We start from the raw sequence: 57,671 nt of genomic DNA, 5'->3' as shown, positions 1-57,671 counted from the left end.
CGATAGAGCAAAAATATCTGCACCATGGGCCTCAAGATTGTGGAGCAGCTCACCGTCTGTAGTATTCCAAATTTGAACGGTGCCTCCAGACCCTGATGAAACTAATTGCTGGCCATCTCGACTAAAGGCGACCCGATAGACGCGCCTCTGCTGGCCCTTCAAATGATGGATCAGTTGGCCATCAACGGTCCATATTCGGATGGAGCCATCTTCTGCACCAGCGGCAATGCGCTGACTATCAGGGCTAAAGGCAACATCCCACGACTGGAATTGGTGGCCTTCTAGATCTCGTAGAAACTGCCCATTCTGGGTCCATAGTTTTACAGTGCCAGTGGTGCCGACAGCGGCGATCATCTGTCCGTCTGGGCTAAAATCAAACCCAAACAGGGTCCCTTGCTCTGCTTCCAGGTCAGTCACAATGTTGCGTTCTGCATCCCAGACCAAAGGCCTAGAACTATCACCAGAGACAATTTTTTCACCACTGGGACTGATCGCAATATCCCACAAATCATCCCCCAGAAAGATAGTTTTGAGCAGAGGCGTTTCCCACTGTCTGAGTTCAGCCGTAGTGCCTGTCCCAGAGATGACAACAGAACGACTATCCGTGGGAGAAAAGTTTAAGTTGCGAATATCACCTGGGGTTTGGACAATGCGCCAGACAATTCCCTTTTTACCCCAAATACGCAGGGTTTGATCCAACCCTCCAGAGGCTAGAGTTCTGCCATCGGCGCTAAAAGCCAAATGCTCAATCCGTTTTGTATGCCCTTTCAAGGTTCTAGTGGCGTTTCCATTGGGCTGCCACAATTGAATGACGGCCTCGTCGCCTCCGGTTGCGACAGTGGCCTCTGTAGGGTTAAAGGCCACACTCCAAAGACTATTGCCTTTAGTCTCACCCCGCAGAGTACTCAGGAGTTGACCCGCAGACGACCAAAGTTTGGCCGTGTTATCCAGGCTCGCCGAAGCAATCGTCTGCTCGACTGGACTCACAGCCACCTGCCAAACCATTCCTTCATGTCCGCCCAGGGTGTAACGTAGGGTCCCATCTAGGTCCCAAACTTTCACCTGCTCATCAGCTCCACCAGAAACCAGAAAATCTCCCTTGGAGCTAAAGGCCAAATCCCAGGCTGCGCCTCCATGGGCCTCTATCGTTTGTAAGAGAGTGTTTGCATCTAAGTCCCACAGCTTTAGATGGCCGTCCAGATTGGTTGTCGCTAGCACAGGACGCTGGGGATGAAAGGCAACACCAAACGTGACGCTGCTATCTTCAAAGGTGTGCAGCAGTTGACCATCCTTGGCCCAAAGCTTGACCGTCGTATCTCCACTGGTAGTGGCAATCGATTCTCCATTAGGGCTGTAGGCAACACCTAAAACCGGTCCCTGATGTCCTGACAATCGATTACGCTCACTCATCCAGTAAACAATTTGGTTTAGAGCGCGATCAGCCTCTGCCGTTAGTTCAGGATGGTCCCCCTGGAGCGTTTCAAGCTTACGCTTGGCTTTAATGGCATCGATCAAGGCCTCTAATTCATGGTGAGAGGCAAACTGTCCATCTGCTGATGAAATCAATGCTCGAATTTCATTGAGTCGGGCATCCTGTTCGCTTAAAAGGGCCGCTTGTTCACTGCCGACGGCTCGACGATATTGCCAAAAGGTGGCCAAACCCAAAAGTGACACGATGACCAATGCCCCAGAGGTTAGGCCCAAGAGAATTCGTTGCAGACGAGCCGTTTGCTTGGCGGCCTGTGCTTTTTCTAGCTGCCGGGCTCGCTGATTTTCTGCCTGCTCCTGGTCCTGGCTTGAAGATAAAAAACGATAATCTAAATCGCTGAGACTTTTACCCCGTGCCCAGACTTGAGCATCATGGAGTGCCTGCCCCCGTAGCAGTCGCGATTCGTCAGTTTGCTGCGAGGTTACCCAGGCATTAAACATTTCTGAATAGGGGCGCAGAGCAGTTAGCTGGCGCTGCACCCATTCCAGGGTAAAAACATTTTCATAAATTCGATTTTTGGCTTGGAGATGGCCATCGTGTCGCACCATCAGGCCGCTCAACAGTAAGTCAATTTGATCCCGGCTATCGTCAGTGGGAATGGCTTGCCCTTCTAGCCACTGTTGATACAGGCCGAGCAGACGGCCTGCAAGGTTGTCATCGTAGAGCAGTCGATCGCGAATCGTGCGCAGATGCTCTGGCTCATCTTGGGATTCCCAATGGGTCAGAATGCGATCTCGAACCACACTGTCTACCCAAAAGTGTTCCATCCCAGGGGGAATACTCAAGGGCTCCTTCAAAGCAGTTTCGCTAGACGCTACCAAAAGTTGACACACCTTCTGAGTCAAAAAGGGCTGTCCGCCAGTCCAATGCAGCACTGACTGCAAAATCGCTTGAGTATTGGGCGTTTGTATATTTAATCCCTGAGCAAGGGGCATGGCTTCTGCCAAACTAAAGCCCTTTAATACAATTGCTCGACCAATGTTGAACGGTGTACGCTGTTTATCCGCAATCAAATCCGTGGGAGTTGCCACCCCAAAAATGGCAAAGGTCAGTCGTTTATAATCTGGCTCAATGGTCCGTCGGTTATAGCAAAAGCGAATCAGCGCAAAAAAGTCATCAACGGAGAAGGGCAGATTTAGCAGACTGTCTACTTCATCGATAAAGAGAAACAATCGCTGCTCCGGGCACTGAACCAGCAGCATTTCTATAAACTGACTCAGAATTTGTGTGAAGGACAGATGACTGCGATCCTCCCACCAGATGCGGATGTCACGGGTACGCAGGTTAAACTGCATTGCCAGGGTCCCCATCATGCCTCGGTACCACTGCGCCGGCGTAATGTGGTCGCTGCCAATGTTGGTCACATCTACTACCGCACAGCGATGTCCCTCTGCCTGCAAACGATGCCAATTGCGCACCATTAGAGACGACTTGCCCATTTGGCGAGAGTTAAACACGTAACAGAATTCGCCTGCTAACAATGCAGTGTAGAGATCTTTATCCGCCTGCCGTTCGATATAGGTGGGGGCATCAGAATCAAGACTGCCACCGATTTGATAGTAGTTAGCCATGGTTCTATTAAGACGGATTAACTGTTGTTATATCTTTGCAGAGGGTGCGATCGCTCTCCACCACGTCGATATTGGTCTGTAAATAATCCGCTATCCAGTTGCAGGCATATTCCAGCTCGTTCAATGCCAATATCTTCTCCAAGTTCCACAGGGTCAGTGTGCCGTCTTCCGTGGCAGTGACGAGCTCTCCTGTGGCGCTAAATTTCACACTTTTGAAGCCAGAATCTTTGCCGTATAGGGTCTTGATAGGTTTACCGTCTAGAGTCCACAGGGTAATCGTGTTATCAGCGCTGGCAGTAGCTACCATGTGTCCGTCAGGACTAAAATCCACCCCGAAAAGACCGGTCGCATGTCCTTCAAAGGTGCTGACCAATGTGCCATCCCATCGCCACAACCTAGCGGTACGATCGGCACTGGCAGAGGCAATAAACTGACCATCCGGACTTACTGCTAACCCAAAAATATCTGTATCGTGGGCTTCAATTGTATGGAGGCGATTCCCATCGGCGTTCCAAACCTGTAGTGTACCATCTGAACCTGCTGAGACGAAATTTTGATTGTCAGGGCTAAATGCTACACGATAAATGCGTTGTCCATCATGACCGTCTAGAGTCTGGATGAGGTCTCCTTCAACAGTCCATACTCGAATACTACCGTCTTCTGCACCAGCGACCACCCGTTGACTGTCAGCGCTAAAGGCAGCATCCCAAATCTGTAGTTGATGCCCCTCTAAATCTCTTAGGAAACGCCCCTCCTGGGTCCAAAGTTTAAGGGTGCCATTGTGTCCAGATGTTGCAATCATTTGGCCGTCTGGACTAAAGTCAAATCCAAACAGAATTGTATCCGTTTGTAGGGTGGCAGCGATGTTTCGCTCGGTGTCCCAGACATTAACTGTTGAGCTATCGCCAGAGATGATTCGATCACCTTGAGGACTGATGGCAAGATCCCAAATCTCGTCATTTAGAAAAATGGTTTTGAGCAGCGGTGTTTCCCACTGTCTGAGTTGAGCGGTGTTCTGAGTTCCGGTTGTCACGATGGATTGCACATCGGTTGGAGAAAAGCTGAGTTCGCGGATATCTCCTGGAATTTGAAGAATACGCCAGGGACTGCCATCTGTGCCCCAAATCCAAAGGGTTCTATCCAGGCTTGCGGATGCGATCGTAGCACCATCAGCAGCGAAGGCCACGTCTTCAACGCGCTTTGTGTGCCCCTCCAAGGTTTTGCTAAGGTTGCCATCAAGGTTCCAGAGCTGTATCACTTCACCGTCACCACCGGTAGCTAGTAAGTTACCCATCGCATTAAAAGCCAAACTCCAAAGACTGCCACCGTCGAGGGGACCAGGTAATACACTTAAGAGTTCACCATCGGCAGTCCACACTTTGGCGGTATTATCCAAGCTGGCCGAGGCAATTGTTTGCTCAATTGCACCTACCGCAACTTGCCAAACCATGCTTTGATGCCCCGACAGCGTTTTGAGCAAATTTCCGTCTAGAGTCCATACCCTAGCGTGATGATCGGCTCCACCTGAGACTAAAAATTCTCCTGTGGGGCTAAAGGCCACACTCCAGGCAGCGCCTTCATGGGCTTGAATCGTTTGCAACAATGTTTTGGATTCGAGATGCCAAATTTGTAAGCTACCGTCCAAATTAGTTGCCGCTAGTAGGGGGAGATGGGGATGAAACGCGATACCAAAGGTAGTGGCATTACCTGCAAAGGTGTGTAGTAGTTGACCGTTCTTGGCCCAGAGCTTGACGGTTTGATCGCCACTCGCCGTTGCGATCAATTCTCCATCTGGACTATAGGTAACGCCCAAAACATGTCCTTCATGGCCTGACAGGCGATTGCGCTCACTCATCCAGTAGATAATCTGGTTAAGAGCCCGATCTGCTGCGACGGTCAACTCTGTAGGAGCTTGCTCAAGTTCCTGAAGTCGGCGTTTTGCCCTGATAGCATCGATCAGCGCTTCCAGTTCGTGGTGGGAGGCAAATTGCCCTTCTGCCGATGAAATTAGCGCCTGAACTTCGTTGAGGCGGGCGGTTTGTTCACTGGCGATCGCCCGCTGATATTGCAAAAATGCTGCCGCACCCAGCAGTGAAACGATTGCTAATGCCCCTGACGTGATGCCTAAAAGAATGCGTTGTAGACGGGTGGTCCGTTTGGCGGCTTCAGCCTTTTCGAGGTCTAGAGATCGCTGAATCTCAATCTGCTCCTGTTCTTGTCCCAGGGCCAAAAAGCGATAGTCTAAATCGCTGAGACTTTTTCCCCTGGCCCAGGTTTGGGCATCGTGCAGTGCCTGTCCCCGCAGCAATCGGGATTCATCAATCTGCTTTGAAGCCACCCAAGCGTTAAAGGCTTCCGAGTAAGGGCGGAGGGCGGTCAACTGCCGCTGTATCCACTCCAGATTAAAAACGGTTTCATAAATTCGATTTTTGGCACAGAGATTTCCCTGTTGCTGCACCATCAACCCGCTTAGCAATAGATCAATCTGATCGCGACTATCATCGGTGGGTATTGTTTGACCTTCTAACCAGCGCTGATAAATCCCGAGCAAGCGTCCTGTACGACGGTCATCATAGAGTAATCGGTCGCGAATGGTGCGCAAATGCTCAGGCTCATCCTGCGATTCCCAGTGGGTGAGAATTTGATCTCGTACTACACTGTCCACCCAAAACTTTTCCATCCCCAGCGGTATATTTAATGGGTCATTGACCGCTGTTTGACTAGAGGTAACTAATAACTGACAAACCTTCTGAGTCAAGAAGGGCTGTCCATTTGTCCAATTCAATACCTCTTGTAAAATGGCTTGGGTATTTTCGGTTTGAATCTTTAAGCCTTGGCCTAAGGATGCGGCTTCTTCGAGGCTAAATCCTGTGAGCATAATTGCTCGACCAATATTGAACGGTGTGCGTTGTTTGTCGGCAATCAAATCAGCCGGAGCCGCCACACCAAAAATGGCAAAGGTAAGCCTTTGGTAAGCTGGCTCCACCGTACGACGGTTATAACAAAAGCGGATGAGCGCAAAAAAGTCATCGACTGAAAACGGTAGATTCAGCAGACTATCCACTTCATCGATAAAGATAAATAACCGTTGGTCTGGACACTGAGCCAGTAACATATCAATAAACTGACTCAAAATTTGAGTCAACGATAAGTGGCTGTGTGCTTCCCACCAGCTCCGAATGTCTATTGTTTTTCGGAGACCAAACTGTAGTGCCAGGGTGCCCATCAGCCCCCTGTACCATTGTTCGGGGGTAATGTGATCACTGCCAATATTAGTAACATCGATAACGGCACAGCGATAGCCTTCTTCCTGTAGACGGTGCCAACTGCGCACCATAAGAGAAGATTTTCCCATCTGGCGAGAGTTGAATATGTAGCAAAAATCACCCGCTAACAGAGCGGAGTATAGCTCTTTATCCGCTTGTCGCTCAATGTAGGTGGGGGCTTGATAGTCAAGACTGCCTCCAATTTGATAGTAGTTGGCCATGATTAAGCTGGGCTAGAGGGGGAACACTGTCGCAGAGATTGCGATCGCTAGCTAAGACATTACGTTAGTACTCAAGTGATCCTTGAGCCAATCGCAGGCTTAGCTGAGTTCATTAAGTGTCAAGATTGTATCCAGACTTTCCATGGTTAACGTTCCATTTTCGGCAACGGTTGCTAGTAAATGTGGGTATTGCTGATCTTTGGGATAACGTTAGTTGTGAGACACCGTCAAATAGCAACGGTGCTAGGCTGGTGCATTCCCTAAATAAACAATCGCTAAATTTGCAACGAGACTAAGTGTTACATAGTTGAAACTGGAACTGTTGCTTTAGAGACTTTTTGTTCTCTCTCTCTCTCTAGTTTTATGATCTTGATTTAACAAGAATTTCCCATGGCTCTTATGGTCTTTAGTCTGCAATAGTCTTCTCCCTCAGTAGAGCTAGCAACAACATCCTTGCTGTCGCCATCTAGTGACACTAAACAACAATTGCTCGATTTGTTGTGTATGAAGATCTTGTGTGTTGTTTCTCTCAATTGTCACTATCGATCTTTATCGATCTTTTATGCCTGAACCACTGGTTCCATTCACTTCCAGGCAGACTGAATCGATGGAGTATAATCGAGCGAGCGATATGAAATAGTGTTTGTTGTGTGGCTGCACTCAGATTCGCTGGTGCAGCCACCCCAAAAATGGCCAAGGTAAAACGTCGATAGTCAGGCTCCACTGCCTGCTAAGGGACTGCACAAAAATAAAACCCCGGTTGGGGCTGTCGATGGGTGGATGAGTGATGGGTAATGGGGTAATTATTTAAGCGCAAGCGTCTAACACACTGTTACTGCTGAGTAGTGGTTATCAATACACCTAATCTACCTGTCTGGCTTTTTGCAGTAGACTCTCGCTATTTGAGCGATAAGCACTCACCCTATCCTGAGCAATTTGATAGCGCTCATCAGCCACTGGCACTTCCGCCATTAGATCAGAGGCTTGCTGCCAGCGGGCGGCTAATGCTAGCCAATCAGATGACGTCTCTGCCGTTGAACCATCCTTAGCAGCTTGCTCAGCAATGCGAACGGCTCGGGCAAACGAATCATAGGATTCAGGTAGAGGCAGATGAGCCGAGGCTGTTTGCTCTGAAGAGTCAGCAACTGAAGGAGCCGTTGCCAACCGTTTATAAGCCCAAGCAGTGATACCAATTAGTAAGAGAGCAACGGATAGACCGCCAATAATGTTGCCAAGAAACGACTTACGCTGCCGCAGATCAGACTTAGAAGCTCCCTCTGGCATGTCCGTTCGTAATTTAGGACGCCTTAGATCACGCAGGGTGCGCTTAAACCAATGGGGTTGCTTGAGGATAATCGTTTCTGCCCAAAGCAGATGATTATCAGGGTCGCGGCTAATTTCTTCAAGCCAGAGTAGCTGCTGTTCTTGGACAAGGCGACTATTAATTTTGACTCGCCGAATTCGGCGAGGGGCAATATTTTCTAGAATATTTCGAATATTTTCAACGACCACCGATTTCTCAAGCTGCTCATTGGTGGGAGCTTCACACAAAAGTTGAAGCACATTATCGACAAAGACAGCACGAGTACGGATGCCGTTGTTTGCTAACCGATCGTTAAGGATTTGAATAATGGCCGCTACGCTGCCGTCTTGGGCTTGCCCAAAGACATCATTGATATCAGTAAGTGTAGTAGTATACATGCAAATAGTCTCCAAGAGACCATCACTACAATCATCCCAGAGTGGTAGAACACCTGGTTACAGCTGACATCTAGTTGCACAAGATGTTCCAGGTGCTGGGCATTAAGGTTACCTCAAAAATGTCATAGCTATCCAATTTGCTCCGGAATTTCCGTATATATATGGATAGCCTGCAAAAAATTGAGTGCCTTGATGGTTCAAGTATTCTGCCCTAGATGGGGAGTTTCATTAAACTTTAAAATTTTCCAGCACTCTGAGTTATGCTGACGGTCTTTAGTCAGATCCGGATTAAGTAGCCAGAACTCAAATAGGGCGGTGTGGCGAATGGGAATTTGCCAGGTGCGATCGCACCCTAAAATCACCCTGATCAGCTGCTGCATAAAGCCCCCATGGGTCACCATCCAAACCCAATCACCTGGTTGATGGCGCTGCCACAGGGTTTGATACCAGCTTGCCGCCCGTTGATAAGCTGCCACTAACGTTTCGGCTTCAGGTACGGGCTGATAATCTAACGTTTTTGTTAACGCCTCACAGATCTGGGGATAACGGTTACTCGCCTCAGCCCAAGTTAACCCTTGAAAAATTCCCTGGTGTAGCTCTTGTAGGGCCACTTCATATTGGATAGGGCGTTCAATTAATGCGTCTAAATAAACCGCCGTCTCAACCGCCCGCTGTAACGGACTGCTGTAAATGCAGACAGGGTCAGGTTGATATTCCTGTAAATACGCTGCCAACTGACGAGCCTGCCATTGACCCGTAGCAGATAGAGCCGTAGACATTTGCCCTTCTAAACGGCCCTCTAGATTCCCAAGTGATTCACCGTGCCGAACCAGCAGTAACTTCAGATACTCAGCCATCCCTTATCTTGCAGCGCTTGACTCAATACTCGTGAAGTATAGGGATATATGAATTACCAACAAAGCTAAAAAATCGCCCATAAAGCGGTTGCGAGGAAACGTTTACAATATAGGCGTCTTCAACCATGCAACTAAATCCATGCTGCTCAAGTCCACCACACGTCATATCCATATCTTTGCGGCAGACATTGAGAACAATGAGCTTGTACCGAGTGAGAATCAACTGACGTTAGACGTTGATCCCGACAACGAGTTTAATTGGCCTGATGAGGCTCTGCAGCAGATTTATAAAGAATTTGATCGATTAGTTGAAGCCGCCACCGGGGAAGCACTTACCGATTACAACTTACGTCGCATCGGCTCTGATCTTGAGCATTTTGTGAGAACGTTGCTGCAATCAGGTCAAATTAGCTACAACCTGAGAAGTCGGGTACTCAACTATAGTATGGGCTTACCCCGCGTGGTATCTGAGAGTGATTAAGTGTCCAAACCCTGAATGTCAGGCCATTAATCCAGAGGGCAACGAGCATTGCACCTCCTGTCAAACTTTTTTGCCCCACCGTTACCTATGGGCCGTGGGACAGGGGAAGTTGGCTCTTGACCATCTGGATAAACGCTATGCCTGGCAACATCAGCAGATTGTGCTAGATACTGAGCCTGGAATTCCTCCGGTATCACCGGAACCTGTTCCCGCTCATATTTGGCCATATTTGATACTGGCCTCCCACGGACTACATGTGCCCCAACCCTATGCCCTGCTCAACAAAGGCACAGGGCGTGAGATGTTGCTTTTAGATGCAGCCGCCATTGCTGCTGAACCGGGTGATAACCAACCTAAACTGCTGCCTACCCTCATGGAGGAATGGCCGATGGCTTCACCCCTGAGGCAGCTGAACTGGCTGTGGCAAATAGCAGGTTTATGGTCAGACTTTACCGAGCAACAAGTCGCTAGCAGTCTGCTATCTAAGACGCTTTTACGGGTTCATGGTTCGTTGGTGCGGCTGCTGGAGCTGAGCAATGATTTGCAGGCGGTCACACTTAGTGATTTAGGAAAATTTTGGCAATCACTGGTCCCTGAGGCGCAACCCTCGATTCGAGAGTTTTTCGAAAGTCTGTGTGACCAACTTACGACTGGCAAGATTAAGACACCAGAGGTCTTGGGAGCTTGTCTGGACCAGGCAATTGCGGTGACAACTAAAGGCTATCAGGCGGACTATAGTCTGTCAGTACTGACCGATCAAGGGCCTAGTCGCAAGCGTAATGAAGATGCTTGCTATCCAGCCAGTGGGACGAACCAAACCCATGCTGCTGGACCTAATAGTAAGCGCCGCAGTCAGCAACCCCTGCTGCTACTGGTCTGTGACGGAATTGGTGGGCACGAAGGTGGAGATGTGGCCAGCCAGCTTGCGATCGCAACGATTCAACAACAACTGGCCCCGCTGTTAGATGAACTGGCCCATCAGCCCCAGCATGACCCCATAGCAGTCAACCTGGCCATTGAACAAGCCATTGGTGTCGCTAATGACAATATCTCTGAGCATAATGACCGGGGGCAACGTCAGGCTCGCGATCGCATGGGCACCACCTTGGTCATGGCGCTGATTGTTGGTGCCCAAATTTACATTGCCCATGTGGGCGATAGCCGCGCCTACCGCATCAGTGCTAACAACTGCCGCCAGATTACCTTTGATGATGATGTAGCAGCTCGCGAAGTCCGCCTGGGATATGGATTCTATGCCGATGTGGTGAATCGCCCAGCCACAGGAGCATTGATTCAGGCTTTAGGCATGGGACATTCCACTGCACTCCATGTAGCCATAAAGCGCTTAATCCTTGACGATGACATCGTTTTGCTCCTGTGCTCCGATGGATTAAGTGACTATGATCGGGTTGAACAATCTTGGCAAACCCATCTATTACCAGTACTAACAGGCCAATCAAAGCCTGCCACAGCCGCTACTAATCTGGTCAAGCTTGCCAATTCCTATAACGGTCATGACAACGTCACCGTTGGGGTAGTTGCAGGTCGCGCCCAAGCCTTAAAACCGCCTAGGGTACCGATACCGTCCCCCAATCAACTAGCCTTTTCTGTCCCAACCCAGTCTCAACGAACGGTAGCCTCCTCCCAGGCAACGGTAATTGCTAGAGAGGCCCCCCCTGCTGCCCAACCCATCAAGAAAAAGTCGAGCCTATGGCCAGTTTTAATTGGGCTAGTGGCTATTCTTGGTACAGCAACCACGTTGACCATGGTGTTTTTTAGGGAGCTTTCCATTAGCTCAGAAACTGGAGTTCCCGAAACTATTCAGGAGGAAACTGGTCAAGAAACACAGACAGTAGGTATTTCTGACGATGAGCTGACCAATCCACTTTTAACGCCAGGAAGCTATTTACAATTGAGTCAACCCGTTGAGCTGGTGGCGACTCCCCAAACCCCCGAGGACGATAGTAGTGATCAACTGGGACAACTGACGGATGGTGCCATTGTCCAAGTTTTAACCCGACAGGAGCCAGCGGCTGATCAATCCCGCTGGGTCAAGCTAAAAGTTTGTGCTGTTCCTGCGGTTGGTCAGTCTACTGACCAACCGCCAACCAGCACCGAAGAAACTGGACCACGTACCAGTGAATTAGATCCAGCTAATTCCAATTCAGTTGTCACAACCCCTGGAACCATTCCACTAACTTCCGGAGAAGAAGGCTGGGTGCTAGAAGCAGAGTTGGCGCAAATTGCTCGCACTGCTGAGGTACTCAACTGCCCTCCCGAATAGGTGTGTATTGTATTTTTACTGTGGCAGGACGTTTATGACCGCTTCTATGTCATCTTCTTCAGAGTCACTTTGTCTATGGCTTGCATTGGATCGGCTCACGGCAGCTGATCCAGAACATTACGCTATTTGGGTGCTCAAGTCTCCATTTCCCAGTGGCCATGTGCATCATGACCGGATTTGGAACCATACCTTATCCCAAGCCTGGCAAACCTGGCAGTCAATGTTTTCGTTACGCGGTCTGCCCCAGGTTCCCCATATACCTTCCGCCTATGTACCCCAATTATTGCTAGACGAGAACAATGATTTGTCCAAGTCTAGTCAGACCAATAGCTACAGCAGTCGGTTAATGCAGCACCTAGGGCTTAATCTTTGGCAGTGGCTGTTTGATGGTCCCGTCCAAAGTAGCCTGGACCACAGCTGCGGTATTGCTCAAGGTCAGAGCACGGTCATGCGCTTGCGGTTAGAAATACGAGATCCAGAACTGATCAGCGTGCCCTGGGAAATTATGCAGTCCCAACCCGGACGTCCGGCAGTGGCGCTTAACCAGCAGATCTTGTTTAGTCGCACCACCAGTGACGTTGATCCCTTAGCTGATTGGGGCTTGGACAATGGGCTGAAAATATTATTGGTTGTCGGTCATGACGATGGGGGGGCGTCAGACGATCGGGCTGCAGCCACCCTGAGTCTTGAGAAAGAAGCCGATCTGCTCAAAAACATTCTGGAAAGCAGAGCCGACTCCAGACCCGGTCGCCGGGTGGTGCGTCAGGTAGATGTGCTGCTACAGCCTTCGCCAGCAGAGCTTGTACAACATTTAGAGCGCTATCGTTACAATGTCTTTTTCTACGCTGGCCATGGCATCCCTGCGCCCGATGGTGGCCTCTTGTTTCTTCAGCCCAATGCCACCCTCAACGGTACAGAGCTAGCCCAGGTGCTCACCCGCTGTCGTGTGAAGCTAGCTGTATTCAATACCTGCTGGGGTGCCCAGCCCGAATGCAGCGGCCAGCAGGCCATTCCCCGCAGCAGCCTGGCAGAGGTCTTACTGCACCATGGCGTCCCCGCTGTATTGGCGATGCGGGATTCCATTGCGGATGAGGAAGCTCTGAGCTTTATTCAGAAATTTGCCCAAGCATTAGCCGAGCGGAAACCTGTGGATGAAGCGGTTGCGATCGCACGTCAGCACTTGCTAACACTCTACAAATTCAATCAACCCGCATGGACCTTGCCCGTGCTCTACATGCACCCCGACTTTGATGGGGAGCTACTCACCCCCATGCCCACAGACATTACCCGTCTCCCAGGCGATTCCGGCATTGGTGGCCGTGCTGCTGCCCACACCATCAGCATTCGTGAAATTGGTGGCGATGGCAAAGTATGGCCAATTTATCGAGGTTTAATGCGCGTGGGACGTCTGCCCGACAATGATCTGGTCATAGGAGAACCCTGGGTATCTAGCAAGCACGCTGAAATTTTCTATCGTCGTGCCACTGCTGCGGAAGAAGCCTCAGAACCCACCTACTTTTTGCGGGACTTCTCACGTTATGGCACCTACTATCTCAGTGACGAAGGATGGCAGCAAATCCATCGCCAAGAAATTCCCCTATCATCAGGCACACAATTGCGTTTTGGTAGCTCAGATGGCTGTTTGCTAGAATTTTTAATCGAGCCCACTGGAGAGACCTAGAAATCCCATAATTTGGTCAATCTCAGAGCTGCTTTTAGACAAAATTTCGATGTTTGGGTATACGAACTTACGTCTTTTAGCGTAAGTTTGCCGTAAGTTCAATAATTAGATGCGGAACACTTGGAATCAAGCCTGTATCCTCTTCCTGTCACAGCTCAATGAACTTATGGGAGGGTAAAACTACCATGGTCAACCACAAAAATTCTTCTTCGAAGCAACATCTATCTGCAGAAAATCTAGCTCAGCAGGAAATGCTGCAGTCAATTTTGGCACTTCAAGAACCTTATCCATGGACCCCTGCAGAATCATCGAATTATTTTGCAGAGGCTACTGCTGCTGGTGATGAGCTAGCACTGTCAGATGAGGAAGCCAAGATTGGTTGGCAAGCATTCTCAGCTCAACTAGATGCATTTTGGGGTGGAACATCTATCCAAGCAGCTTTAGCCCAGCGTTTTGCTAGTCGTCTATCTAAAGACGTGATTAATCAAATCACGGCCAAAGCCACTCAAGTGGTCAATACCGGTCGCCCTCTAGCAGAGCAGCTAATTACCTGTGTTCGCGACACTCTCACTGGATGGGATGATGCCGATCTGCAAGTTATGGCCCGTCCTTTAGCTCACGCCATGCGTGGTCAAGAGGAAATATTGGATGCCACCATTAACTCAGTGCGCGACATCGAATGGGAATCCCTATCATCGATGGAACAAGCCCGTATTAGCCTAGCAGCAGCTAGATGGGCCATTGACTATGTCACTACTGAACAAAAATAAATAACTGACCCTAGCACGATCTATAGAAACATCTAAGGGGTGACGTATAGTCATCAAGCTTCCCTTTTGTTCAGAAGTGTTCGCTTACCCTTGGTACGCCTATGCAGCTGATGGGCATGCTTGATTCTCCCTATGTCAGGCGGGTGGCAATGTCCCCAGCCTGCTATTTACCCACGCAGTCGGATATTACTGTCGCTGTGGCCTGGTGGTTTACCCAGCTATACATAGCTGACGTCAATCAACCCCGCAAATTACCCAAAGCTTGCAGCCTTCTCTGCCAACGCTGAAAAGTTACCAGAGTTTGCCTCCACACCGGTAGAGTAAAGTTTTGAATTTTGAGTTAGCTCCCAGGCTACTCTGAGAGGGGTGGCACTCGGTTAACCAACTCAAAACTCAGCACTTAACACTCAAAACTGGCAACAGATGGGGCAAAGCTTTCCTAAGGTAAAAATCATTGCGGTCGGCAAAATTAAAAAGGACTGGCTCAAAGACGGTATTGGTCTATATATTCAGCGGCTACCCGAAATTGAGTTCCTGGAAATCAAAGATACTGACCCAGATACTGAAGCAACCAAGGTACTCGGTGTACTGAAGACCTATGACAAACTGATCGTGCTCTCAGAGGACGGGAAGCATTACGATTCAGTTGCCTTTAGCCAGTGGTTAGGTCAAGAAGCTTCTGGTGCATTGGTATTCTTTATTGGTGGTCCTAATGGAGTTAGCTACCATCTCAAGCACAAGGCTTATCAGGTACTGAGCTTATCGGCGATGACATTCCCCCATGAAGTCGCAAGATTATTGTTGTTAGAACAGCTGTATCGCGGTAAGACTATCCTGCAAGGCGGCAGCTATCACAAGTAATGCATCACTACCTGAAGTGCAGCACTTCACCCGATAATTGTCGTGCCGGTCTCTGTTAAGTACCGGTAAAGACTACGTGTTTTGTCAGAACATTTCCTCGAATTGACTATCTAGCTTCACGTCTGTGACTCAATCTATAGTATTGTAAAGCTTTGTGAATCGGCTTTAAGGCTTGATGCGGGTGCTTTTCCAGTCCGTAATATATCAGGTTGCAAAGCTTGATTTTAGATGTCAAACGTAGGTAATAAGTGCAATTAACTACCCGCCCAACTGGGTCTTCAACCCAATCTACGAGCGAGCTTCCATTTACCCTTAAAGATCTAAAGGATGCGATTCCGGACTACTGTTTTGAACCGTCTACTAGTCGCTCCCTAGCTTACTTTTTTCTAGATATTGGTATTATTGCTGGCCTGTATGGCATAGCTTACGCCCTCAACTCCTGGTTGTTTTTCCCTCTCTTTTGGTTAATGCAAGGCACTATGTTCTGGGCCTTGTTTGTTGTGGGTCATGATTGTGGCCATGGCTCTTTTTCAAAGCACAAGTGGCTAAATAATCTCATTGGTCACCTTAGCCATACCCCCATATTGGTGCCATTCCATGGCTGGCGAATTAGTCACCGTACTCACCACGCCAACACTGGCAACATCGACACAGACGAAAGCTGGTATCCAGTTTCTGAAGATGAATATAACGAAATGGATGCGATTGGCAAAGCGATCCGTTTCAATCTGTTTCTTTTAGCCTATCCTTTTTATCTATTCAAGCGTTCACCTGGTCGTAAAGGATCTCACTTTATGCCCGGCAGCGATCTATTTCGCGCCTCCGAAAAGTGGGATGTGATTACAAGCACAACGCTATGGACCCTGTTTATCGGCTTCCTGGGTGCGGTTGGCTTACAGTTTGGCCTAGTCTTTCTGTTTAAGTTCTACGTCATGCCCTATTTAGTCTTCGTGATGTGGCTAGATTTGGTCACATTTCTACACCACACAGAACCTGATATCCCCTGGTATCGCAATGATAGCTGGTACTTTCTCAAGGGTGCACTGTCTACCATTGACCGCGATTATGGGTTTATCAACAACATTCACCATAACATTGGCACCCATGTGGCTCATCATATCTTTTTGAATATGCCTCACTACCACTTAAAAGATGCAACTGAGGCAATCAAGCCAATCTTAGGAGATTATTACCGAGAAGGTAAAGACTCTATCTGGACTAGCTTCTGGCGCTCCGCTCGTGAGTGTATTTTTGTGCCCAACGAGGGTCAAAAAGTATACTACCAGCCTCGCCGATAGTCTGAGATTACAGTGAGACTTTAAAAAAGAGCGTGCAACAATTGTTGCACGCTCTTTTTTTACACTCTTTCTTTAAAGCTTGAATTAACTACCCGCTAACTTCGCTTTTACTAACGCCTGCACTTTGGCACCATCGGCCTTGCCTTTCATTTCTTTCATGGCAGGCCCCATCACTTTCCCCATATCGCGAGGACCACTAGCTCCAGTTTTGGCAATCAGCTCATCGATAACTGCTGCAATTTCATCATCAGACATTTGCTCAGGTAAGTACTCTTGCAAAATAGCTAGTTCTTGAGCTTCTTTCTCAGCCAGGTCGTCGCGACCTGCACTCTTGTATTGTTCAATCGAGTCCTTACGCTGTTTAGCTAGCTGAGTGACAACTTCAATTTCTTGTTCAGGAGTCAGCGCATCCTGACCCTTGGGACGTACTTCTGTTTCTTTTTCTAGAATGACTTTCTTAATACCACGAACGGTTTCTAGGCGAATCTTATCGCGAGCTTTCATTGCAGCTTTAATTTCGTCGCTGATGCGGTCTTTAAGGGACATGATTAAAAAGACGTTGCTTGCAACGTCTGTACACAAAAAGATGAGCTATTGATGGAACTGAGCCATTGCCTTTGTAGAAGACAATGGCTTAAATCCTTCTCGTTAGAAAGGGATTTCGGAAGAACACACTAAATTTAGTACTGAGGTACTGAAGGATCAACCTCACGACTCCAGGCCAGAATGCCCCCCGTCACGTTGGTCCCTTCAATGCCTGCATCTTTGAGAATAGAGAGTGCTTTGGCAGAACGACCACCCATCTTGCAATGGGCGATGAGTTTATGGCCGTTCACTAATCCTCGAACTTTCTCAACCCCAGCACCGCTCTCAATTTCGGAGAGCGGTATTAGCACTGAGCCGGGAATCTGGGCGATTTTGTATTCGTTTGGATCACGAACATCAAGTAAGACATAATCACTGCTGTCGCTGTCAAGCAACTGCTTGAGGTCAGTCACACTCATTTCGTCTATAGCTGCCTTCTGTTGAGCTTCAGCTGCCTTAGCATCGGGGATACCGCAAAATTGCTCATAATCAATCAATTTTTCAATCACAGGTCGCACTGGATTGGGGCGTAGCTTTAACTCACGGAACGACATATCCAGAGAGTTATATAGCAATAAACGACCGCTGAGGGTATTGCCCGCACCTAAAATGATCTTAATGGTTTCTGTGGCTTGAATAGAGCCGACAATACCGCAGAGAATACCTAGAACCCCTCCCTCTGCACAGGAGGGGACCAGGCCCGGCGGTGGGGGCTCGGGATAGAGATCGCGATAGTTGGGACCATCTTCATAATTGAAGACCGTCGCCTGGCCTTCAAACCGGAAAATAGAGCCATAGACGTTGGGCTTGTTGAGTAACACACAAGCGTCATTCACTAGGTAGCGGGTGGGGAAGTTATCGGTGCCGTCTACAATGATGTCATAGGGTTCAAAAATCTTGAGGGCATTGTCAGCACTTAGACGAGTATTGTGTAGGTCGACTTGACAATGGGGATTGATTTCAAGAATTCGATGCTTGGCCGATTCGATTTTAGGTTTATCGACCCAAGAGGTGCCGTGAATAATTTGGCGTTGCAGGTTGGAGTAGTCAACCACGTCGAAGTCGACAAGGCCGATACGACCAACGCCAGCTGCTGCCAGATACAGAATTAAGGGAGAGCCAAGACCGCCCGTACCGATACACAGTACACTGGCAGCTTTTAGTCGCTTCTGACCGTCAACGCCTACTTCGGGCAGGATTAGATGCCGTGAGTAGCGCTCATAGTCTTCTTTAGTTAGTTGGATGTCATCCAGATTTGGATTCAGCATGGTTCCTTGAGAACGAAAAGAGATGTAATGGTCTGTTGCAACGCTACGGGTGAGCGTTTTTCAAGTTTCAGGACGACAAGCGCGGCATTCGATCCTTTGCCGCAGAGGCTGGCACAATTTTGAATGGTTCAGGCTGAAATTGATGATTGTTATCTAGCTGCCAGTTGCGGATATCCACAGCGATACCATTACGGACAGACACAATGATGTAGGCATAAGCAGGCCAAGCCAGATCGCGATCGCACTGCGACGGCACCGCGTCAGCATCAGTATGCGAATGATATACCCCAATAATGCTCAGGCCTTCTTCCCTAGCCTGGCGCTGGGTTTCAAATAAATCTTTGGGATCAATCCAGTAGCGTCGCGTTTTTGTCATCGCCGCCGAGTCACCCTGGCCTCGTTCAGCCAGAGCCACAGCAACATCAGCAGACCACGCATTATCCAATAGAACTACATTCGCTAATGTCTTTTGGTCGGTTGCAGCGTCAAATGTCCCCACTAGCAAACCGCACCCCTCATGGGGATAGGCTTGCTCCGCATGGGTTTGTATGCGTTCAATATGCTCTTGTGTAAGGATCAGAGCCACAACCAGATGAAAGTGTCAGATTTTTTATTGTAGAGCAGATTCTGTGACCCTTAATTAATATCCTTAACGATCTAAGGCTCAAGTAATGGCTTCACCACCTTATCCATTTCCACTGAGCGTGATGCTTTGAACAGTAACCGATCGCCTGGCTGAATAAATTGCTGTAGGCGCTGTGTTAAATCAGTATGGCTCGTAAATTGCTGATGGGGTATGGCTCCAGCCCCCGTTGCCATTGCCGCAGCTTCAGCAGGGTCCGCCAAGATAAATAGATGATCGATACCTAACGTTTGGACCACTTCGCCGATGGCCTGGTGCAGCTCTACAGACTTGTGCCCCAACTCTTTCATGGTGCCAAGAACGGCAATATGGCGCTTTCCTGGCTGATCTTTTAGTAACCTTAGGGCCGCTTTCATGGACTCAACACCAGCATTGTAGGTTTCATCCAGCAGCACAATGTCATGGGCCAGCTCATATCGTTTAGCCCGACCTGCGGGCATATTGACATCCAGGCCTTTGGTTAAACCAGACCAGTCAAGGTTTAGGGCCTGAAGAGTTGCGATCGCACTTAAATAATTCAGCGCATTGTGCTCACCTGCTAAGGGCAATGGCAGCACCTGACCATCTACCACAACCGTTTGCCCCTGAAACTGACCATGGACATCGCCACCAGTTAAGCCATAGGTAATGGTTTTACCCGACCAAACCCGAGCCGCCGTCTCCATCAATCGGAGGTTATCTTGATTGAGCACAGCAATGCCATCGGGCCGCATATTGGCCAGTAGCTCGCATTTAGCATTTGCAATTGCTTGTTCGGAGCCTAGCCGCCCAATATGGGCCGTACCCACATTCGTGATCACAGCCACATTGGGCTGAGCTATCTGCGTCAGCACGGCAATTTCCCCGGGGCCTCGCATCCCCATTTCCACAACGGCATAGTCATGCTCGGGGGTGATCTCCAAGAGTGTCTTGGGTACACCGATTTCATTATTAAAATTGGCACGGGTCTTATGGACGCCCCCATGTAGGTCCAGGGCTGCTGAGATCAGTTCTTTTGTCGTCGTTTTACCCACAGAGCCAGTAATGGCTACCACGGGTAACCCTAATCGCTGACGCCACCAGCGGCCTATGCGTTGGTAAGCCACCAGGGTATCTTTTACTTCTATACGGGGCACCTCAGCCGTAATCACACCTTGGCGAGTGATGGTTGCGATCGCACCAGATGCCAGTGCCTGCTCGACAAACCTATGACCGTCAAACCGCTCACCTTCTAACGCCAAAAACAAGTCATCGACCTGGATGGTGCGAGTATCTGTACTGATATGTCCCACCATCTGGTCTAGCTGAGTAGGCCTCAGAGTGTGTCCGACCAATTCGTCATCAAGGGCATCTAAAAGCTGAGAAACGGCAGCAAAGCTAGACATAACAGTATTGTGAGAAATTTAAGCAGGCTCTGTTTCATCAGCACTGTTTCATCAGCATTAGTTATGCTAACCACATATAGGCTTGATGAAGAAAGTTCTGTGAATTTACAGAAGCTTCAGCAGAGACGGTGCAGTCGCATCCTATCTGAAAATCCCTGTGGGTTAAACTAGTAAGACGTTAGTCTATTGTGGGGAAGAACACGAATCTAAACTTAGGGGGATGTTAGTCTCAGTTTGCGCCGCTGTAGACCCGTAGATCAAACCTACCAATGTGCCTCCGTTGAAACGCTTGTGATTTAAGTTAAACCTTCGACCATTTCAGCTTTAAGTCTAGTTATGCTGCTAGATTGCCCCCTCTTCAGCATCTCTCAAGGTCTTTTGTAAGTTTTTATGCTGTCTTAGGTCATCAGGAGCAGTTAGACTTAAAAATAAGTTTGTCTGTAGTTTCGATCGCCGCAAGTTTTCCCTGTAGAAGTTTGTCTTTACATAAGGTGTATTTGCTGAGGTTTCACTGGTGAATGTCCAATCAGGCTACTCGCAATCTGATTATGGTGCGCGATTAGTTAGTCCACAGGAACAGGTACTTTACGATCATTGGCTTGGCTGTGTAGATTCCGAGCGACCTGATGTACTAATTAATCGCTTCAACACGTTATTTATCGACGGTACTGGATATGGTGATTACCAGGTAGTCACCAGTCTCGATAAGATTCTGCTGGACTCCCATGCGGATATGTATTTCCACCATATTCTGAATCGTTGCTGTCATATTCTGATCAATCGATGGCAGAAAAACCGAGATCATCAGCCAGCCATTGCGGAACTCGTCAGTCTCTTTGAATATGCTCCCAGCCATGCCGTCCGTGAGGTGTCGAGGGCACGCTCCGTGCGTCGTTTGAGAGAAATTGTGTCTCAGTTTAGAAAAACTGAGCAATACCTCATGCTCAAGCGCTTGGTCCAGGTCATGGAACGAGACAGTGACCCTAGCTTGCGCGCTCGTCAACCCCTAGGCACTCTAATTGGTCGCTACCCATATTTATATGAGCATTGTTTGCTAAGTGAAGAAAGCCCTAAGGAGCAGCAAACCCACGTACGACGGATGCAGCACCAGGCTCAAAAGAAAGTGGAGTTGGATCTGTCTCAGTACGTAAACTACCGTGTACGCCGCTCACGACTGAAGCGAGAGGGGCTCTTAGAAAAACAAGGCCAATGGTTACGACCATCGAATAATCCCACATTACTTAGCGATCGCGAGCTGGTTGACTCCCTACAGCAGTTCTCTGGCAGGGATGCCCATGGGCGTACCTATAATGACTTAGCCCTCAAGTTTCGTAGCCAATGTTGCGAGACAGCATCCTTCAAGTCGTTTAAGGATGATTTTTACGAATATTTGGTATCAGGTGTCGACCCTGCCTATGGGCGTCAGCACTTCAATAATGCTCTGTACCAGAATCTAAAAGATATCTATCCTGAAAATGATAATCAACGGCTTAATGACTTTTTGCTAGTGCGGACATGCTCTAACTTGTTCAACTTTTTAGTCGTTGACCCTGCTGGTTCCCACTCTCACTTTGTTTTCATTGATCTGATCAATAATCTGGGTGCAACCCTGACAACAGGCCTATTACTCAGAATTTTGCTGTTGTGCCGCAAGGTTAAGCCTTACCTAGAGCGTCGGTTGTCCACATTGTTTAATCACTACGAGTTAGCCAAGCAGGATTCTGTCGGCTGGCTAGTGAAAATTCTGGAGACCTTGAATTTAGCGCTGAGCTTAACATTTGGCCATCTGGATATATCCCATACATTTGCGTAGGTATTACGTTGAAAAATAACTGCATTCGCTGGGTATCATGCGCAGTACATGCAGTTATTTTGTTGCACAAATATAAACAATTGGCGCTGAATACGTTAATGTGCATTATTCGTCTCAAGCAACCAAGAGCCGCTGCAAGTCTTCCAGTGCAAGGGTTTTGTGCATATTATTTATATAATGCGTCAGAATATTTTCTATAAAATCGAAATTTTCCTTTTCAGTTTGCTGTATACTCTGCTAACTTTCTAGGCATCTTGCCTAAGAACAATCGGCTACTGTTGGTCCGTCCGTAGCCCCCCACTGTCAAATCGTACATGTCAAGTTATGAGCCAATCTAGACAGTCCAATGCCGCAGCAGCTGCCCCTGCAGGCACGTCCCAAGAAGCTGACACTTTGGTCGATGCTTATGCTGAAGATTTGATGGATGAAATCTTTGAGGATGTCGACCGCATTTTGGCGGGTGAAGAATCCGCTATTTATGCAGATCCTGGTATTCAAGCCTCTCAGGGAACACAGTCTTTGCTGAGCGATCAATCGGTTACAGTCCCGGCGATGATTGTGCCCATTACTGCTACCCAAGCAGTAGAGCAGAGTGCTAAGGCCACAACCACAGACACTAAAACTAGCTCAGCTAAGTCTGACAAACCAAAAATATGGTCTAGCAAGCGATTCAGCAAGAAACGCCTGGGCAATTTTATGCTGGGTGCATTGTGTTTATCAGGTTTAACTGCCGCTGGTATCTGGTGGATGCGACAGCAACCTAATGTGCAAACAGCAGATTCCTCAACTGCCCCAGCTGCCCTCCCAACGGCATCAGAAGAGGCTGTCTTACCTGCCATATCCCAGGAAACTGCTTTTGGTGAATACCTCAAGCGGTCGCTAGGGGTGATCCGGGGTGAGCGCAGTGCTCAAACTGAAACCCAGTCCCCTGGTGCCATTGCTACAGTACCTGGCAACCTATCTGGCAATCAGGCGGCAGCAGGAAAACCTTCCAACAATGTGATTGAACGTGTCTTTGTTCCCCTGTTACAGCCTGGTTCAGGGAACAATCAAGGTTCACCTTCCAATGTTGTGACATCACCGTCTTTACCTGCTCCCAACGGTGCAAGCACTGAGTCGCCCAACACAACAGCGACTATTCCGAACATTTCTACTGCCAATACTTACGAGCTCGTCGGTGTGCTGGAATTGGGAGAGCGCTCGGCAGCTTTGTTTGAAGTCAATGGCACATCACAGCGAGTCTATATTGGTGAAACCATTGGCAGCAGTGGTTGGAGCATTGTATCAATTAGTAATGAAGAGGTCGTTGTTAGACGTAATGGTGAGGTGCGCTCCATCTACATTGGTCAACAATTTTAAGTACACTGGGCTTGATGGTTGATTGCATGGTGTCGGCATAGCAAATATATGAGCATATTTGATGATTTCAGCCGCTTTTTGGAGACCCGTTTAGATGAGTTCCTCAAAGCCCACCCTCATTTAGAGATGATGGCTCTTGAGGAACAACTACGGGGTCAAGAAGAAGATGCGATCGCTACATTAGCCACCCTCAAACGTCGTGAAGCCGAGCTGGAAACAGCTGTTCTAGATACCGCTAAGGATATTAAGCGTTGGCATGAACGTATTGCTAAGGCAGAGTCTGCCCAGCGCCTTGATTTGGTAAAGCCTGCCAAAGAACGGGAGGCAACCTTGCTGCGCCAGGGGAATCATTTGTGGGGCCAGATGAAGAGCATCAAGTCACGGCTGGCAGAAACTCAAACCCTGCAACAGCAAATCCATGCTAAGCGCCAGGAATTGAAAGCCAAAATTGCCACGGCCCAAGCTGCTGCTCAGACACCTCCCAGGGATTCTAGTACTACCGGTTGGCATCGCAGTCCATTCCAATCCAAGCCGCTGGATCCGTTAGAAGAGAGCTTTCAGCGTTGGGAAACTGAGGCGGAACTGGAAGAATTAAAACGCCAAATGGGTAAGTAGGCAGGGATTAAGCTTTCTACAGAGATCGTAGTGCCTGCACCGTTTCGACAACCGCTTGACCCACCTGCTGAATCTCTTGTTCAGTGGTAAAGCGGCCTAAGCCAAAACGTAGGGATGCGTAGGCTAGCGGATCGCTGCGCCCCAGAGCCTTAAGCACATGGGATGGGGCCGTGCTCGCTGAGCTACAGGCCGAACCTGAGGAAAGGGCGACAACTGACTGGAGCCCCAGCAATAGGCTTTGGCCGTCTACACCGCCAAAGCTCATGTTGAGATTGCCTGGGAGTCGCTGGGTGGGATGGCCGTTGAGATAACTGTCTGGCAATGGGTTGAGGTGGGTTAGGAGTTGCGATCGCAACCCCCTTAACCGCTCACGTTCTACAGCCATCTCTGCCGTAGCCAGCTCAAGCGCTTTGGCAAACCCCACAATCTGTGGTGGATAGAGTGTACCCGAACGCATTCCACGCTCATGACCACCGCCGTGGAGTTGAGCCGCCAGATTTACCCGAGGATGACGTCGTCGCACATAGAGAGCCCCAATCCCTTTTGGCCCATAGACTTTATGGGCCGTCATCGACATCAGATGGATATTCATCGCCTGAACATCCAAAGGTACTTTACCAATCGCCTGGGCCGCATCTGTATGGAACAAAATCTCTCGCTCTTGGCATAGAGCCCCAATCTCTTTCAGCGGTTGCAGCACTCCAATTTCATTATTAGCCGCCATGACCGAGACCAAAATAGTCTCTGGACGAATTGCCTTTTCTAATAAGGGTAGAGACAATAAACCATCAGGCTCTACGGGCAAATAGGTCACTTCAAAACCCAGGGATTCTAAATAGCGGCAAGGGTCTAAGACTGCGCTATGTTCTGTTTGCACCGTGATGATATGTTTGCCATGGCTAAAATAAGCTTCCGCAACACCTTTGATGGCTAAGTTGTTAGCCTCAGTAGCACCACTGGTGAAAACAATCTCTTCTGGTTGTGCATTGATGCTATGTGAGATAGTTTCACGACTTTTTTTAATAGCAGCTTCAACCGGCCAACCATAGTGATGGATGCTGCTAGGATTACCAAAATATTCTGTAAAAAATGGCAGCATTACCTCAACAACCCGTTGATCAGCGGGTGTTGTAGCATGGCAATCAAGATAAATCGGAGAGCCTGGCATAGGATTATCCCACGGTTTGTTGAATAGGAATAAATCGGTTGAAAATTCCTAGTATTCTCACCCGCACCGCTGGAATTTCTGTCGTGTATAGGCTAAAGACCCAAAAGTTTTGGCGCTGAGTGTTGTCTTCTATAAATTCCGTAAGATCCTCTTCTCCGATGAGGGTTCCATTTTCAATGGCCGTCTCACAAATATTACCAAGGGCTTTACCCAAATCCCCTAACCAGTCATCAAGTTCGTCTGCCTGGCAAAATGCCGCGCGGGCTTCAGTTTGTAGGGTTTCCGCTGCAAATGTATTGTACTGCTCTTGACCTGGGTTAGTCGCGATCAGCACGGCTGCCAATGCGCCTAACCCTACTATTCCTAGAAACGCTTTGACTTTCATTGATCTTTAGTAGAGTCCTGGTAATTATGGTCGTCCTACCGTTCTAACATAAGCAGGTCAATGAACATGGGTTAGATTATTTACACTACACATCATCCCAAAGTTTCAATAGCTTCATGCACGGTCGGTGAAGAAGATGGCCCATGACTTACTCATGCAACCTGTGATTGAGACTCAAACCAAATAGCCGTATAAATTTGGACTGTAGTGCAGCTATATTCGTGGGCAATGTCTTCAATCGAGTCGCCTGCATTGTAGAGTTCGTCAATTATTTTTGTGGGCACACCACCAGTTCCAGCTACGATCAGAAACCTGTTGTTTACTTTTAATTTTCAACGCTGTGTCAACAACATGCATCCAAACAACAATTTTTCTGGAGAGTTGCTTGAAGTGTTATGGAATATCAACGCTGTACTGATTCAGTGTTTAACATTCATCTCTTAGATAGCGTTAGCTCGAAACTAACAGACACCTGATAACTGAATATTTAGATTTTCAAAGCGGGTGGGGGGAATCGAACCCCCATCATTAGCTTGGAAGGCTAAGGTTTTACCACTAAACTACACCCGCAAGTTCAAGCATGTGCTTGACCAGCGTGACAGCAAGCATGTGCTTGACCGGCTTTACTTTGAGCATTCGCTCAACCAGCTTTGCTAGGTTAACACAGTTTGCCATAAGAAAGCTGGTTGAAAATCAAGGTTTTTATCCTGGGGAGAATCGTAATGTGAGCTGCATTCGATCGGTAATGATGGCTTGCTGGCCAGTGTATGCAGGCGCAAATCGGATCGCAGCAGGATTCACGCTGAGGGCATGGGTGAGTAAGCAGCTGGCAATTTGTGCTGACATCGTGTCCTCATCAGGCGGGGCAAAAACCTGGATAACAGAGCCATCGGCTGCGATCACCAATCCCAACGTGACCTCGCCAGCCGGTAAGGCATTATTACACGTGTGATCAGTCACGCTCAATGCAGAGGCACTCTGCAACGTAGGCAAAACATCTGGCCAATCACCTGGGGTGCCAGGCGGCACAGTCGAGGTGCCGACAATGCTGATGGCAATTGCGCCATCACCTATTGCGGACTCAGGGTTTTGGGGCTTTTCGGTGTCGTGGGTCTGGTGATCTGAAGCTGGTGGATTCTCTGTAGTAGTTCCGTCAGAGCTTTCAGTGCCGTTGTTTGGCTTGGTGGTGGGGTTCTCAGAAGGATCGGTATTTACAGCCTCTGGTTCAGGCTTTTGAGCTAGACCGTTTTGTGGCGGAGCCTGCTGTGCTAATCCCTGATTCTGGTTAGTCGGCTCAACCGCTGGGTCTTGGCCACCAAGGGCATTGGGCTGTTGTAAGGGGGCTTCAGCTGGAGGAATGTCTGGTGGTGGACTGTCAACGGCAGCAACTGGCATATCCCCTTCACCCACCAGGGTCACCGGAATGGTTACAGAATTATCAGGGGGCGCATCCACCTGTAAAATGACCGGTAGGCTCGCGACTAAAGCGCCAACATGTAATATCAACGATGCACTGATGAATGCTGGCCAGGGCAACTGGGTTAACTGTGTGAAATTGGTTTCAGCCATAGATGCTCCCCACGCAAGTAGGTTATGCCTCTTAAATTAGAGGATGTGCGATCGCATTCCCCTATCACTGGCACACTTTCCTAAGTGGAAATTGCCTGAATGTCTATCATAAAAGCGTCTACCGATGGTCGATAGACGCTGTAGGAATTTGAATTTTGCATGGGAGTGCTACGCAGCCAACGGCGGCGCAACCATTTCCTTTGAGGGAAACCCATGGTCCATGGGCGGCAACCCAGAGGCAAGTAAAGCTCGCAGTTTCGGAATTTCAGCACTGTTATAGACTCGAAACTCACTGTGCACAGTGGCAGCGGCCTGACGTACTGCTTGATTAATCACAAGGGAACCCTTGGGGTCCGACTCGGACCGATGGAATGTGCCCGGTGGAATCCGCAAAATATAGGCATTTTGCTCAAGGCGTACCCGATGGAACGGATAGTCCCAGCTAAAGTTAACCAGATAGAACGTCCGTCCCCCAGACAGTGCCAACAGATTATCTTCTTGGCGCGGGTGTAAATAAAATTGCCAATCACCGGTTTTAGTGCTGTGGGGGCTAATGGCAGGGCCATCGTGAAACACTAAATCACGGGCATTCGACTTGGGGACTGTAATGTCAAAAAATTGAACGCTAGGAGTATCTCGAAACTTTTCGAACGGATATAGTTCAAACATAGAAATTAAACTTTGCTGCTTAAGCGTGATGATGCATTTAAGCTAACGGCCTCCATTTGAAGGATCAAATCGCCCAGCGGAAAGTATCTATGCGCTAACCGAATAGATTCTATTGATGAACATTTCCCAACTTCAAGTGCTCGTGACCATTGGCAAATGTGGCAGTTTTTCGGATGCGGCCATGCAGTTGGATATGTCTCAGTCGGCGGTTAGTCGTGCGATCGCATCCCTCGAAAATGAACTCAATGTCCCCTTGCTTGTGCGCGGGCGCATGGGGGCCAAGCTCACCACCATTGGCGCACGTGTAGTCAGCCATGCAAAACAGATTTTAGAATTGCGTGAATCGATCGAATACGAAGTCAATCTCGAAAAGGCTCTCTACAATAGCCGTCTACGTATCGCCTCTTTTCGGAGCGCCTCCACCCACATTCTGCCACCTAAAATTGCCGAGTTTCAACGGCACTACCCACGGGTAGAAGTGAGTCTGGATGAATTTGACCCAGCCGGTGTAGAACAAGCACTACGGTCTGGCGGCGCAGACTTGGGGTTGCTGCCTTTACCCCGCTCCGAAGACTTTACAACCTGGGAAATTACTCGGGATGAGTATGTAGTACTCCTTCCCAAAGCCCAACATCCTACAGCCAAGCCCATTACTTGGGATGAACTGTCCACCCGCTCTTTTATTTTGCTTAACTATGCCGAATGCACCACCGCAGTCAGAGAACATTGGTCACGCTGGCAACAGCCATTGAAAGTGGCCTACAACGTTAAAGAAGATTCCACCATTGTGAGTATGGTGGCCCAAGGCCTGGGAGCCGCTATCTTACCGCGTTTAGCCGCCATGCCCATTCCTGATACGGTCGACAGTTGTCCCCTGCCTGTCCCCCTAGAACGGGTGATTGGCGTCGCTATCTTGGCTAACGTGCCACCCTCACCGGCTGTCACCAGGTTTTTAGAAGTTATGAAGAACAGCTAAGGAACACTCTGAGGAGGCCACGCCATGAGCATGACCTTAACAACGTTAGTGAGATTAAATCGAAGCTAGAACAGCCATAGCCTGACAATGTCATCAAATCTAGACAAATTAGGCCTAACAATTCTTAATTCACAGGGAATCAGATAAAACTGTTGTGTATTATACGGTTATCAAGATTAAATTGTTGCTTCTGATACCGCAGTAAGGATTTTTGGCATTATGGCTCAGCTTACCGTTAACGAAGTGCTCTCCAAGATTAGCCATCAGCAATCGTTACGTCGAGCTGAGCTGAGCAAGATAGATCTGGGAGGAGCCGCACTGGACCGAGGGAATTTTGCCCATGCGTATCTACGGCAAGCAAATTTGACCGGTGCGTCCTGTGAAGGTACTGACTTTTCAAAAGCCACCCTAGTTCTGGCGGTACTTTCAGACGCTCGCTTTGCTAAAGCCCGATTGGATGCGGCTGAATTGACCCGTGCTCGTTTAGAGCGGGGGATTTTCCGTGAACTACAGGCACCTAAAGCCAAGTTTCATGGCGCGCATCTCACTGAAGCTGATCTATCATTTGCCACGTTGACCCAGGCCGATTTATCCAATGCCATTGGTCATCGCACCCGCTTCAGTTGGGCAAATCTAGTCAAGGCGCAGCTAATTGATTCTGACTTTAGCGAAGCGGTCTTTGAAGGCGCTAATCTGACTCGCAGCAACTGGCATCGTGCAACAGTGCGAGGCGCTAATTTTCAACAAGCTGACCTGGAGGCCGCTCGGTTGCGCGCAGCTAACTTGAATGGCGCTAATTTAACTAAAGCGAACTTGCTCAATGCCATTCTGGAGCAAACACAGCTAGACGGTGCTGTATTGATGGCAGCCCAAGCTGACTGGGCAACACTGAATGGAGCCAGTTTAATTGAAACTGACTGGACTGATGCCTCTATGATGGGTGCTCAGCTAGAGGGGGCAAATTTTGCAGGCGCTAACTTGGCAGGGGTGAACTTGCAGCAAGCAAATCTTGAAAATGCCAACTTGACAGCTGTTGATTTTACCGATGCTCAAGTCGCAGGCGCTATTTTTACTGATGTACAGGGATTGACTGAGGCTCAGATTGTCTGGCTCAAGCAGAGCGGGGCACTAAATTTGCCTGGTTAAAAATGCTACACCACCTAATGTAGAGTGCTACAACATAGGTGCTTACGCAGTGGGGAGAGTTGAGTTGTTTCACCTCTTCAAGGTTATGGATATCCTCGCTTTCTGGCAGCAATATCACCAAACTGAACGCAGCTTTGTTGGTATTCGTTTGTACCAAGCTAATTTCTATCAGGCTAATCTAAGTGGCTTAGATTTTAGCCGCAGTGATTTATCTAAAGCTAGTTTTATTTGGGCTGATATCAGCGGGGGCATATTGGTAGCTACCAACTTGCAAAACACGGTCGGCATCTGGCTACAGGGATTATGGGCTGACTTAACTGAGGCTGATGTTTGTCACGCTGATTGGAGCTGTGCCAACCTAACGGCAGCAAAGCTAGACCGGGTGGATTTTGTCCTAGCTAAGCTGACTGGTGCAACCTTGTGTGAGGTATCTGCTCAAGATTCTAACTTTTCAAACGCTCAGCTCTGGGGAACTTTGGCCACAAAAGCTGATTTTAGTGGCGCTTGTTTACATCAAACCAATTGGGCAACAGCTCGACTGATGGGGACCCAATTGGTGACAGCCGACCTTAGCTGGAGCAATCTTTCACAAGTTTTGGCCACAGAGGCCAATCTGACATCTGCAAACCTAGAAGGTAGCGATTTAAGTGACGCAGATTTCACAGGGGCATGCTTTAGAAAAGCTGACTTAACAGCTACTAATTGCCAGGGAATCTGTCTACAACGGGCCAACCTACAGCATGCTGATTTACGGGGAGCTGACTTAACAAACGCCAATTTATCAGGAGCTGATTTAACTGGAGCCAATCTCAAAGGTGCAAACTTGACCAACATCCTACAGACCGATGCCATAGGAATTACCAGTCATAGTAAAGTTCCTACAGAATGGCCACCTGATGCGCGTTGCCATAGTGCCCAACTCTTCAAAAATCGGGCTTTTCAATAAGGCAGAAAAAGGTTAGAGCAGCTGTACAAGCGAGGGTAGCTGCTGCCGATGCGTCACACCCTAGCGCCTGCATTGGAAAGTAAAGGCAAATGGCCAGAACGCCCGACAGGCCAGTGGGGGTAGTCAAAAATTCGAATACCTCTTGGGCTGCTTCTAGAAATTCTAATAGTTTGAGAAATCGATCTAATAATGTCATAGCTATATCATTCCCTATCCAAGCAACTGGTCAAAAACATTCGCGAGGATGGGTTTTGGCACTTTGCCAACCCATGTTTTGACCTCATCATGTTGGGCATTGAGCAGCGTGAACTGAGGGACACCAGATGCACCATAGTCTGAAACTTGATTCGCCCATTGAGGATCATCAATGTCTAGCATAACAAAGCTAATGGTATCGCCATACTGCTGATGTAGATCAGCAATCGCAGGGGACATGCCCTGACAGGTCGTGCACCAGTTAGCGTAAAACTCGATGAATGTAGGGTTTGGAGATGCGATCGCAACTTCATAGGGCGTCGCCTCAGCTGCCATCGTTTTTAAGGTCATCAATCCTGAAAGGGGCGTAAAACTGGTCGTCGTTGCCGCCGGACGCGTAATCAATAGGGTCACCAAAATCGCTACCAAAATCGCAATCATGGCACCCACTAATTTGATTGACGAGCCAGTTGCACCGTCCTTCGTCGTAAAAACCATCAACTCACTGTCCCCTTAGCGATAGTAGTAAGCCAGGAACACATGCACCCCCAGCATCAATATAAAAACACTGACTAGAAAAATATGGGTAGGCAGCCAAACAGCCCGCATATTGCGGATCAATGGCCCCTTCGTCATCACTAAATCTTTATTCCCTGGTACACCAAAGAATTTACGTGGTGACTCAAGTATTCCTGTTTCTGCCACTACTCCTACAAGAGCAGAGAGGGTAACTGCAAAAAACACCCACAAAAATAAATAATTGAAATTAAGGCCAGTAGCCCCGATGGTATGGACAACTACAATCGCTAATAGACCCACGCCCAGGAAAATGTGCACACTCCGCCACAACATCACAGAACCAGGCAGTTTAATCTTACCGAGCCAGCTCCGACCTCGCTTACGTAGCGATAGCAACATTTCAAAGACAACAAATGCTAGAGCAACATAGCCTGTCACCTGCTTGTAGATTTCTCCACGGATAAACTGATGAAGCTCCACCGAACGATCCCGTAGCGCATCCAAATAAATCGGACTGATCGCAAAGGGCAACAATAACAAAGCACTCGCCAGTGTCAATAAAATTAGCGTGGAAAATTTAGGCTTCATTACCCCAAGGCAACAAACAGCAACAGTAAATAAACAACATTAGGGATAGAACTATTCGTGCAACCAACACAACTACCCCTAATGTTAGAAGAGCCTCTTAAAGACGCCCGCTAAAGCTGTGTCAAACAACCGTTATGCCAAAGGGCAAACTAAGAAGCAGGCATGCTTTCAACAGGAATGTTAATAACAACACCACCCATCACTTCACCCATCTCAAACTGCTTGTCGGGATAGCGTTCAAGGTGAATGGGGTGGGTGTTGTGGCAAGTCACACAAGCTTCAGCAACGGCTTTATCGGGGTACATTGCCGAGAAATATGCTTGACCACCCACTTCTTGATAATCTTTATAGGCCTCACCACTGGCTTCCATTTCCTCTAGAGCAATTTTTTCAAAGTCACTCTTAGGTCCATGATTGTCGTTGATATACCAAGTAGAAATCAAGTTATAGGTAAAGTAACCAGATTCATTGGCAATCTCAGAACCCAGGCGGAACATCTGTGCAGGCAGAGGGATACCATCAGTTTGCTGCCAGCCTTCAGTAGATTCAACGTCAAGTACACCCTTGTCCTTAGACTTACCCTCAAGGGTTTTTACACGGTTTACTACGTGCTTGGTGTAAGCAGTACGATCCGCTGCTAGCACAGTGTGAATGTAATCAGCAACAAGATCAGGGGCAATACTAGGACCTGTCGCAGTTGCTACGGTGGAAGAAGCACCACCACTACAAGCAACAGCAGTAAAGCAAACTGCAGCGGCTAAGCCCAGTAACCCAATTGTCCTAGCGCGAATGCTCTGAAACCAATTTATCAACATATTAGTCATCTCCTGGTACATCCGGATATTTCAATCTTGTTCACGACAGAGGATTCTGAACAACAACCATGCGCTATTCAGAGGCATTGCCCGATCTCCTTGCCTCAGCAGCCTTCATCATGTCAAAGGTCTCCATTTCAAGGGTTGGAGGTCGGTCAAAATTGGCTTCGACCAGCTCAGGGTCGAAAATACTGTTATAGCTATACTCAAGGCCGTGACAATTCATGCACACATCCCCCACCATGCGATCCTGTGGTTTGAGATTGTATGTATTGTTGTGATTGACCTTGACAGTAGTACTATCATCTTGGCCATGGGGCACACGGGGTAAATGACAAGTAGAACAACTCACAGCACCAGGTCCAGGGCGAGGAAGCTGCTGACTCGCTGAAAACAACTCAGCATGCCTGGAATTTTGATAATTCAGGGAATGGTTGTCGTTATGACAGGTTAAGCATGCATCCACTGACGCTTCCACCGTGTTAGCAGAATGCACATCATGACAAGCATTACAGGTCATCTGCTTGTCCATTGCATCATGCTTCATAGGTAGTCTGGCCATCGCCGGGGTTAAAGGCGAATCACCTTCTAGCAGACGGACACCATGCTTACTTAGTAAGAATGTATCCACCGCTTGCTCGTGGCAAGATTGACAGGTCTCGTGATTAGGAGCTGCCAGAAACTCTTTAGTCTCACTATGCTGATGACAGCTGGCGCAATTCACATCGTTAAGAGCATGGGCGCTGCTTTGCCACAGACTATTAATATCACTTAGCTCCTGCTCTGTCGTCGCTCCAGCTATCTGACTAGGAGCAAAACTCACTAGCAGTATCAATCCAAAAAGCACGAGAGAACGCAGCAGCCTAGATATCTGACACATCATGAGCCACCTCCCAAAAACTCTTTGCTGAGGTTAGGCTCAGGGGCTGCTTCTAGGGATGTAGTCACCACCCGATCAGGGACCTCCTGAACAGGCAACATCTCTGGCGCTCCCATGTTCTGTCGCAAAAAACCCGTTGATACCGTGCTGTGATCATGATAGTTGTGACAACCTGCAGTCCAGCAACCGTCCGGAGCAAATCCTTCATGACTCTTGAGCTGTGTCAGGGTCAGCTCCTCATGGCAAGCCATACACAAATCAGGTTGCAGATTCACTCCCCGACCAAACATGTGCACATGCTCATTGTGGCAAGCCGTACAGGTCAGTACGTCAACTCTCTCTCGATACTCTGCCCAGCGGGGGTCTCGAAATTTTTTCACCCCATGCAAATCATCAGCTAGCTCGGCCCCATGACAACGGGTGCAGGTCTCATTACTAACGGGTTTAAACCCTTCATGACAAGAAGCACAGGACGCCTCAAAGACATGATGCCCTTCAGAGGTTTCACCAGGTAGAAAAACCTCTTTCTTATCTAGAGCAAACGCTGCTGAAACCCACACAAGCAAAATAACCAAAGCCAGAATGATGCCTGTCTTGAGGGAGAATACGTTACCTAGTCTTTGCTTAAAAGAGCGTGCCATCAAATCCCTAAGCAACCACCATTAAAGCAACACCATCAGTAGAATGACGAGGGCCGCCGCACCGCCGCCGATAATGCCCGCCGTTGTTCCCGCACCAATACCTTCTGGCACCTCAGTTGGCACAGCTGCTACAGATTCCAACTGAATATCCTGCTGATCGTAGTCAGCTCCTTCAAGCATCAGCTCAGTGATGGCACCGTATGCACCAACCCAAGCATCCTTGACATCAGATGTCCAGGCATCACCTGCATATTGCTCCAGAGTCTTCAGCAAACTATTCCCCACCAAAGGATAGTGAGCAGGCAGAGCACCATACTTAACATGACGTGCCCCTAAGCCCTTTAAGGCTTTGCTCAAAACATCTGGCTTACGTAGGTTTTCAACCACCATCACCAGACCACCCTTAAGCATTTGCTTCTGCTTGGCCATATCCGTGTGCTCAAATAAGGGGCGAGCATCTGGATAATCGGTAAACAGATGCTCGTAAAATGTCGATACTAAGTCATCGGCCTTAGGAGCAACCAACGCAAAGCTTTGTTCGAGCAGCTCTACATTGAGACCACCCTCTTCGGCAGGCGCACTTTCTAATGCCACTTCTTCCTGTGTATAATCAGCTCCTTCAAGCATTAGCTCAGTAATCGCTCCATACGCACCGGCCCAAGCTTCTTTGAGATCCGATGTCCACGCGTCACCGGCATATTGTTCAAGGGTTTTCAACAAACTGTTGCCCACCAGCGGATAGTGCTCTGGCAAAGCACCATACTTGACATGACGAGCACCCAAGCCCTTAAGCGCATTACTCAGAACCTCCGGCTTCCTGAGATTTTCAATAACCATCACCAGAGCACCTTTAAGCATCTGTTGCTGCTTAGCCATATCTGAATGCTCAAACAATGGCTGAGCTGCTGGATAGTCTGTAAAAAGGTTGTTATAGAAGCTACCTACAAACTCATCGGCTTTGGGCTTCACAAGTTCGAAACTCTGCTCTAACAACTCAACGTTTAAGGACATTCCTGTTAGTCTCACTTCAACAAGTTTTCGTCACAAGCATTGTTTCAAGGAACCAAAAAATGCCATGCACAGATGCTCGGAAAGCACAAAGCATTCCAACAAATCAACTAAATGCACTGAAACAAGCTAAGTGATGATTGTGGGGCTCGATTCCACAGATGCCTTTTCAGAGCACCCAAGGCAATCAAAGACAAATACAGCGTCATAAAACCAAATGCCTGAGACCAGCTTCGGCAGTAACAAAGCTTTATGTCTATGGATCGGTATCTGCGTATTTGACTATCACCGTATTGCGATCACAACTATTTTTTTGTGGCTTCAGATACCAAAATGACAGCTAAATCCCTTTAACGCATCTGATATTTGCAAAAATTGAATCCATCTTGCTTTTGGAAAATAATTTTGGAAGACAACATTTTTTCATTTAAACTAAAACTGCCAAAACTCTTTATTTAAGAAGCTTTCACACTTCTATTCATCTCCACTCACATATGTTTTTTGAGTTCTAAATAATTACGAAAATAAGTTTTCATTTGCGTTTATCGACATAGATCGATTCGTTTTTTGAATAATATCGGTCGCGATGATAAGAAACAGAGATTTTCTGTGCCTATGTATACAAACAAGACATCAAATCACGGTGAAGATTGTCAAATGTTGTTGTTTTATCGACAACCCAGCAATGTGAGTAATCTGGTAATTCCTCGCTTATGACCTCTGCCGTGGTTCAATTTATAGGTTCGATTAGACTAGCTGTTCCCTTGTTGGTGATTATTGGCTCTGTTCTTATCGGTGCAACATTTTATGAGTCAGAGGTAGGGTCAGCTGTTGTTCAGCAAGAGATTTATAAGAGTCCATGGTTTGGGGGTCTAATATTTCTCCTAGCCATGAATCTAAGTCTTTCCACATTACTCCGTTATCCCTGGAAGGGGGCTCGTAAAGTTGGCTTTGCCATTGCTCACTGGGGTTTGGTGGTGATTATCGCTGGGTCAGCGGCGGTTATTCATTTAAGTGTTGAAGGCATGCTGTTGGCACGTACAGACGGTGGTCCTGTTAGTACCTTGCGGGTGGAGGGTGACCTGTTGGAAGTTGCCGCCCTTGGTCAAGAGACACAGCAGGCATCCTTATTCATTAAGGACAATGGCAGTGTTGTTCCCAGTCACCTAGGAGATTTATCTCTACTGGGCTATACCAATCACGCCATTAAGACGGCTCACTTTACAGATGGCGCAACCATTGACAATCCAGCTGTAAGACTGTCTCTCAGTAGCGATCGCATGGGTCAAACCCTGGAGCGTTGGCTAGCGGTTGCTCCGGCGTCCTATGATCGCATGGATATCGGGCCTGCTGAATTACAAATCATCCAGGTGCACTCTGGTCAGGAGCTGCAGCAAGCGTTAACCATGCCTTCTCCAGGCAGTAATGCTGTCTGGGGCACATTGACTCTTAATCTCCCAGACATGACTCAAACAGTAGATGTGAAATCTAGTGTGAATCAAACCATCATGCTGAGGGATGTTGAACTCGCCATCAAAGATTTTTGGCCTGATTTTCGCCTTGATGGTGATGGCAAGCCAGAAACTGTAACGCAGCAGCTGCGAAATCCAGCTGTGCAATTGGAGCTATCGATGGGTGATGCAACTGAGCGTTGGTTTATCTTTGGCAACCCAGCGTTCGAACCCATTCGTGCACAGTTGTCCGGAGACACCCCTTTGGCTGTGGATATCAACTACGAAATTTCAGCTAATGCGCAACCGGATGCCTTCTTTAAAGTCGTTGTAGATAAAAAAGGTGAACTGCATTATGCGGCCAAGTCATCTAAAGGCTTTAAATCTGGTCCTCTTGGTTTAGGCGAAGCAGTGACACCCGGCTGGGCAGATTTTGAAATCACCCTTGAAGATTATGTGCCACAGGCACGAATTGAGCGAGATATTGTGCCTTTACCAGAAGGTTCCGAAGGTGGGGAACCCGCTTTGCAGGTTGCAACTGCAAATGGCCAGACAGCTTGGGTGCCATGGGGTGAGCCAACCACGATTACAACCCAGGCAGGCGACTTGTACGTAGCCTTCAGCCCCAAGCTGATGCAGCTACCCTTTGCCCTTAAACTCAATGACTTTATCGTGGAGCGCAATGAGGGGAGCGAGTCTGTGGCCATGTGGACAAGTCTGGTTACACTGATGGAGCCACAAACCGGTGAATTGACAGAACGTCGAGTGTGGATGAATCATCCTACGTGGTTTAAGGGGTGGAAAGTTGCTCAGGCATCGTGGAATCCGGGTGATTTAGCCCAGTCTACGTTGCAGGTTAAGCGTGAACCCTGGTGGGTGACAGGCCTGACTTGGCTGGGTTCACTCATGGTGACCCTGGGCGTAGCCATCATGTTCTACGGTCGAGCTGTGGCTAAAAAGCTGAAATTTGTGGGTGACATCTTAGGGGCTGCTGAAGATAACCAAGATGTTGGTACCAAACAGATTCCCATTTTTAACGTTTTCTCTAATGGTGCAGGCAAAACCGCTACATAGAGGAAATAGTTATCTGCATCATCCTATCTGTATCAAAATAGGGACTTAAGTCCCTGTGATTCGAGTATCCGCATTCATAAGTCACATCCCATGAAACTTCTTAAATTTGCGATTGGTTTATGCCTTGGGCTATTGCTGATTGTTCTGCCCATCAGTCAGTTTCAGCCGTCCGCCCTGGATAGCCTACAAACCATGACTGTGCAGCAGGGTGGACGCAAAAAGCCACTGGATACCGTTGCGCAGGAGACTGTTGCCAAGATTCATGGGGCAACGACCTATAAACACGATGGCGTTCAGGAAAGTGCCATGGAAACCTTTATGTCTCTTTGGCTTAACAATCGCAACTGGAACGAAGAGCCGTTTGTGTTGGTCAGCTATCGTCCCCTAAAGGAGCTAGCGGGGCTGGATGTGGAGCAGAAGCATTTCTCCTTTGAGACGCTGATGCGCAACCAACCGTTGGGAGATGTGGTTAGAGCGGCCCATCGTAAGCAAATTGATGATGAGGATTTGACTCGCGACGAACGGGAAGCCCTGACCATCGAGGACCGGTTGCAACTAATGCTGAGCATGGTGAACGATGATGCGATCGCAATCGTTCCTCACCCTAATGATATCAAAGGCAAATGGGTGGGCATCAACGAGGCTCAAACCCTTTACGATGCAGAATCTGTGGCTCCGCTGCTAGCCAACTTCGCCATTATCAAGCAGACAATTTTGTCGGGCACCGATCATCTGCCCATGCTTGCTCCCATGGCCCAGTCTCTCAAAGCTGGACTGGCCGCCCTTAGCCCTGACGTTTATCCCCCAGATGGTGTGATGCGACGGGAGGTATTTTTCAACCACTTCCATCCTTTTGCCAAGGCCTGGCAGCTCTACGGCATCGCTTTTGTCTTAATGCTTGTGGCTCTGTGGGTACAGCCTTTTAATCTGTACTGGACGGCCATTGGCACCTTTGTGGCCGGTGTCGCTGTGCAAAACTTCGGCTTTTGGCTTCGGATGCAAATTGCCGGTCGTCCTCCTGTGACCAATATGTATGAATCAGTGGTATGGGTGGGCTTTGGGATTGCAGCCATCGCTCTCATGTTCGAGCTTTTGCATCGCTCTAAATACTATTTGCTGGCTGCCGCTCCCCTGTCTGTGGTGTGTTTAATTTTGGCCGATAGCCTACCCGCTGTGCTGGACCCCAGCATTTCACCATTGGTACCGGTACTGCGGGATAACTTCTGGCTGAGTATTCATGTGCCCACTATCGCCCTCAGCTATGCCAGCTTTGCCCTGGCCTTAGGGTTAGGGCACGTAGCCCTGGGCAGCTATCTGTTTACCCCCAATGCCAAGTCACGCATTAAATTGCTGTCTCAGCTCAACTACCGGGTGCTGCAAGTGGGGGTGCTACTGCTGACCGCTGGCATTATCCTTGGCGGTATTTGGGCCCACTTCTCCTGGGGGCGTTTCTGGGGCTGGGACCCTAAGGAAACCTGGGCGCTGATTGCATTGCTTTGCTACCTGATACCCCTTCACGGTCGTTTAGTCGGTTGGATTGGCAATTTTGGCATTAGCGTGGCCAGCGTGGTGGCCTTTAATGCCGTGCTGATGGCTTGGTATGGCGTCAACTTTGTTTTGGGGACTGGGCTACACAGCTATGGTTTTGGTACCGGCGGTTCCGAGCTGATGATTGCTGGAGTCGTCGGTTTAGATTTACTGTTTGTGCTAATTACTGCCATTCGTCATCAAGGTTGGCTGAGTGGCATGCAGACAGCCGAGACCCGTACCTAACCAACGGTATTGCAGAGGTATCCATAGGTGCAGGGTCAGGCTTTAAAAACCAAAGGAGAGAGGACTTTATATGAAACGTCGTGAGTTTGGCAACCTGTTTGGGTTGGGGCTGTTGGCTACATCTTTGCCGATTGCGATCGCAGCCTGCAATCCCACAGAAACTACCTCTACAGAAACCGCCGATGCACCTGATGCCACCACAAAGGCACCGGCAGCCATTGATGAAACGCCTAGAGAAGATGGGTTTGCCGCCCTCGGTAAAGTGGCCGATTTAGATGCCAATGGCTATTTAGGCAAGAAAAGCTTTATTGCTGGTCCCGTAATTGTTATTCGTGACCCAGCGAATGCCGATAGTCTGATCGCCCTTAACTCCATGTGCACTCACCAGGGCTGTAGCGTCGAGTGGAAAGATGACGCTTTTGCCTGTCCCTGCCATGGCTCAAAATTCAACACTGACGGCAGCGTGGCCACCGGTCCTGCCACCGACCCCTTAGCCTCCTATGAGGCGATTATCGATGGCGATTTGGTCCTGGTGAAAGCCACCTAAGCTGGGCGCAACACTAGTAAGATGGGCCTGACCGATTTTCTGGTGATACCTTGAAGACTATTGCGGCCTGGATCAATCAACACGGCCTCCGTTCCACCCCCAAAAATCAGCGTATCTGGTTAGCAGCGAGCCTGATTATTGCCACGATTTATGGCATTTTGTTCTGGCGAATTGCCTTTGCGGGGCCGTACACCATTGCAGACGACGGTCGGCAGCACCTATTTTGGATGCTGCGTTATGTTGATCCTGGCCTATTCCCAGACGATATTATTGCCGACTATTTTCAATCAGTCGCTCCCGGTGGTTATAAGGCTCTCTATTGGCTGGGTGCCAAAGTAGGACTGCATCCATTTCTATTGAGTAAACTGCTGCCTCCCGTTTTGGGCGTCATCGGCACAGCCTATGCCTTTTACCTGGCCATGGCCATTATCCCTGTGCCGCTAGTCGCGTTTACCAGCACGATTATTCTCAATCAATCCCTGTGGATGTGGGATGAACTAGCCTCCGCCACCCCTAAAGCCTTCAACATTTTGTTGATTTTGGCCTTTTTACTGTATGTAGTGCGGCGACAACTTGTCCCTTGTGCCATAGTGCTCGGTCTCCAGGGATTGTTTTACCCCCAGACTGTGTTTGTCTCATTGACGCTGTTAGGGCTACAGGTGATCTGGCCGCCACGAAAACCAGATGCTTGGAAGTTTTTGGCTGTAGGTCTGGCAGTGGCTAGTCTTGTATTGTTACCCTACGCCATGGGCACCTCACCCTATGGCCCTGTGGTCACCCTAGAACAAGCCAGGGGCATGGCGGAGTTTCAACCCGGTAGTCGTAATGCTTTTTTCTATAACAACCCGCTGAGATACTGGTTATTTGCTGCCCGCAGCGGTCTGCTACCGCCCGTTGTTCCTGTCACCATTTGCGCTGCATTATTGTTGCCCCTGCTCTATCGACTGCGGCTGCCCCTGCTAAAAACAGCCACCCGCAACGGTGCTATCCTTCATCAGCTATGGCTTGCCTCAGTCATCATGTTTTTCGCCTCCCACGCCCTCCTATTTCGTCTGCACTTACCTAGCCGCTACAGCCGCCACAGCATTAAAATCATTTTCTCTCTAGCCGCCGCCATAGTATTAGTGACGCTATTAGACGCAGCTCTCCGACGTTTGCATCAGTCTCATTTATGGCGGCAGGGAGTCGCTCTCAGCTTGGTAATTGGCTTTACTGTAATTACCGTAGGTTATCCGGGTTTACTCAACAGTTTTCTCAATGTGGTGTATGTGAACTCGAATCGCACCGCACTCTATGGGTATTTACAACAACAGCCCCGCGATATTCGGATCGCTTCTTTAGCGAAGGAAGCTGAGAATATTCCAGCCTTTACAGGTCGTTCAGTGCTTGTCAGCCCAGGGCATAGTTTGGCCTACCACCAAGGCTATTACAGCCAAATTCGATCTCGTATTTTAGACTTGATGGCCGCCCAATATAGCCCAGACCTATCCAAACTCCACTCAGTTATTACTGACTACGGTATTGATTTTTGGCTGATCGATGAGAACTCGTTTAATGCCGATAATATGCCACGCCAGTGGCTACGACAGTTTGACGCAGAGCTATCATCAGCCATAGAACAGCTACAGCAACAACCCTCTGCCTTACAGCAACTCACACCTGCCTGTACCGTAGTCAGTGATCAAGGTAAAACGCTGCTTTCAGCAGATTGTATACTTCAAATTCAGGGGTGACCGATCATGTAATCGTCTTCATTTACAAAAGATCGCCGTAATGCAAAATGCACAATCAAGCACTTAAAACTGACATTACTCATCTTCACATCCTTCAGTAAACACGTCTCCACTGGGCATTGTTGCACCACACAGTCTTGCCTCAGCGAGAATATCTTCAGCAACAGTAGCCCCCGTCAGATCAGCACCTCGCAGAGCAACATCATTGAGATTTGCGTCAGTTAAGTTTGCACCCACTAGTTGGGCATCAGCTAAAACGGCATCATCAAAGTCAGCCATGGAAAGGGTACTGTTAGTGAGATCAGCACCTCGTAAATTGGCATAGAGGCGAAATCGCTGAAGTCCTAAAAAGGGAATAAATCCTGTGGAGGTGAATTCTGTTAGATCGGCGTTACTCAGGTCTACGTTGATCAGGTTAGCCCCTGCCAAATGGGCACCACCCAGCTCAGCATTCGGCATCTTGGCATCCTGTAAATTCGCTAAGGGCAAACTGGCGGCATGTAAATCAACAGCATCCATGGTGGCGGCTGATAAATTTGCTAAGCCTAGCTTTGCCCGACTAAAGTCTGTTTCCGTCAGGTTGGCTCCACTCAAATCGGCACCCACCAGATAGGCTTCTGAAAAATCAGCGCCTGATAGATTCGCACCAGCAAGCACAGCCCCTTCCAAATTAGCCTTATCCAGATCTAATTCACTCAAATCGACCCCGCTAAGATCACAACGAATGCAGGCATTGGTCTCCATTAGCTGTTGCCGTGCATCTTCAACAGATACGTTGGGTGTGGTTAGTGTCGTTGTTATAGCGCCAATATCTCCACGGCCTAGCTGCTCTAACAAGTAAGCACCAAACTCTTCTGTCGACGTCACACGCAAAATATTGCTGCGGTGTCCATCGGTCTCTGGAGACTCAATAAAGCCAATGGCAACTTCAGCAAAATCTTCTTTGCCACGCCCTTCTCGTTCATCGCTATCCCCTGGCACATAGTCGCGCTCAAAGCCACCATATTCAGCCTCGTTGCGTTGAATATAGAGTTGGCCACCTACGAAAAATGCAGTGGCATCGATTTCTCTATCCCAAATACGTAAGGCTGTGGAAAAAATCTGATCAAAGGGGATACGAATCTCTCGACTCCCTTTTTGGTTATCCAGAGGCTCAATGGGATCACCCTCTTCTGCATACACGACGAGGATATTGTCTTCAATCAATAGTCGACAATCACCAGAGGCATCAACCTGAGATAAATCTAAACCACAGTTCACCTGGGTGCCATCTCGATCATTCAGGGGTATCGGTGCTTCAAACCCCTCACAGCGAGAATTAAAAGGAAAACTGCTGCAAAGCCTGTACAGTTCATCTAAGCTGAGTTCTTCGGTCTGTGCCCTACTTGTTGCACTCAGACCCAGAAGCAAAGCAAAAGGAACAATAATCCCTAGCCGTTGCATGAACTGCACAAGCCCCATGGTAAATACCTCAACGGATTCGATCATTCACCGAATATAGTTGATATTACCGATTGAATGCCAATTTCTATGAATATAGATTAATTAGCCCGTGATCGTACCTGTGAGTGGCGAACTAGCACTGGCATAGGCTTTCACTGGAATACGACCGGCTAAATAGGCTAAGCGTCCTGCCTCAGTCGCCAATCCCATGGCTCGACCCATTTTCACAGGGTCTTGAGCTTTTGCGATCGCAGTATTAATCAACAACGCATCCGCCCCCATCTCCATAGATTCGGCAGCTTCACTGGGGCTACCAATTCCTGCGTCTACCACCACCGGTATGGTGGCTTGCTCAACAATAATGCCAATGTTAGCCGCGTTGCGCACCCCCTGACCTGACCCAATGGGAGAGCCCAGCGGCATCACTGTCGCACACCCAGCTTCCTCAAGATGCTTGGCCAAAATCGGATCGGCATTGATATAGGGCAGTACAGCAAACCCTTCTTTTACGAGTTGTTCCGCCGCCTGTAGTGTACCAATGGGATCAGGCAACAAATATTTTGAATCTGGAATCACCTCTAATTTCACAAAGTTGTTGTCTTCCTGCCCCAACAGCTTTGCCATCTCTCTGCCTAAACGAGCCACTCGAATCGCCTCATCGGCACTGGTACATCCAGCCGTATTGGGCAACATCCAAACCTTCTGCCAGTCAATTGCTTGAGCCAGACCTTCATGGCCAGGAGCATTGGTCTGCACCCGACGTACAGCCACCGTCACAATTTGGCTACCGCTAGCGGCCAGACTAGCCCGCATCGTATCAAAATTGTCAAATTTACCCGTACCCGTCATCAATCGTGACGAGAAAGACCGTCCGGCAATAACAAGAGCATCATCATCAGTCGTAATCGGAGGAGCAGAAAGAGTTTGCATTTTTGTAGGAATCGAAAAAAACGTAGATTGGGTTGAACGGGTGCAACCCAACGACTCGGAATCAGGGGCGGCAGTAGAATTTTGTGAATCGGTAGGATGGCCGCCGCCCACCATCCCCGCAGCATCGGCAATACCCTGCTTCGCTGCCCCCATAAACCGTTCCCAATGAAACGTTGCCAACAGCGGATCAGGCTGACCTTGAATCGATTCAACAATCAGCTTGGCAGTAATTGGCGTCAGCAGCACACCATTCCGGTGATGCCCCGTTGCCAAGGTCAGATTATGGCATTGACTAGGTCCCAAAATAGGTGCTTCATCAGGTGTTGTAGGGCGATATCCCCACCAACAGTCTTGTAAGGGACAATCAGCCAATGACGGATATAACCGTACTGCCTCGTTGAGCAACTGTGCCACACCAGCAGGCGTATTATGGGGGGTAAATCCAACATCCTCATTGGTTGCCCCCAGCACAATCCGTCCATCTTTGCGCGGCACTATGTAGATATGCTCCCCATACAAAACCCGATTGAGGCGATAGGGAAAATTGGGCGGTGTGCCTAGAGCGGCCATTTGTCCTTTACGGGAGATTATGGGAATGGGCAATAGCTCACTGGACCAAGCACCAGCCGCCAAAACGTAATGCCCCGCCTGCTGCTGACCATTGGATGTCAGTACCCCAGTGACCTGCTGATTATGTTGCAAAAACGCCTCAGCACTCACCCCTTCTTGGATGTCCACTCCCAGTTCTTGGGCTCCAATGCGCAGGGCCTGAAGCAGGGCGCGAGTATCGACCTGCCCCTCTTCGGGGTACCAGTAACCTCCCTGAACATTGGGGTTAAGGTGAGGCTGATAGCTATGAATAGCGGCCTGGCTGAGTAAACCTGGTGAAGCATGCTCTAAAGAGAACACAGGGGTGAGAATCCCACAGGGCCAAAAGCCGGTATCTTGACCCGTCAGTTCCTCTAACTTACGACTCCAGCTGGCATAGAGGGCAAGACTTCGCTGGCTCAGATCCAACAGAGCCCCTGTTAAGCCTTCAGCACTCGGAGCTAACATGCCTGCAGCCGCGTGTCCCGCAGCCGCATTAAAATCACGACTGAGTACGGTAACGGTAGCCCCTTGCTGGCGAAGTTCGGTTGCGATCGCAAGCCCAACAATCCCGCCACCAATCACCAGCACATCTGCCTGACCCATAGGTTTTTATCAACCACCTCTTCAATAAACAATGTTTGCAAGAATAAACAATGCTTGCAAGCAATAGCCGCCCAGCAAGTCTTAACGACGGTGCCAATTTTAGGAAGACATTGTCTGTAATATCTAGGCGCAGAACAGACCTTAACAGATTGTCCTGTCTCGAAGATGAGTTACATCCTGAAACACAACAAGTGCATCAGTTTACCCTACCAAAGCGCCCTAACAGGCGGCTGATTTTGGTTCTGATTGGTGGGTTGCGGCTGCGCTTGTCCCTGATTTGCAGGGGGCGTTTGCGGTGTAGTTTGAGCCGTCTCTCCAGCCGTGGGGTTGGGCTCAACAACAACGCCATCGGTATCATCCCCAGCATTGTTGGTTTGAGCATTGATACCAAAGGCCGGAGCACTTTGCACATCGACAACTTGACGTTGAGGAATCTCCCCTGCCTTTTCTAACGGTGTTCGACTACTAATAATTCCAATGGAATTACCATTCGCATCATCTCCATTCAGTGCTACTACGGTGCCACTTGTGGCATCGTCAGCCGCCTCAAAATTAGTTTGGGAAGACGGGGCATCATCAGTTTGGTCCACCCAAGATGCTACTTGGTTAGACGCACTGGTGCCGTAGATGGCCATCAGTGAAATCGCCGCCAGAATACCACCCAAGATAAACTTATTCATACGCCTATCCCCTCCTTACTACCACCGCCTTTTATCATTACCCAGTTCTTGAAAAATGGAGCCACTATTTGCAGGAATTCAGACATTAACTCTAACAACTTTGGGTCTAAACTTTAACGCCTCACCACACTAACGTTTGTCCCTGTCCCCAAAACTGATCGTATTTAGTCACTGTAATATCCCCCAGTACAGTGGTTTGGCAGGCTAAGCGCAGGGGACGCTCAGGGGTATGGGGCGGTAGTGACCGTCGACCCCGATCCTTCCAATTTGCCGCTGATACCTCACCCTCGATCATCACAGCACAGGTTCCACAGCTACCGATACCACGGCAGTTAATCAAATTAGCGTTGCCATTGTATAGAGCAATGTCGTTATCTAAAAGCACACGTCTGAGATTGGCACCCGTTTCACATTCAAAGGTTTGTCCTTGAGCAGTCACGTTTGGCATGGGAATCATTGTGTTAAGCATTTCAAACTATATTCCAGTTTCTTATGTGGCAAATTCAAGTCTGTGTAGATAGTTTGATAAATAACAGTTTAGATGTGTAAAACACTTAGGCGTTTTGATTTAGAAACATTGCAAATATCACTAAATATTTATCAGTGAATTAAGCCATAACCTGAAGTTTTCGCAGCTTTTCCATGGCCTTCATAAAAGTAGTGAGATGATATGACTTAAACGACTCAAAAAATAGCCTGTCACAAAGAGTATAAAATGCTGCCAAACACTTGTGGTTAAGAGGATTGATCCTCATCCGTTCATTTCCCATTTTGGGTTGTGAATATCTTCATCAAAGGTCTAAACTCGGTACACAGGGTCTTTAAATTGCCACGTATCTAAAAAATAAAAATCAAATAAAGTTCAGAATTCGACACTCAGCAAATATCACAGGAAGCATCCTCTACATCTACTATTTCTAGGCTTCATTCACTACATTGTGTTCTCTGTTGCTATGTCTCAAAACACTCAGCTTTGGATTTACGACACTACTCTGCGGGATGGTGCGCAGCGCGAGGGGTTGTCCCTTTCGGTTGAAGATAAATTGAATATTGCTCGCCGCTTAGACGATCTGGGGATTCCCTTTATCGAGGGGGGATGGCCAGGAGCGAATCCGAAAGATGGGCAGTTTTTTTCTCAGCTCCAGCAGCACCCATTGCGTCAGGCTGAAGTCGTTGCTTTTTGCTCGACTCGCCGCCCCCATATGCCAGTGACAGAGGATGTCACCTTAGCAGCAGCTTTAGCAGCAAGAACTAACTGGTTAACCCTGTTTGGTAAGTCTTGGGATCTCCACGTTACCGAGGGGTTAAAGACGGAGTTGAATGAAAATCTATCCATGATCTACGACTCCATTGCCTATTTAAGACGGCAAGGACGACGGGTCATATACGATGCTGAGCACTGGTTTGATGGTTATGTAAGCAATCCTACATATGCAGTCCAAACCTTGGAAGCTGCGCTTCGGGCTGGTGCGGAGTGGTTGGTGCTATGCGACACCAACGGCGGCATGTTACCCCATCAGATCACGGAGATTGTACGCACAGTTGGCCAGTGGTTGGCCACGTTGAATTTGAAAAATCCTCCTCAGTTAGGTATCCATACCCATAACGATGGCGATCTGGCCGTTGCTAACTCTCTGACAGCTGCCCTAGAAGGGGTCACCATGGTTCAAGGCACCATCAACGGCTATGGCGAACGGTGCGGTAATGCCAATCTATGTTCATTAATTCCCAATCTTCAGCTGAAGCTTGGCTACAACTGTCTACCGGCAGAAAAGTTGGCGACTCTGGCGGAAACCAGCCGATATGTGAGTGAAATAGTCAATTTAGCGCCAAATGAGCATGCTCCTTATGTGGGGCTGTCAGCTTTTGCTCACAAAGGCGGTATTCATGTCAGCGCTGTAGAACGAAATCCCAAAACCTACGAGCATATTGAACCGACTGCTGTGGGTAATCTGCGCCGCATTGTAATTTCTGATCAGGCAGGGTTAAGCAATGTCATGGCTAAAGCCCGCAGCTTTGGTCTCAAACTAGATCGCACCAGTCCCACCTCGCGGCAGCTACTGCATCGGCTAAAGTCCTTAGAAGACGAGGGCTATCAGTTTGAAGCTGCGGAGGCTAGTTTTGAATTATTGATGCGGGAGGCCTTGGGGCAACGGCCAAAAATGTTTGATGTGTATGGATTTCAGGTGCATTGCGAGCGGATGCCCTACGCTGGCAGCGGCGTGAATTGTTCCCCTGAGGACCCGGCGGGCAGCTCTTCTTTGGCCACCGTTAAGGTGTCTGTGGATGGCAAAATCTTACTCCACGCAGCTGAAGGAAATGGCCCTGTAGAGGCTCTAGACCATGCTCTCCGCAAGGCATTAGAACGCTTTTATCCAGAGTTAGAGAGATTTTACTTGACCGACTACAAGGTGCGCATTCTAGACAGTGCTTCAGGTACTGCTGCGAAGACCCGCGTGCTGGTGGAATTTGGGGATGGCGAACATCGTTGGACCACCGTAGGACTTTCTCCCAACATTTTGGAGGCGTCCTATAAGGCGGTCGTCGAAGGTTTGGAATATGGCTTGCTCAAGTTGAGATCGGAAGTAAAGGCTAAGCTGGTAGCGTGTCAATCTTGACCCTACTCACCTTTTACCCCGTTCTCTCCCATGCACAATTGGACCTGGCAGACCTGGCAAGGTCAGCCCTATTTAACCTGCGATCTGATTGCCCAACCCCATGGCTTCTTCACTTCGGCATTTGCGCCCCAACTCCCTGAAGTTCTCACGTCAGCGTTGAGCAAGAATGCCGAGGTACTCAGAACAAAACAAGTCCATGGCAATGTCGTCCTTGCTCCAGAGGCCGTCAGAACCGGGACTAAGACCCTCGTAGCCAGTGGTAGCAGTCAGGTCTCAGATGAGGACATTGAGCGTCCCCATGCAGATGGTTGCTTTAGTAGTAAAGCGGGTCAAGCCACGTGGGTCTGCACGGCAGACTGTACGCCTGCACTGATTGCGGACGAACGTACTGGGCAAGTGGCCGCTGCCCATGCGGGCTGGCGTGGTACTGCGCAGAAAATTGTCCCCACCGCCATTGCGAAGCTACAGGCTCAAGGCTCGCAACTCCAGGATTTGCGTGTTTTGCTGGGACCTGCGATCGCAGGTGAAGTCTACCAGGTGGGAGAAGATGTTGCCACCCAAATGGGCCTCAGCGTCGTCGATGCGGACCAATTTGCCAATCCAGCAGACATCGTTGCCCATCTATTAACGGTAGATAGTCCGCCCCTATTACCCGATAGCAAGCCCGGTCATGTGCGTCTAGATGTTCGTCGTATCAACGAAATGCAGCTAGAACAGATGGGCCTCGCATCGGACCAGGTAGCCACTGCACCCCACTGCACGTTTCAAGAACCCGAGCGTTTTTTCTCTTACCGTCGTACTAAGCTTAAGCAAGTACAGTGGTCAGGCATTATCAGTGTGTAGTAAGTACTGTGGTAATGGCTAGTTCTGCCTGATAGGCAGTCTCCAGGTTAGTGACATAATCAAAGGTATTAGGTGCTAGGGGTTAAATTTTAAGACAGTCTTCTGGCCGCTCGGCTAATTCACCTAAGTCTCTGACGCGAGCTATGCATTAACGTGCATGAAATATTCACTGGAAGAGCCTTAGGCTGCCGCCGCTGTCGTAACCAGCGCTAACTCCACCTGATCCTCAGGCAGTGATTCAATTTCAGCCCGAATATTAGGCCCGAAGAATCTCTCGATTTTTTCATGCTTTTCCTGCCAAGTTTCTAAGGCCATGTAGGGTGAATCAAACTCCAGCACTAGGGCATATGCACCATCCCGCAGCTCTTCACGCAAACCACTAAGAATAGGGCGTTGCTTATCGTTAGGGCTCAATCCTAATCGCTCTAAAGCAATATCTAGGTGAGCTTCCTGTCCGTAACGATAGCGAGTGACATCCTTACGAACCTGATTTTGCGTTTGGGTTGCCGTTTTATCCCGCAGTGTAACAACGGTATCGCTAGCTGGTTGAGTATAAGGTACCGGCTCTAACTCAGCAGCCCGCAACGCTGCTCCCCCCAAGAGCAGTGGAATTCCATAGAAAAATCCCGCCAAATTTAAGGTGGCCATATCTTTGAAGTAGGCTACAAAGCCCACCAGGGTTAGGATAGAGCCAATTGATAGTAGAACACCACCGAGGGGAACTTTGCGTAGCATATGTAGGATTTAAATTCAAAAATGAACGTCAGTGGTGAATGATGATGTTTGCTTCGTGCAATTAGACACAGGTTTGTGATAGCAAACCTAGTCTTGCCTAATCCCAATCTTGTCTAATCCCATAGTAAAGGGATTTGCCTTTAAACCCTGCTCAAAAATTAGATCCGACCTGCACGGAATCAATACTCAGGGTCTTTGTAAACATGGAAGTTCTAGGATAAATTTCCTGCAAATACAAAACGAACTCACGACTATACTAGTGACTGTCTGTCCGTATATTCATCATCTACGACTGGTCCAGCTCCTGATAGCATTAAGCACCCAAAGTTGCTTATTCTGGAGTTGGTAGACGGTGATATCAGACATAACTATGCCTCTAGAAACGCTTAAAACTCAGATTGAACAAATCAGGGCTAAACGAAATTCCTTGGTGCAGCTACTAGAGCAGCCTAACCTAGGCACACTACGGATCGACGTCAATCAGGCTTTAGAAGAAATGGATGATTTGCTAGAAGAATTTGAGCGTGTTTTCAAAGAAAAATCTCAAGGTTAGGCTGTCATACTTATCTGATGGCAGCCTCTGTCTTAAGCTAATCATTCAATACGCTTTTTAATTTTTTTATTTAATCCACTGGTCACATGGCAACCTATTCTGTTGAAATCAAACATCAAGGGACTGTTCAAACCATCACTGTCGATGAACAGGAAACGATTTTAGCTGCGGCCCAAGCGGCTGGCCTAGATCTTCCCACCTCCTGTGGCGCAGGGGTCTGCACCACATGCGCTGCGTTGATCACTGAGGGGAGCGTATCTCAAGAAGATGGTATGGGGGTCAGCCAAGAACTTCAAGATAAGGGCTATGCCTTATTATGTGTGGCGTATCCCACGTCCAATATCAAGCTAGAAACAGAAAAGGAAGACGCAGTTTACCAATCCCAATTTGGCCAATTTCAAAATTAACCCTATAGCGCTAAAGCAGGTCAACATCGGACATAAAAGTCGGACATAAAAGTCGGTGCTGTCCACCACACACGGGCATGACGGATTTGGACAATAACTCATCAGATTGCAGCACATTCCTGACCACAGAGTTTGTTTTGATGACGGTCGAGCTTCAGACTACGGGTATCGCGCTTCGTAACCATATTGAAAGCCAACTGCGCACCTATGGTGAACCCCTGCGGTGGGCAATCACATCGGTAGAAAAGACAACCGCCCAGATAGAAGCGGTGGTTACAGTGGTGCCCAAGGATCAAGCATGAGCATTGTTCAAAATGGCCGCCCCCATACCACTATGATGATTGTTCCTACGGGGGTAGGGGCAGCGATTGGTGGCTATGCAGGGGATGCCTTGCCCGTTGCTCGTGCGATCGCAACCGTCACTGATCGTCTGATTACCCATCCCAATGTGCTCAATGGGGCCCAGCTCTACTGGCCCCTACCCAATGCCTACTATGTTGAAGGCTATGGCCTCGACCAGTTTGCTGCTGGACGCTGGCACCTACAGCCAGTGCATCAAAATACCATTGGCTTGGTGCTAGACCAGGAGATTGAAGACGATCTGCGTTGGCGACATTTGCAAGCAGCCGATGCCGCTCGTGCCACCCTTGGTCTCAAGATCCATGGATATGTCACTACAGATGCTTCCTTGGGGGTACAGCTAAAACAGGCAGCAGCAGCTACTTGGGGCACATTAGAACGCCCTGATAGTCTGCTGCGTGCGGTCGAGCATTTGCTGCAATCGGGCTGTACCGCCATTGCTGTCATTGCCCGTTTTCCAGATGATATGGATAGCGATGCCCTCACCGACTATCGCCAGGGCCAGGGTGTTGATCCTCTCGCTGGCGCTGAAGCCGTCATTAGTCATCTGGTGGTACGCGAGTTTCAAGTGCCCTGTGCCCATGCCCCAGCCCTTCAGCCGCTGCCGCTTGACCCGAGCATTTCTCCACGGTCTGCCGCTGAAGAAATTGGCTATACTTTTTTACCCTGTGTGCTGGCAGGACTGAGCAAAGCGCCTCAGTTCAGCACCATGGCCACCGCCCGCAGCATTAGCGCCCCCGACGTTGATGTCCTGATTGTTCCAGCCAGTACATTAGGGGGCAGTGCTACTCTGAGTCTCAGTGGCACGGCTACCCAAATTATTGCGGTTAAAGACAATCCCACTACCCTTGCAGTTGATGCTGCCGCTTTAAATCTAAATGTGGTCAATGTGGGGTCTTACTTGGAAGCCGTGGGTGCGATCTCAACCCAGCGAGCGGGTATCGATATCTCGGCATTAAGCCCCCATATTCCTCATCTACAGCCGCTGCTTCAGCCATCGCAGCATTGGTCAAATCCTAAACATAGCGTTGGCCACCTTGGTTAGGACCATGATGCATAATCCCTTACCCTTGCATACGGCCTGATCCATTAGTTTTCCATGAAGTTTATTTCAACATTCCTAAGATAAATAAGAAAACGCGCTATTCTGCTCCCCTGCTTGACTATCCTAGAAGACTAGCTTCGGTCTATTTGCATATCCCTTATGTCTACCTTGAGCGCACAGCCCCGAGACACACTTCAAAAGGCGTGCCATATTCAACAAGATGAAATCCTGGAACTAAACGTCCCTGAGCAAGCTTGGCAGATCTGTTCAGGCACCGTTGCTCTATGTCGGGTGGTTGATGGCATCCTGCACTGCTTTTTTACCGCCCATGAGGGTGAAGTGATTTTTGGTGTGTCGGCTAAAGATAGTGGCATGATTGCGATCGCAATCGAACCTGCTGTTATTACCGCTATACCGTAACGGCCTGCAACACCCCTGCCATTTCATCATCCGTCTTCCAAGCCTGACCATCTAGGGCCATCTGCTCAATCAGACTTGCCAACCGCAACGCTTTCAGCGCTTGCTCACCCCCTACAGAAGGCTTCCCTCCCCCTCGGGCACAGTTCACAAAGTGCTCAAGTTCTGCATGGAGGGGCTCAATATTACTGGTGTAGACCTTTTCAATCAGGCCATCCTGACGATAGAGCACCTGGCCATAGTCTGTCATCGTATTCGCCGTTGTCTGACGGTGAATCAAAATCTCATTGTTGAGAAAGTCAGCCTCGGTTAGGGAATTACGGCAGTGGGCCGCAATGCTACGAATCTTGCGATGAGTGACCTTACTGGCCGTCAAAGTAGCGACAATGCCATTGGCAAACCCCAGTGTGGCTGTCACATAGTCTAAATACGGCGAATCCCCAGCTCGACTACCGCTGGCAGTCAACTTGACCACCGGAGCCTCCGCCAGCTCTAGCAACAGGTCGATGTCATGGATCATCAGGTCGAGCACCACCGAGACATCATTCGCCCGTTGAGAGTAAGGGCTCATGCGCCGGGCCTCAAGGGCTAGTAGTTTTTCGGTCTTGAGGACATTATGTAATTCCTGAAAAGCCGGATTAAAACGCTCAATATGGCCGACTTGTAAAATGCAGTTTGCCTCGGCAGCAGCATTTACTAAAGACTCGGCTTCACTGATATTAGCGGCAATCGGCTTTTCAATTAACATATGCACGCCAGCCTGCAAACAGGCCATTCCCACTTGATGGTGAAACCGGGTGGGTACAGCAATGCAAACGGCATCCACATGCTTCAGCAGCTCATCATAGTCTTCAAAGAAACGCACACCATACTTGCCAGCGGTCGACAAACCACGTTCAACATTTGTATCCGCAATGCCAACCAACTGCACATCTTTAATGCGACTCAGTACACGAGCATGGTGTTGACCCATGTTGCCAACACCAATTACGCCAATGCGGAGCAAGTCCTCGTGACTATCACTTGCAATTTGAGAATCTCGTTGTTGCACGCCAGGGTCCCTCACACCAGAGAGCAATTTGCTCCCAGAATGACTTTACTTTCCTCAAAGTCAACCAGATATTACCACAGCAATCCTTAGTTCTTTGGTTGCATGCTCCACTTATAACGTCAAACCAGTCCTTCTATTGTCAGAATTTTGGCCATAGGAATAGCAATCTGCCATCTCGCTGTGTCAATTTCCTGTCTGTCTGCGAGGGATACGACGGCGTAGTGGCACATTATGACGTGTGATCTGAATCTGCTCTAACTTCGGACCTTTAACCGTTTTCACCGTGAAAACAAGGTCATCACCATAGTTCAACTGCTCCCCTGCTTCAGGGATTTTCTGCAATGAATGGATGACAAACCCTGCCAGAGTTTGATAATCATCGGTGGTGGGCAGTGCCAACGTAAACTGCTTATTGACCGCATCAATTTCCATTTGAGCAGGCACTAAAGCTGAGTGGTCATCTACATAGGTAATGTCTCCCGCTAGCATCACCTCTTCGTCACCAATCAGCTCAGCCGTTACATCTGCCCAAGTCACCAATCCAGCCGTGCCACCATAGTTATCCACCACAATCATCATTGAATGATTTAATCGCTGCATCCGGCTGAGTAAGTCGCTCAGTGGTAAATCTGTTGGCACCACCCGTGCAGCTTTCATCCACGGACGGATCTCGGTTGCATAGGTCAGCTGCCCTTTCGCCAGAGGCTCAGCCATCGCCTTAAAATCAAGAATGCCGCTGATACTATCCAAAGACTCGCCGACCAAAGGAAACTGAGAATATCCTGTCTCTACCACGATATTCAGTAAATCCTGCCAGGTCGCTGTATCGTCTAGGGCCACAACTTGGGTTCGCGGCACCATGATGTCTTCCACTGTAAAATCCCTGGACTCAAAGACATTATTGAGAATATCCCGTTCTTCTTGATCCAGGTCAAGCACCGCTGTTGGCGTCCTGATAATCATTTGCAGCTCATCTGACGTGAGCTGAGTATCCGACTGACGTCGCTCCTGTAATCCCACCAGTTTAAGTAAGCCTTGGGTGGAAAAATTGAGAAGCCATACAACGGGTGAAAACAATCGAGCCACGGTAAGGCTGACAGGCCCTAACAGCCGCGCTGCTTGTTCCGAATAGCTCAAGGCCAATGATTTGGGAATCAATTCCCCCAGAACAATCTGTAAATAGGCCAGACTCCAAAACGCTAACATCAGTGCTAGCCCATGGGAAAAAAACGAGACAGGAATAGGCAGCTGCCGTAACCAGTGATGCAGCAAGACCGCTAGGGTGTCTTCCCCAATCCAGCCTAGGGCTAGGCTAGCCAAGGTAATACCAATTTGGGTCGTAGGCAGCAGGCGGTCAATGCTCTGCTGAAGACTTTGAACGGTTTGTGCCTGGACATCACCAACTGAGGCCAGCTGATTAATCCGAGAGCGCCGCACCGAAACAATAGAAAATTCTGCTGCCACGAAAAAAGCATTCAGAATAATCAGCGCCACGATTGCCAGCAGACGGGCCATGATACCTGTAGCGCCAATGGGTAACCCACCGCCGTCAATCATGAAACCCTGCACAACCATTGACAGCCCCTTGGGGGGGGTGGTTCATCTATTTGTCCCATTTTTCGACTACTCAGCAGTATCCAAGCCAACTTCAATACGAGCCTTGATGTTTTTGAGGATATCCTCCTCCTTCAGCAAGACAAAGTCACTCGTTTGGGTGGTATCTCGGCTACCCGTTGAAGCGCTGGCAGGACGAGTTTCTGGTTGGCGAATACCGGTCAGGGCTTGCCGCCCCAAGGAATATCCCCAAGATGCGCTAACAATGCCTGAACCAAACATAGCGGCAAGCAATATCAAGGTAAACGCGATTGCTGGATTAACTCTCATAAGGTCAGGGGATATTCTGCCAGGCACTGTTAAATTAAAACTTAGCCAAAATAGCAATATGGATTAGCGTACCCTTAGAAAGGGTCGCTTAAATTTAAATATATCAAAAACTGTTACTCATCTATTTTCAGGAGTTGACTATGATATAACAGGCCTAATAGATATACTTTCTATAGCCAGGGTTGGCCGAGCGGATTAGGCAGCGAACTCATAATTCGCCTTAGGCAGGTTCGATTCCTGCACCCTGGATTGTAAAAGCCCCGATGCCTTTAAGACACCGGGGCTTTTTATTAACGTCTTGGCAACGGCTCAAAGTTTAGCTCAGTGCCGACTACTCGGCTGCCTGCTTGGGAACCAGGCAGCATCTGAAGTGAGGTGTTGTAAGGATTAGCCAGATCAGGTACTCGAATCGCTGGGGTATTGCGGGTTTGAAGAAACATGAGTTCGTTATAGGCTTCATTAAGCCCAGCACTGTTGCGATCTAACTCCAATTCAGGGAAAGCTGCCCGTCCTGGAATCCCAAAGCCAAAAATATGAGCCGCCTGACGACCAATGCTGCGATCGCGTCTATAGCTACCGCTGTGACGAGTGTTAATGTCATCCATTGTTTCAAGCACAGTTGGCTCGGTAAACGTTGCGTTCTGTGCGTTGGCGCGGCTGGCCATGGCTGACAAGGCTGCGATCGCAACCGCAGTACTGAGTACTAATCCCTTAAGTTTCATGATGGGTCCACCTCACAATTTGGGGCATATAGTACCCCGGTTCATAAAAATCGATAAACTAGCTAAGCATTATTCAGCAGTCAATAATGAAGCCACCAAAAGCTAAAGCAGAGTTATCAACAAAAGTTGGCCTCTATCTTATCCGTTTTAATCACTTTTGCAATGCTTCATAGACACATAATGCACAACATTAGTCAACGCTTTTTCAAAAGTACCCATCCCATCCAGTGATCTCTAACACCATGGCTCCTTCGTCCACCGTCTCCACTGATCTCACCACCGTTAAACAGCAGTTGCTTGATTTGATCTGCACAGATGCTTACAAAGAGGGCGATTTCATCCTGTCCTCAGGGCAACAGAGTACCTATTACATCAATGGGAAATTGGTTACCTTGCACCCTCAAGGTGTGCAGATGGTGGGGCAAGTCATGCTTGATTATTTAGATGACAACGTTGTTGGTGTTGGTGGTCTTACCTTGGGTGCTGATCCAATTGTTACCGCAGTCAGCGTTGTTGCAGCCTATACAGGACGTTCTATAACTCCTCTCATTGTGCGCAAAGAAGCCAAAGGCCATGGCA

The 57,671-nt window shown here is 48.7% G+C and carries 54 protein-coding genes and 2 tRNA genes (2 of these 56 running past the window's edge); 26 read left to right on the top strand and 30 right to left on the bottom strand.

Features of this window, described 5'->3' with window-relative positions:
* The 4 genes from QGP82_RS33350 to QGP82_RS33335 all read right to left on the bottom strand — a co-directional run.
* A protein-coding gene (locus QGP82_RS33350; protein ID WP_499062175.1) for an AAA-like domain-containing protein crosses the window boundary here: on the bottom strand, window positions 1-3,060 show its 5' portion. The gene continues 444 nt to the left of window position 1, outside the view; 3,060 of the gene's 3,504 nt are visible here — the first part of the coding sequence; it begins with the start codon at window positions 3,058-3,060; its stop codon lies beyond the left edge, outside the window.
* Between the two features lie 7 nt (window positions 3,061-3,067).
* On the bottom strand, window positions 3,068-6,547 hold the full coding sequence (locus QGP82_RS33345) for an AAA-like domain-containing protein (protein WP_499062173.1): 3,480 nt from the start codon (window positions 6,545-6,547) through the stop codon (window positions 3,068-3,070).
* Between the two features lie 861 nt (window positions 6,548-7,408).
* On the bottom strand, window positions 7,409-8,248 hold the full coding sequence (locus QGP82_RS33340) for a hypothetical protein (protein ID WP_163663661.1): 840 nt from the start codon (window positions 8,246-8,248) through the stop codon (window positions 7,409-7,411).
* Window positions 8,249-8,445: 197 nt separating this feature from the next.
* On the bottom strand, window positions 8,446-9,105 hold the full coding sequence (locus QGP82_RS33335) for a histidine phosphatase family protein (protein ID WP_499062172.1): 660 nt from the start codon (window positions 9,103-9,105) through the stop codon (window positions 8,446-8,448).
* Between the two features lie 139 nt (window positions 9,106-9,244).
* Here QGP82_RS33335 and QGP82_RS33330 point away from each other — a divergent pair, with 139 nt between their 5' ends.
* The 7 genes from QGP82_RS33330 to QGP82_RS33300 all read left to right on the top strand — a co-directional run bounded on the left by QGP82_RS33330 (window position 9,245) and on the right by QGP82_RS33300 (window position 16,480).
* Window positions 9,245-9,586, top strand: coding sequence for an NAD(P)H-quinone oxidoreductase subunit M (locus QGP82_RS33330; RefSeq protein ID WP_163663657.1), 342 nt, complete (start codon window positions 9,245-9,247; stop codon window positions 9,584-9,586).
* Complete coding sequence (locus QGP82_RS33325) at window positions 9,579-11,870, top strand: protein phosphatase 2C domain-containing protein (RefSeq protein WP_499062171.1); 2,292 nt, start codon at window positions 9,579-9,581, stop codon at window positions 11,868-11,870. The genes QGP82_RS33330 and QGP82_RS33325 overlap by 8 nt, the downstream gene beginning before the upstream one ends.
* Window positions 11,871-11,916: 46 nt before the next feature.
* Window positions 11,917-13,551, top strand: a complete 1,635-nt coding sequence (locus tag QGP82_RS33320; protein WP_250564909.1) for a CHAT domain-containing protein — start codon at window positions 11,917-11,919, stop codon at window positions 13,549-13,551.
* A 185-nt stretch (window positions 13,552-13,736) separates the two neighbouring features.
* Entirely contained in the window at window positions 13,737-14,321 is a 585-nt protein-coding gene (locus QGP82_RS33315) for a hypothetical protein (RefSeq protein WP_163663652.1), read from the top strand.
* A gap of 116 nt (window positions 14,322-14,437) precedes the next feature.
* Window positions 14,438-14,608, top strand: a complete 171-nt coding sequence (locus QGP82_RS33310) for a hypothetical protein (protein WP_163698806.1) — start codon at window positions 14,438-14,440, stop codon at window positions 14,606-14,608.
* A gap of 136 nt (window positions 14,609-14,744) precedes the next feature.
* Entirely contained in the window at window positions 14,745-15,182 is a 438-nt protein-coding gene (locus tag QGP82_RS33305; RefSeq protein ID WP_499062169.1) for a 23S rRNA (pseudouridine(1915)-N(3))-methyltransferase RlmH, read from the top strand.
* Between the two features lie 248 nt (window positions 15,183-15,430).
* Window positions 15,431-16,480: a fatty acid desaturase gene (locus tag QGP82_RS33300; RefSeq protein WP_499062168.1), complete on the top strand. Its 1,050-nt coding sequence runs from the start codon at window positions 15,431-15,433 to the stop codon at window positions 16,478-16,480.
* Between the two features lie 84 nt (window positions 16,481-16,564).
* Here the strand turns inward: QGP82_RS33300 and QGP82_RS33295 are convergent, their stop codons facing one another.
* From QGP82_RS33295 to QGP82_RS33280, 4 genes are all read right to left on the bottom strand, one after another.
* On the bottom strand, window positions 16,565-17,026 hold the full coding sequence (locus QGP82_RS33295; protein WP_163698803.1) for a GatB/YqeY domain-containing protein: 462 nt from the start codon (window positions 17,024-17,026) through the stop codon (window positions 16,565-16,567).
* 134 nt (window positions 17,027-17,160) lie between these two features.
* Entirely contained in the window at window positions 17,161-18,333 is a 1,173-nt protein-coding gene (moeB, locus tag QGP82_RS33290) for a molybdopterin-synthase adenylyltransferase MoeB (RefSeq protein WP_163663642.1), read from the bottom strand.
* Window positions 18,334-18,400: 67 nt separating this feature from the next.
* The gene (locus QGP82_RS33285) at window positions 18,401-18,919 is read right to left on the bottom strand and encodes a M67 family metallopeptidase (protein ID WP_499062167.1); all 519 of its coding nucleotides are present in this window, start codon (window positions 18,917-18,919) and stop codon (window positions 18,401-18,403) included.
* A gap of 71 nt (window positions 18,920-18,990) precedes the next feature.
* Window positions 18,991-20,340 (bottom strand): UDP-N-acetylmuramoyl-tripeptide--D-alanyl-D-alanine ligase, encoded by a 1,350-nt coding sequence (locus QGP82_RS33280; RefSeq protein ID WP_499062165.1) that lies wholly within the window; start codon window positions 20,338-20,340, stop codon window positions 18,991-18,993.
* 514 nt (window positions 20,341-20,854) lie between these two features.
* On the opposite strand from QGP82_RS33280, the gene QGP82_RS33275 reads away from it, so the two are divergent.
* The 3 genes from QGP82_RS33275 to QGP82_RS33265 all read left to right on the top strand — a co-directional run bounded on the left by QGP82_RS33275 (window position 20,855) and on the right by QGP82_RS33265 (window position 24,127).
* Window positions 20,855-22,153, top strand: a complete 1,299-nt coding sequence (locus QGP82_RS33275) for a Sll1247 family protein (RefSeq protein WP_163663638.1) — start codon at window positions 20,855-20,857, stop codon at window positions 22,151-22,153.
* A 324-nt stretch (window positions 22,154-22,477) separates the two neighbouring features.
* The gene (locus QGP82_RS33270) at window positions 22,478-23,512 is read left to right on the top strand and encodes a hypothetical protein (RefSeq protein ID WP_499062163.1); all 1,035 of its coding nucleotides are present in this window, start codon (window positions 22,478-22,480) and stop codon (window positions 23,510-23,512) included.
* A gap of 48 nt (window positions 23,513-23,560) precedes the next feature.
* Window positions 23,561-24,127 carry a TIGR04376 family protein gene (locus QGP82_RS33265; protein WP_163663635.1) on the top strand — a complete coding sequence of 189 codons (567 nt, stop codon included), beginning with the start codon at window positions 23,561-23,563 and terminating at the stop codon, window positions 24,125-24,127.
* A 16-nt stretch (window positions 24,128-24,143) separates the two neighbouring features.
* On the opposite strand, the gene QGP82_RS33260 is transcribed toward QGP82_RS33265, so the two are convergent.
* From QGP82_RS33260 to QGP82_RS33235, 6 genes are all read right to left on the bottom strand, one after another.
* A complete protein-coding gene (locus QGP82_RS33260; protein WP_499062161.1) occupies window positions 24,144-25,295 on the bottom strand; it encodes a cysteine desulfurase family protein in 1,152 nt (383 codons plus the stop codon).
* A 4-nt stretch (window positions 25,296-25,299) separates the two neighbouring features.
* Window positions 25,300-25,680 (bottom strand): DUF4359 domain-containing protein, encoded by a 381-nt coding sequence (locus tag QGP82_RS33255; RefSeq protein ID WP_163663631.1) that lies wholly within the window; start codon window positions 25,678-25,680, stop codon window positions 25,300-25,302.
* Window positions 25,681-25,832: 152 nt separating this feature from the next.
* On the bottom strand, window positions 25,833-25,964 hold the full coding sequence (locus QGP82_RS33250; protein WP_348917925.1) for a hypothetical protein: 132 nt from the start codon (window positions 25,962-25,964) through the stop codon (window positions 25,833-25,835).
* Window positions 25,965-26,179: 215 nt separating this feature from the next.
* A tRNA-Gly gene (locus tag QGP82_RS33245) sits at window positions 26,180-26,250 on the bottom strand.
* 132 nt (window positions 26,251-26,382) lie between these two features.
* A complete protein-coding gene (locus tag QGP82_RS33240; RefSeq protein WP_163698793.1) occupies window positions 26,383-27,249 on the bottom strand; it encodes a hypothetical protein in 867 nt (288 codons plus the stop codon).
* A gap of 168 nt (window positions 27,250-27,417) precedes the next feature.
* On the bottom strand, window positions 27,418-27,918 hold the full coding sequence (locus tag QGP82_RS33235) for a redox protein (protein WP_163698791.1): 501 nt from the start codon (window positions 27,916-27,918) through the stop codon (window positions 27,418-27,420).
* Window positions 27,919-28,033: 115 nt separating this feature from the next.
* Here QGP82_RS33235 and QGP82_RS33230 point away from each other — a divergent pair, with 115 nt between their 5' ends.
* The 3 genes from QGP82_RS33230 to QGP82_RS33220 all read left to right on the top strand — a co-directional run bounded on the left by QGP82_RS33230 (window position 28,034) and on the right by QGP82_RS33220 (window position 30,986).
* Window positions 28,034-28,894 (top strand): LysR family transcriptional regulator, encoded by an 861-nt coding sequence (locus QGP82_RS33230; protein ID WP_006517655.1) that lies wholly within the window; start codon window positions 28,034-28,036, stop codon window positions 28,892-28,894.
* 219 nt (window positions 28,895-29,113) lie between these two features.
* Complete coding sequence (locus QGP82_RS33225) at window positions 29,114-30,040, top strand: pentapeptide repeat-containing protein (protein WP_499062158.1); 927 nt, start codon at window positions 29,114-29,116, stop codon at window positions 30,038-30,040.
* 85 nt (window positions 30,041-30,125) lie between these two features.
* Window positions 30,126-30,986 (top strand): pentapeptide repeat-containing protein, encoded by an 861-nt coding sequence (locus QGP82_RS33220; protein WP_499062157.1) that lies wholly within the window; start codon window positions 30,126-30,128, stop codon window positions 30,984-30,986.
* Here QGP82_RS33220 and QGP82_RS33215 read toward each other — a convergent pair.
* The 7 genes from QGP82_RS33215 to QGP82_RS33185 form a co-directional block, all read right to left on the bottom strand.
* Window positions 30,964-31,182, bottom strand: a complete 219-nt coding sequence (locus QGP82_RS33215) for a hypothetical protein (protein ID WP_163663621.1) — start codon at window positions 31,180-31,182, stop codon at window positions 30,964-30,966. The two genes, QGP82_RS33220 and QGP82_RS33215, sit on opposite strands and share 23 nt — an antisense overlap.
* A 14-nt stretch (window positions 31,183-31,196) precedes the next feature.
* Window positions 31,197-31,679, bottom strand: a complete 483-nt coding sequence (locus QGP82_RS33210) for a thioredoxin domain-containing protein (RefSeq protein ID WP_163698785.1) — start codon at window positions 31,677-31,679, stop codon at window positions 31,197-31,199.
* Window positions 31,680-31,694: 15 nt separating this feature from the next.
* Entirely contained in the window at window positions 31,695-32,288 is a 594-nt protein-coding gene (locus tag QGP82_RS33205; protein WP_163663617.1) for a hypothetical protein, read from the bottom strand.
* Window positions 32,289-32,437: 149 nt separating this feature from the next.
* Window positions 32,438-33,103, bottom strand: a complete 666-nt coding sequence (locus QGP82_RS33200; protein WP_163663615.1) for a Tll0287-like domain-containing protein — start codon at window positions 33,101-33,103, stop codon at window positions 32,438-32,440.
* A 73-nt stretch (window positions 33,104-33,176) separates the two neighbouring features.
* The gene (locus QGP82_RS33195) at window positions 33,177-33,926 is read right to left on the bottom strand and encodes a cytochrome c3 family protein (protein ID WP_348917924.1); all 750 of its coding nucleotides are present in this window, start codon (window positions 33,924-33,926) and stop codon (window positions 33,177-33,179) included.
* A gap of 56 nt (window positions 33,927-33,982) precedes the next feature.
* Window positions 33,983-34,624 carry a cytochrome c3 family protein gene (locus QGP82_RS33190; RefSeq protein WP_163663612.1) on the bottom strand — a complete coding sequence of 214 codons (642 nt, stop codon included), beginning with the start codon at window positions 34,622-34,624 and terminating at the stop codon, window positions 33,983-33,985.
* Window positions 34,625-34,645: 21 nt separating this feature from the next.
* Window positions 34,646-35,635 carry a globin family protein gene (locus tag QGP82_RS33185; protein ID WP_163698784.1) on the bottom strand — a complete coding sequence of 330 codons (990 nt, stop codon included), beginning with the start codon at window positions 35,633-35,635 and terminating at the stop codon, window positions 34,646-34,648.
* A 710-nt stretch (window positions 35,636-36,345) separates the two neighbouring features.
* Between QGP82_RS33185 and QGP82_RS33180 the strand changes: the two genes are divergently transcribed.
* The 4 genes from QGP82_RS33180 to QGP82_RS33165 all read left to right on the top strand — a co-directional run bounded on the left by QGP82_RS33180 (window position 36,346) and on the right by QGP82_RS33165 (window position 42,210).
* On the top strand, window positions 36,346-38,157 hold the full coding sequence (locus QGP82_RS33180) for a cytochrome c biogenesis ResB family protein (RefSeq protein ID WP_163698782.1): 1,812 nt from the start codon (window positions 36,346-36,348) through the stop codon (window positions 38,155-38,157).
* A gap of 90 nt (window positions 38,158-38,247) precedes the next feature.
* On the top strand, window positions 38,248-39,930 hold the full coding sequence (locus QGP82_RS33175) for a cytochrome c biogenesis protein (RefSeq protein ID WP_499062154.1): 1,683 nt from the start codon (window positions 38,248-38,250) through the stop codon (window positions 39,928-39,930).
* Window positions 39,931-40,000: 70 nt separating this feature from the next.
* On the top strand, window positions 40,001-40,477 hold the full coding sequence (locus tag QGP82_RS33170) for a QcrA and Rieske domain-containing protein (protein ID WP_163698778.1): 477 nt from the start codon (window positions 40,001-40,003) through the stop codon (window positions 40,475-40,477).
* A gap of 50 nt (window positions 40,478-40,527) precedes the next feature.
* Complete coding sequence (locus tag QGP82_RS33165) at window positions 40,528-42,210, top strand: hypothetical protein (RefSeq protein ID WP_499062152.1); 1,683 nt, start codon at window positions 40,528-40,530, stop codon at window positions 42,208-42,210.
* A 75-nt stretch (window positions 42,211-42,285) separates the two neighbouring features.
* Here QGP82_RS33165 and QGP82_RS33160 read toward each other — a convergent pair whose 3' ends face one another.
* From QGP82_RS33160 to QGP82_RS33145, 4 genes are all read right to left on the bottom strand, one after another.
* On the bottom strand, window positions 42,286-43,671 hold the full coding sequence (locus QGP82_RS33160) for a pentapeptide repeat-containing protein (protein WP_499062151.1): 1,386 nt from the start codon (window positions 43,669-43,671) through the stop codon (window positions 42,286-42,288).
* A gap of 84 nt (window positions 43,672-43,755) precedes the next feature.
* On the bottom strand, window positions 43,756-45,777 hold the full coding sequence (gene thiO / locus QGP82_RS33155; protein ID WP_499062149.1) for a glycine oxidase ThiO: 2,022 nt from the start codon (window positions 45,775-45,777) through the stop codon (window positions 43,756-43,758).
* A gap of 206 nt (window positions 45,778-45,983) precedes the next feature.
* Window positions 45,984-46,457: a hypothetical protein gene (locus tag QGP82_RS33150; protein WP_499062148.1), complete on the bottom strand. Its 474-nt coding sequence runs from the start codon at window positions 46,455-46,457 to the stop codon at window positions 45,984-45,986.
* 121 nt (window positions 46,458-46,578) lie between these two features.
* On the bottom strand, window positions 46,579-46,905 hold the full coding sequence (locus QGP82_RS33145) for a 2Fe-2S iron-sulfur cluster-binding protein (protein WP_036021464.1): 327 nt from the start codon (window positions 46,903-46,905) through the stop codon (window positions 46,579-46,581).
* A gap of 505 nt (window positions 46,906-47,410) precedes the next feature.
* Between QGP82_RS33145 and cimA the strand changes: the two genes are divergently transcribed.
* Both cimA and pgeF read left to right on the top strand, forming a co-directional pair.
* Window positions 47,411-49,075 (top strand): citramalate synthase, encoded by a 1,665-nt coding sequence (gene cimA, locus QGP82_RS33140; protein WP_163663593.1) that lies wholly within the window; start codon window positions 47,411-47,413, stop codon window positions 49,073-49,075.
* A 30-nt stretch (window positions 49,076-49,105) separates the two neighbouring features.
* Window positions 49,106-49,918, top strand: a complete 813-nt coding sequence (gene pgeF / locus QGP82_RS33135; RefSeq protein ID WP_499062147.1) for a peptidoglycan editing factor PgeF — start codon at window positions 49,106-49,108, stop codon at window positions 49,916-49,918.
* 180 nt (window positions 49,919-50,098) lie between these two features.
* On the opposite strand, the gene QGP82_RS33130 is transcribed toward pgeF, so the two are convergent.
* Window positions 50,099-50,653, bottom strand: a complete 555-nt coding sequence (locus QGP82_RS33130; protein ID WP_163663589.1) for a DUF2854 domain-containing protein — start codon at window positions 50,651-50,653, stop codon at window positions 50,099-50,101.
* Window positions 50,654-51,023: 370 nt separating this feature from the next.
* Here QGP82_RS33130 and QGP82_RS33125 point away from each other — a divergent pair, with 370 nt between their 5' ends.
* The 5 genes from QGP82_RS33125 (at window position 51,024) to QGP82_RS33105 (ending at window position 53,438) form a co-directional block, all read left to right on the top strand.
* Window positions 51,024-51,206, top strand: a complete 183-nt coding sequence (locus QGP82_RS33125) for a hypothetical protein (protein WP_006517676.1) — start codon at window positions 51,024-51,026, stop codon at window positions 51,204-51,206.
* 86 nt (window positions 51,207-51,292) lie between these two features.
* The gene (locus QGP82_RS33120; RefSeq protein ID WP_006517677.1) at window positions 51,293-51,613 is read left to right on the top strand and encodes a 2Fe-2S iron-sulfur cluster-binding protein; all 321 of its coding nucleotides are present in this window, start codon (window positions 51,293-51,295) and stop codon (window positions 51,611-51,613) included.
* Window positions 51,614-51,690: 77 nt separating this feature from the next.
* Entirely contained in the window at window positions 51,691-51,915 is a 225-nt protein-coding gene (locus QGP82_RS33115; RefSeq protein WP_264315327.1) for a DUF8621 family protein, read from the top strand.
* On the top strand, window positions 51,912-53,018 hold the full coding sequence (locus QGP82_RS33110) for a DUF3326 domain-containing protein (protein ID WP_499062145.1): 1,107 nt from the start codon (window positions 51,912-51,914) through the stop codon (window positions 53,016-53,018). Before QGP82_RS33115 ends, QGP82_RS33110 begins: the two co-directional genes overlap by 4 nt.
* Before the next feature lie 159 nt (window positions 53,019-53,177).
* A complete protein-coding gene (locus tag QGP82_RS33105) occupies window positions 53,178-53,438 on the top strand; it encodes a hypothetical protein (RefSeq protein WP_499062143.1) in 261 nt (86 codons plus the stop codon).
* Here QGP82_RS33105 and QGP82_RS33100 read toward each other — a convergent pair.
* The 3 genes from QGP82_RS33100 to QGP82_RS33090 all read right to left on the bottom strand — a co-directional run bounded on the left by QGP82_RS33100 (window position 53,428) and on the right by QGP82_RS33090 (window position 56,370).
* Window positions 53,428-54,486, bottom strand: coding sequence for a Gfo/Idh/MocA family oxidoreductase (locus QGP82_RS33100; protein WP_163663583.1), 1,059 nt, complete (start codon window positions 54,484-54,486; stop codon window positions 53,428-53,430). The two genes, QGP82_RS33105 and QGP82_RS33100, sit on opposite strands and share 11 nt — an antisense overlap.
* 183 nt (window positions 54,487-54,669) lie before the next feature.
* Window positions 54,670-56,061, bottom strand: a complete 1,392-nt coding sequence (locus tag QGP82_RS33095; RefSeq protein WP_163663581.1) for a hemolysin family protein — start codon at window positions 56,059-56,061, stop codon at window positions 54,670-54,672.
* Window positions 56,062-56,109: 48 nt separating this feature from the next.
* Complete coding sequence (locus QGP82_RS33090) at window positions 56,110-56,370, bottom strand: hypothetical protein (RefSeq protein WP_499062142.1); 261 nt, start codon at window positions 56,368-56,370, stop codon at window positions 56,110-56,112.
* Between the two features lie 176 nt (window positions 56,371-56,546).
* Between QGP82_RS33090 and QGP82_RS33085 the strand changes: the two genes are divergently transcribed.
* Window positions 56,547-56,619, top strand: a tRNA-Ile gene (locus QGP82_RS33085).
* Between the two features lie 41 nt (window positions 56,620-56,660).
* On the opposite strand, the gene QGP82_RS33080 is transcribed toward QGP82_RS33085, so the two are convergent.
* Window positions 56,661-57,092 carry a hypothetical protein gene (locus tag QGP82_RS33080; protein ID WP_163663579.1) on the bottom strand — a complete coding sequence of 144 codons (432 nt, stop codon included), beginning with the start codon at window positions 57,090-57,092 and terminating at the stop codon, window positions 56,661-56,663.
* Window positions 57,093-57,334: 242 nt separating this feature from the next.
* On the opposite strand from QGP82_RS33080, the gene pyrE reads away from it, so the two are divergent.
* Window positions 57,335-57,671 carry the 5' portion of an orotate phosphoribosyltransferase gene (gene pyrE, locus QGP82_RS33075; protein WP_163663577.1) on the top strand. 266 nt of this gene lie beyond the right edge of the window, so the window shows 337 of its 603 coding nt (coding positions 1-337); the start codon lies at window positions 57,335-57,337; its stop codon lies off the right edge, out of view.

It is taken from the genome of Leptothoe sp. LEGE 181152 (genome assembly GCF_032906605.1).
GTDB classification, from domain to species: Bacteria; Cyanobacteriota; Cyanobacteriia; order Phormidesmidales; family Phormidesmidaceae; genus Leptothoe; species Leptothoe turfae.
The sequence above is the reverse complement of the archived record's forward strand: the minus strand, read 5'-3'. Positions and strand labels throughout refer to the sequence as shown.

What these genes read in the sequence shown, in the direction of transcription:
- QGP82_RS33170 (WP_163698778.1), top strand. Translation starts at nt 40,001, where the DNA reads ATGAAACGTCGTGAGTTTGGCAACCTGTTTGGGTTGGGGCTGTTGGCT.
- QGP82_RS33210 (WP_163698785.1), bottom strand. Translation starts at nt 31,679, where the DNA reads ATGGTTTTTACGACGAAGGACGGTGCAACTGGCTCGTCAATCAAATTA.
- QGP82_RS33190 (WP_163663612.1), bottom strand. Translation starts at nt 34,624, where the DNA reads ATGGCACGCTCTTTTAAGCAAAGACTAGGTAACGTATTCTCCCTCAAG.
- QGP82_RS33320 (WP_250564909.1), top strand. Translation starts at nt 11,917, where the DNA reads ATGTCATCTTCTTCAGAGTCACTTTGTCTATGGCTTGCATTGGATCGG.
- QGP82_RS33090 (WP_499062142.1), bottom strand. Translation starts at nt 56,370, where the DNA reads ATGAGAGTTAATCCAGCAATCGCGTTTACCTTGATATTGCTTGCCGCT.
- QGP82_RS33095 (WP_163663581.1), bottom strand. Translation starts at nt 56,061, where the DNA reads ATGGTTGTGCAGGGTTTCATGATTGACGGCGGTGGGTTACCCATTGGC.
- QGP82_RS33235 (WP_163698791.1), bottom strand. Translation starts at nt 27,918, where the DNA reads ATGTTTGAACTATATCCGTTCGAAAAGTTTCGAGATACTCCTAGCGTT.
- QGP82_RS33205 (WP_163663617.1), bottom strand. Translation starts at nt 32,288, where the DNA reads ATGAAGCCTAAATTTTCCACGCTAATTTTATTGACACTGGCGAGTGCT.
- QGP82_RS33130 (WP_163663589.1), bottom strand. Translation starts at nt 50,653, where the DNA reads ATGCTACGCAAAGTTCCCCTCGGTGGTGTTCTACTATCAATTGGCTCT.
- QGP82_RS33080 (WP_163663579.1), bottom strand. Translation starts at nt 57,092, where the DNA reads ATGAAACTTAAGGGATTAGTACTCAGTACTGCGGTTGCGATCGCAGCC.
- thiO (WP_499062149.1), bottom strand. Translation starts at nt 45,777, where the DNA reads ATGGGTCAGGCAGATGTGCTGGTGATTGGTGGCGGGATTGTTGGGCTT.
- QGP82_RS33110 (WP_499062145.1), top strand. Translation starts at nt 51,912, where the DNA reads ATGAGCATTGTTCAAAATGGCCGCCCCCATACCACTATGATGATTGTT.
- QGP82_RS33120 (WP_006517677.1), top strand. Translation starts at nt 51,293, where the DNA reads ATGGCAACCTATTCTGTTGAAATCAAACATCAAGGGACTGTTCAAACC.
- QGP82_RS33150 (WP_499062148.1), bottom strand. Translation starts at nt 46,457, where the DNA reads ATGAATAAGTTTATCTTGGGTGGTATTCTGGCGGCGATTTCACTGATG.
- QGP82_RS33345 (WP_499062173.1), bottom strand. Translation starts at nt 6,547, where the DNA reads ATGGCCAACTACTATCAAATTGGAGGCAGTCTTGACTATCAAGCCCCC.
- QGP82_RS33125 (WP_006517676.1), top strand. Translation starts at nt 51,024, where the DNA reads ATGCCTCTAGAAACGCTTAAAACTCAGATTGAACAAATCAGGGCTAAA.
- QGP82_RS33340 (WP_163663661.1), bottom strand. Translation starts at nt 8,248, where the DNA reads ATGTATACTACTACACTTACTGATATCAATGATGTCTTTGGGCAAGCC.
- QGP82_RS33315 (WP_163663652.1), top strand. Translation starts at nt 13,737, where the DNA reads ATGGTCAACCACAAAAATTCTTCTTCGAAGCAACATCTATCTGCAGAA.
- QGP82_RS33335 (WP_499062172.1), bottom strand. Translation starts at nt 9,105, where the DNA reads ATGGCTGAGTATCTGAAGTTACTGCTGGTTCGGCACGGTGAATCACTT.
- QGP82_RS33280 (WP_499062165.1), bottom strand. Translation starts at nt 20,340, where the DNA reads ATGTCTAGCTTTGCTGCCGTTTCTCAGCTTTTAGATGCCCTTGATGAC.
- QGP82_RS33145 (WP_036021464.1), bottom strand. Translation starts at nt 46,905, where the DNA reads ATGCCAAACGTGACTGCTCAAGGACAAACCTTTGAATGTGAAACGGGT.
- QGP82_RS33175 (WP_499062154.1), top strand. Translation starts at nt 38,248, where the DNA reads ATGAAACTTCTTAAATTTGCGATTGGTTTATGCCTTGGGCTATTGCTG.
- QGP82_RS33310 (WP_163698806.1), top strand. Translation starts at nt 14,438, where the DNA reads ATGCTTGATTCTCCCTATGTCAGGCGGGTGGCAATGTCCCCAGCCTGC.
- QGP82_RS33305 (WP_499062169.1), top strand. Translation starts at nt 14,745, where the DNA reads ATGGGGCAAAGCTTTCCTAAGGTAAAAATCATTGCGGTCGGCAAAATT.
- QGP82_RS33115 (WP_264315327.1), top strand. Translation starts at nt 51,691, where the DNA reads ATGACGGATTTGGACAATAACTCATCAGATTGCAGCACATTCCTGACC.
- QGP82_RS33225 (WP_499062158.1), top strand. Translation starts at nt 29,114, where the DNA reads ATGGCTCAGCTTACCGTTAACGAAGTGCTCTCCAAGATTAGCCATCAG.
- QGP82_RS33215 (WP_163663621.1), bottom strand. Translation starts at nt 31,182, where the DNA reads ATGACATTATTAGATCGATTTCTCAAACTATTAGAATTTCTAGAAGCA.
- QGP82_RS33180 (WP_163698782.1), top strand. Translation starts at nt 36,346, where the DNA reads ATGACCTCTGCCGTGGTTCAATTTATAGGTTCGATTAGACTAGCTGTT.
- QGP82_RS33200 (WP_163663615.1), bottom strand. Translation starts at nt 33,103, where the DNA reads ATGTTGATAAATTGGTTTCAGAGCATTCGCGCTAGGACAATTGGGTTA.
- QGP82_RS33270 (WP_499062163.1), top strand. Translation starts at nt 22,478, where the DNA reads ATGAGCCAATCTAGACAGTCCAATGCCGCAGCAGCTGCCCCTGCAGGC.
- QGP82_RS33185 (WP_163698784.1), bottom strand. Translation starts at nt 35,635, where the DNA reads ATGTCCTTAAACGTTGAGTTGTTAGAGCAGAGTTTCGAACTTGTGAAG.
- QGP82_RS33105 (WP_499062143.1), top strand. Translation starts at nt 53,178, where the DNA reads ATGTCTACCTTGAGCGCACAGCCCCGAGACACACTTCAAAAGGCGTGC.
- QGP82_RS33260 (WP_499062161.1), bottom strand. Translation starts at nt 25,295, where the DNA reads ATGCCAGGCTCTCCGATTTATCTTGATTGCCATGCTACAACACCCGCT.
- QGP82_RS33295 (WP_163698803.1), bottom strand. Translation starts at nt 17,026, where the DNA reads ATGTCCCTTAAAGACCGCATCAGCGACGAAATTAAAGCTGCAATGAAA.
- QGP82_RS33240 (WP_163698793.1), bottom strand. Translation starts at nt 27,249, where the DNA reads ATGGCTGAAACCAATTTCACACAGTTAACCCAGTTGCCCTGGCCAGCA.
- QGP82_RS33255 (WP_163663631.1), bottom strand. Translation starts at nt 25,680, where the DNA reads ATGAAAGTCAAAGCGTTTCTAGGAATAGTAGGGTTAGGCGCATTGGCA.
- QGP82_RS33220 (WP_499062157.1), top strand. Translation starts at nt 30,126, where the DNA reads ATGGATATCCTCGCTTTCTGGCAGCAATATCACCAAACTGAACGCAGC.
- QGP82_RS33230 (WP_006517655.1), top strand. Translation starts at nt 28,034, where the DNA reads ATGAACATTTCCCAACTTCAAGTGCTCGTGACCATTGGCAAATGTGGC.
- QGP82_RS33160 (WP_499062151.1), bottom strand. Translation starts at nt 43,671, where the DNA reads ATGGGGCTTGTGCAGTTCATGCAACGGCTAGGGATTATTGTTCCTTTT.
- pgeF (WP_499062147.1), top strand. Translation starts at nt 49,106, where the DNA reads ATGCACAATTGGACCTGGCAGACCTGGCAAGGTCAGCCCTATTTAACC.
- cimA (WP_163663593.1), top strand. Translation starts at nt 47,411, where the DNA reads ATGTCTCAAAACACTCAGCTTTGGATTTACGACACTACTCTGCGGGAT.
- QGP82_RS33330 (WP_163663657.1), top strand. Translation starts at nt 9,245, where the DNA reads ATGCTGCTCAAGTCCACCACACGTCATATCCATATCTTTGCGGCAGAC.
- moeB (WP_163663642.1), bottom strand. Translation starts at nt 18,333, where the DNA reads ATGCTGAATCCAAATCTGGATGACATCCAACTAACTAAAGAAGACTAT.
- QGP82_RS33265 (WP_163663635.1), top strand. Translation starts at nt 23,561, where the DNA reads ATGAGCATATTTGATGATTTCAGCCGCTTTTTGGAGACCCGTTTAGAT.